Raw genomic sequence first — 57,671 nt, 5'->3', positions numbered from 1 at the left:
AACGAAATCTGGCAGCAGAAAGAAAGAGCACTTAACGCGCCCCACCCTGGCGGCACTGAAGGAAATGCTGGACTCTCCGGGTTCTTCAAACCCGGGAAAACTTTAATACAAGATCCTGTTATATGGAAGTAAAACTGATGAAAGGAAATGAGGCGTTAGCGGAAGCGGCCATCCAGGCAGGATGCGATGCCTATTTTGGTTATCCGATCACTCCGCAGTCTGAAGTCCTGGAATACCTCGCACGTGAAATGCCAAAACATGGGCGCGTGGTACTTCAGGCCGAAAGCGAGATTGCCTCGATCAATATGGTATACGGCGCGGCTGGCGCGGGTTTCAGAGCTATGACCAGCTCTTCGTCTCCCGGAATAAGTCTGATGGCGGAAGGCATCTCATATCTCGCCGGCGCTGAGCTTCCCTGCCTGATCGTAAATGTGAACAGGGCCGGGCCGGGGCTGGCGTCGATACAACCCGGGCAGGGCGATTATTTCCAGGCAACAAAGGGAGGAGGTCATGGTGACTACCGCACTATTGTGCTGGCTCCTGCGAGCGTTCAGGAGATGGCCGATTTTGTATTCCTTGGCTTCGAACTGGCAGACAAATACAGGAATCCCGTGATGATTCTGAGCGACGGTGCCATCGGCCAGATGATGGAAAAAGTGCGTTGGAATAATCGTAAAGTGGAAAGAATCGACAAACCATGGGCAACTATCGGTAAACCGGGTAACCGAGAGCGAAATATCATTACTTCCCTGTTCATCAGGCCGGAGGATATGGAAAAGCACAACCTCAGGCTCGTTTCAAAATTCAACAAAATTCGGGCTAATGAAGTCAGGTTTGAAGAGACTCAAACGGAGGACGCTGATTATCTTTTTGTGGCCTATGGACTGAGCGCGAGGATCTGCATGAAGGCGGTGGAAATAACCAGGGCGAAAGGATTCCGTACTGGTTTGTTCAGGCCCGTTACCCTGTTTCCCTTTCCTTATGACAGGCTGGGGCAACTTGCCAGGACAAAAAAAATCGTCCTGACCGTGGAATTGAATAGTGGGCAAATGGTGGAAGATGTTCAGCTTGCGGTAAAAGGACAAACCAGGGTTGCCTTTTTCGGCAAGATGGGCGGTCTGATGCCATCCCCTGAAGAAGTGGCAGCCTACTTCGAAAAGCTGATTAAAGAACCCGGGGAGACGGGCCAATTCACGTCTAACCTATGGCTTGAAGAGAATTTTTCCTGAAAGCCGACAGGATGAAAGGTTGAAAACTGTGTTTCAAAAGTTTTTTTATGACTACTCCAAATCAAATCCTTCCCGGAAGCCAGGTGCCGCATGAAGAGGCTCCCTGCGTGGAAGACGAATATGAAAGAGTGTACCAGAGACCCTCTGGGATGATTGACGTACCGATGCATTACTGCCCGGGATGCGCCCACAGCACGGTCCACAAATTACTGATGGAAGTAATAGAGGAACTGGGTATCGGAGAAAAGACCATTGGGGTGGCTCCGGTGGGTTGCTCGGTTTTTCTTTATGACTATCTGGACATCGACATGCAGGAAGCGGCTCATGGGCGGGCGGCTGCGGTAGCCACCGGAATCAAAAGACTGTTGCCCGAACGCTATGTATTTACTTATCAGGGTGACGGTGATCTTGCTGCTATTGGGATCGGAGAAACAATACACGCTATTAACAGAGGTGAAAATATTCTGATCATTTTTATGAACAATGCGGTGTACGGGATGACCAGTGGTCAAATGGCGCCAACTACCCTGACGGGCATGCATACAACTACGAGCCCGGAGGGACGGGATGCGCTCCAGTACGGCGAGCCGATAAAAGTTTCGGAACTGATCGCTCAGTTGCCCGGGGCCCTGTATGTTACCCGTCAGACAATCACCAGCGCCAACGCGGTGCGGCGCTGTAAAAAAGCGATCACGAACGGGTTTAAATACCTGGATCTCGGTCGAGGTACCTGTTTCGTTGAAGTGATCGGTAATTGCCCAAGCAACTGGAAAATGACGCCGCAGGAGTCCATGAAGTTTATCGATGAACAAATGACAAAAACTTTTCCTCTTGGGGATATTAAAGTTCCGGCGATTAAATAGCGGCTGGCGTGACGAAGGTATATTGCTCGGAGTCTTAATATGAAAACACACCATTGGGGAGTCTTCTAAAATGAATAAAATGACTGAAGAGATTATAGTAGCAGGTTTTGGTGGTCAGGGTGTACTCTCGTTGGGAATGACCCTTGCCTATGCTGCCATGACAGAAAATAAAGAAGTATCCTGGATGCCTTCCTACGGGCCGGAAATGCGCGGAGGCACGGCTAACTGTATTACCATTATTTCTGATAACCGAATCAGCTCACCTGTTGTTCAGAATTTCGGGACAGCTATAGTATTGAACCAGCCATCGATGGATAAGTTTGCACCACATGTGATCAAAGGCGGATTGTTATTATATGACTCCGGCACAGTGAATAACCCAAGCGTGAGGACGGATATTCACATTTTCGGTATTCCCGCTGCAATGGAGGCCCTGCAATTAAAAAACAGCAGGGTGCAAAATATGATCATGCTGGGAGCATTCCTGAAAAGAAAACCGTTAGTGCTCCCCGATTCGCTGGAGGCGGCTTTGCTGAACGTATTGCCGGAAAAATACCATCGCCTCATACCTCTGAACCTGGAGGCCATCCGGTTGGGCACCAGTCTTGTTCCGGCGGAGATCACCATTAGCGCCTGAGATTTTCGGCAGTCCACAGGAACCTCAAAAAACATTAGCTTCTGCCGGCAACTGGGAAAATGATGTTGCCCCTGATTTTTTGCACTAGATTTTTGTTGCGCGACCCGGCCTGCCGGTGCATCAAACATTTATATTATTTTCGTACCTTCAATCCATTCATAAACATCTTAATCTATTCCAATGAACAAATTTTTACTATCCCTTTCCGGGTGGGCGATTGTTATGTACCTGTTTGCTTCCTGCTCCTCAGCCAGTCACAGCGGCACTGTCCGCAAAAACGATTTAATAGGAAAATGGGAAGTTGTTTCAACAGCCATTGAAGGGATCCCGAGCAGTTACGACCTCAGGATCACCTCTTTTGATGATGCTCCGTTGGGTTGCTTTAAAAATAGTCTGTGGGACCTGCCAAACAATGGATACGGAAATTATCACCTGGTCCAGCAGTCCTGTGATAAGGGTGAGCGGCAAATAATCTGGTCTGTTCAAAACTCGGAAGGCAAGTCTTATCTTAATTTCAAGAAAATGGATGGTGTGCAGAGAAGCGATGCCAAGAATGTTAGCGAGGGGTATTCACTGGAAGTTAAGGCTTCCGGCCACGATCATTTTACAGCCAGCAGCCCGGTGATGTTTGAAGGAAAAACGATCTACATCGTTTATGATTTTGAAAGAAGGAAATAAAATAATCTGTTGTACATACACGAAACAAGTTGCGTTCACACTATGGAAAAAACCGGCTCAACGAAGGAGCCGGTTTTTTAATGATTATTTTATTCGGAAACTATTTTTTCTTGGCCACTTTAGGCGCAATCATTGCTAACATTCTCCGGCCTTCCAGCTTTGGCATGTTCTCTAAAGTACCGAACTCAGAAAGCCTTTCGGCAAACTTGAGCAGCAATAACTGACCCCTGTCCTGAAATTGAATGGCTCTTCCCTTAAACTGCACATAGGCCTTGACCTTGTTGCCGTCTTTCAGGAATCCCTCAGCATGTTTTGCCTTAAAATCAAAATCATGATCATCCGTATTGGGAGTAAACCGGATCTCCTTGATCTCCGTCGTCTTACTTTTTGCTTTGATCTCTTTTTCCTTTTTCTTCTTATCGTAAAGGAATTTGTTATAGTCGACGATCTTACAAACGGGTGGATCGGCAGTTGGGGAGATTTCCACAAGATCCAGACCTTTCTCCTGAGCGATCTTTAACGCTTCCTGCGTAGAATAGATACCCACTTCCACATTATCCCCAACCAGTCGTACCTGGGGTACCCGTATATAGTGGTTAATCCTATGTTCAGCTTCTTTCTTTTGAAATTTATTCCTGAAATTTCCCCTGTTGGGCCTGTTTCCCCCAGGTCTGAACCCGCCGGGTCCCGGGGGTCTGTTAAAAGTTGGTTTTTGTGGTTCTGCCATTTAAATCCTGATTCATTCAGCCTCACTCCCGCAGCGAAGCCCTATTTGGTTTTTAATGCCTGCCGGGAAAGGCATGTAAAAAATATTTAAACAAATATTGGAAATAAAAATCAGTCCCGCAATTTTTTTTCCAAACTGATTTTCTATCCGGTTTTTCTTTGATCAACACAAATTACAACGGTTCTTTAACGTCCGGGTCCCGGTTAGAACGATGCCGTATTTACGGTAATTTGGCAGCCTGGGGGAACAGCTCGGAATCTGCCGAAGCGCCCCGCGCCGAACCCTTAATGTTGTCGCTTTTTATATTCGGCCACAACCTTATCCAGGTGCGCTACAAATTTTTCGACAGACGGATCGAAAGGGTATCCATCCGGAGAAAGCCGTTGTTCGTTTCCGTCCAGGAAGAAATAAAATGGCTGCGAATTCGAGTTAAATCGTGTAACCTGAATATCTGTGTTCCGGTCGCCCAGTGTCTCGATTTGTTTTCTCAACTCGGGCGAATAATACTGCTCAGCAACCGGAAGATCAACTCCGTTGTGTACATCGACAAAAAGTGAGGCAATAACAAAATTATTTTTCAGCCGGCTCATCACCTCGGGATCGCTCCATACCTTGCCTTCCATATGCCGGCAATTGATACAATTGACACCCGTAAAATCCATCATAAGCGGCCGGTTCATCTTACGTGCCACCCTTAGCGCCTCTTCATACTCAAAATACGTGACTAATCCGTTATTGACTACAACCGGCGGTTCCTTAGGTCGCATTACATCCACATATTTCTGCGGTGGAGGGAGTTTTCCCTGGTCATTTCCGGTAGTAAAAGAAGTCGTGTTACCGCTTCCCTCATCCGACTGGTTAACGGCGCCGGTATTCGCAACACTGATAAAATCCTGTGTTCCCATTGGAGGGAGAAAGGCGCTCAGTCCTTTCAGCGGCGCGCCCCAGAGTCCCGGAAGCATATAAAACACCATGAACAGAGATGCCATCCCAAAAAACAAACGGGTTACCGTCAGGAACGGAATACCAAAATCATTTTTAGGAAGTTCGTCATCATGCCGGAATTTCAATTTGCCCAGCAAATAAAGTCCGAGCAATAAAAAAATCACCAGCCAGAGAGAAATAAATATTTCGCGATCTAATATTCTCCAGTTCTTTGCCAGGTCAGCGTTAGATAAGAACTTCAATGCAAGCGCCAATTCCAGGAATCCCAGGGTTACTTTAACAGCATTGAGCCAGCCGCCAGCTTTTCCCAGCAAATTAAGCTTGCCGGGGAAGAAGGCAAACAAGGCAAATGGTAACGCCAGTGCAAGTGAGAACCCGAACATACCCACCAGGGGTCCGAAATAGTTGCCTCTGGCTGCCAATACCAGCAGGTTGCCAATAATAGGGCCTGTACAGGAAAACGACACAATCACCAAGGTCAGCGCCATAAAAAATATACCCCAAAAACTCCCGATGCCCGCCCTCTTATCGGCTTTAGTGCCCCAGGAGGCGGGAAGCTCAATTTCAAATGCACCCAAAAAGGAAATACCAAAAATGAGAAAAATAAGAAAGAAAACCAGGTTGGCGACCCAGTTAGTAGCCAGCCGGTTCAGTGCCGCCGGCCCGAAGAACAAAGTGATCAGGAACCCGAGCAGGGTAAAGATCAGGATAATGGAAATAGAATAGTATAACGCATTTCGGATACCTTCCTGCTGAGTCTTACTTCTTTTGGTAAAAAAACTCACCGTAACCGGAATCATGGAGTAAACACAAGGAGTCAAAAGAGCCAGTAAGCCACCCCCGAAAGCAGCCAGAAATATCCACAACAAAGACCGCCCGGCAGTTTCTGAAGTTCCCTGTGCGGCGGCATCTTTTTTGTCAGGCATGATAACAAACCTGAAGGTTTCGTTTTCCGCAGGAAACGCCTCGCCGTTTTTATACATGTAGGCAATCTCACCTTTGATTAGCGCTGTATCCTTCCTGGGAACCCGAACCGTCTGCACCCATTGCAGCGAATCTGAAATGAATGTTACGGGGGCGTTCAACACAGGATCTTGAACTTGATGAATATTTCCTTTTTGGGCCAGTTTACCTGTCAGGAATTTCTGTGAAGCACTATCAAAATGAACCTGGGAATACACCGGGTCTGATTCCTTTTGCTGAAGGGGAAACAAAGCGATACCCGGTTTAAGTACTTTGGCTGTGATGGTCAGATTTACCGCCGTGTCGTTGATTCTGTGCTGACTGTACGTAAAACTGATCTGAGAGGAGTCCTGGGCACCAAGGACCAGGGAAAAAAACATCAGTATAAAACCAGTCAGAAAAAATTTCAGCATTAAATTTTTTTTATTTCGCAAATTGCCTGCAAAGGTAACCATTTCTCCCGGCAAATAAAAACAAGCGTTAGCTATGGACCATCAGAATCAGAAAATCAGCCAAAAAATGAAGCGACTGGCAAGACAAAGTTCGTTTCAAACCAGATTCAGCCGCTTCGGAGCTGCATCTGTCAGCCATTTTTGCAGAGCCGCCGCAATAAATGCCTGCTCTATCTTTAGCTTAGGATCGCCGCGGGGATGCCAGGCTTGTTTTCAGGACGGATACATGCATCTATCCCCGGCCCGTTCCAGGATTGATGGCAGCTAATTGGTTTTTATTTGAACTAATTTCAGTTGAACGGTTGAATCCACCCTGGTTCTTCCTACCACAGGGGCTTTAATGGAGCGGCACCACCATTACCGGAATGGCACTATGCTTAATTACATATTCGGAAACACTGCCCAGGATGAGGTAGGAAAGTCCCGTCCTTCCATGCGTTCCCATGACGATGAGGTCAGCATTCCAGTCACGCGCGATCATGATGATTTCCTTCTTGGGAATTCCTTTAGGAAGAAAGCGGGTCACGTCCTCCATACCAGGGACTTCATCAATTAAAAGCTCCAGATTATCTTCCGCCAAACGCATCCCTATGTTACGCGTATCGGCCGTAAGTACGCCAACATTTGCCGTGGCCGTTTCCCTGGCCATTTCAATCACCGAGACTATCGCAACCTCGGCATTCAGAGATCGGGCGAGATCAATACCTTTCCGGGCTGCATTTAAAGAGTGGGGGCTGCTGTCAACTGCGATTAAGATCTTTTTGTATTGCATATCAAAACTTTTTGAGGTCAATAAGTCGCCTGCACATCGTTCTCATACACGTACACAAATCTACAAAAAACTCTGTTTCCCCGGCCAAATACAAGCGTCATTTTAACGTCAATTATTGAATCTTCCGGTTTGAGTTTTCTGGCTCAATTTTAAACGGAAAATATAACAGGAAAGCCGGGTCATTAAAACCCGGCTTCTTTCTTTGAGGAGGCTCCCTAATGGAACCTTTTCTTATCTTTAATCGATCAGACTATTTAGCTTTCGTGGTACGGATCACACCCCGGAAATAGCCAATGGATTCCGCGATTCCCATAAATGGATTATCCATATTTCTTTCATGTTCAAGGCTGACGATTCCGGAATAACCTACTTTACGTAACATCTTCACAAAAGCCGGAAAATCAATCACTCCCCTGCCAACTTCAACGGAATAGCCTAGTTTAGTAGGCGCCGTTACATCCTTCAGGTGAATATCAAATACACGCGTATGATATTTCCGGAGATCTTCAACCGGATCTTTTCCATTTCTCGTATCGTGTCCAATATCAAGGCACATACCGATCCGCGGATCCAGGCCTTTTACGTGATTCCACACATCCTCCGCATCAGGATAAATGGCGATATCAGGGCCATGCAAATGGATTGCATATTTGAAATCGTATTCTTTAACTTTTTGGTCAACATATGGAAGTAAGTCATAATTTGGAACTCCTACAATCAGCTTCACGCCTACCCTTTTGGCATACTCAAAAGCCGTGTCAATCGCCCCTTTCGAGCGCATATAAATCGGGCCCACTGCATATCCTGTAACACCCTTTTCTTTCAGTTTCGCGTGAAAAGCAGCAATTTTTGCGGCATCACTGTTGATGGGCAGGTGAAAATCTTTGATGCATAAATAGTGAACATCTTCCCGCTGCATCGTCTCCAGGGCTTTATCGATGTCAAACTTCAGAAAAGTATATCCTGCCATCCCAACCTTGAATTTCTCAAAATTGTCAATGGGAGGCTGAGGTCCTGGCCTGGATGATTGCTGGCCATACAGCGAAACAGAAATCACTGCTCCGAGAATCCATAATGATAAGATTTTTTTCATCAGCTTATTTTTTAAATTACACAATTGGTTTCAACAATCTTATATCGTCAGTTGGCGAAGTTAGTTGCGTCACGCGATTTTCCCGATGACAAGTTTGAAATTTTTTACGATGACAAACCAAGAACATAGAGCCGTCCTGTGATTTCACGGCTGACAAATTTCAGTTTTAAATATATATCAATGCCCTGCTTTCCCAACACCAAAGATATCTCTTGCCCTTGCATGCGATCTCTGCCTACAACGCCAGAGACACAGTCTGGCCCGCAAAATCTCCCTGAGGCAGACTCACAGTAATCAAACTCGTACCGGATCGGCTGTCCCATTTTATTTTTGCCTTATCAGATTTCGTATTTAGCCGGGCGTTTAGAACGAGCTGCACTTCTCCAAGGTTTCGACCCGGATCCGCTACCGACAACGCTTTCACCTTTCCCTTATTCAATTGAATCATGATCGCAATTGAGGACTTTGCCGCGATGCGAATTTCTCCAAATTTAAGTTCACCTGCCTTGTAAAAGAATGCCTGAACAAACGATGGATTCTTTGCTGCGACAGCCTGGATCGTTGGGGAATTCTCTAAAATCTCCAAATCGGCCGTGGCGATCCTGCCAGCCACCTGCTGCGCCCGAATTCCTGGCAAAACAAGATATGCATAGCTGGCTCCCGCAGGCCGCTTTCCATGGTCTATCCACAATTTAAAAACCGGTTTGGCTATTTTTTCACTGGAAATAGATATTTGATGGTTGATGAGAGACCAACTACCCGTTTGCTCCTGGGTGCTCAGCTGAACCTTTGTCTCCTCAGGAAAATAATAGGCAACGTCGTCGTGCCAGACCCATTTTACAAGTTCCTGAAATGACGACCCCCGGGAAACTTCCTCCGGTTTCTGAGCTTTTTCAACCAGAACTGGTCCGTTTAATAAACATTGATTCAGCGTTGTGGCCACCTGATAATTGCTGTCGCTCCTGATGCTATTTCCCAGGCAGACATACTGATCGTCGAAAAAGAACCAGGCCTTTTTTGCCGTGGTTCCGTCATGTGGACTTACAAAATCCATAACCGCCGCTCCATATCGCCCGTCAGTCACTCCCCCCGTCCAGGTTGTGATTCCCTTTTTTTGCACGTTCTTACCGGTATCAAGCCTGGGCAACTGCAACGCAGTAGTTCCGGGGATTTTTTGCCAGTCCCAAACCGGAAAAATGGCACTGTATTCAGTTCCGCGCGTGTACACGTAATTGGCGCCATCACCCAGGTGGTGGTTCAGCAGACCTTCGCCGTTATAAGGATATTCAATATTTGATGTACGATTTGAATGCATCCTCACGGAACTGAAAAATCCGGGGCGCTGATGGCTGTAATATTCCGACAACCAGAAAAATTTTGAAAACGATGAAGGAGTCTGGCTTTGATTTTCTCTCGCCCTGAGGATCTGTTCCAATTCGGATTTGCGATAGCTGGTAACCGCCAGTAGCTTTTCAACCGTTTCAGGCCCCATAACCTGTGCGGATCCCGGCCTTGTTACATCCCTGTTTTTCGCGCCGAGGTCCTGATATTTACCAAAGACCATCATTTTACAGATCCCATCCAGGTAATAATCCACCAGGATTCTAATCCTGCCGGGATCAAAGGCAAAGCGCGTACCTCTTACGTAGTCGGCCCACTCGGCAAAGACATTCGCGAACTGGAGGCCGTAACTCAGGGTATTGTTTACCCTGTCTTCCCGGTGATGAAAACTGTAATCGTATTGCATCCCCCGGCCACTTTCAAACTTAATCTCCCCCTCTATAATTTTAAGGATCTCCACAAACTGCACGGTATCGTTCAAAAACAGAGCTTGTCTGGCAGCAATACCAGCAATTTTAATTCTGTCGCCACTGGGTCGGGCTCCTGTTGCATTTAGGTTGCCGCGTGAGATTATTGGCTGTGTTTTTTTCGTAAGATCTTTGGGTAATTCATGTCCGGCCAGCAACATCAGATCTGCCAGGTCTGAAGGTGTCCCAATTTGATTATGCCACCAGTTATCCGCGATGAAATCATGCTGCAGCCAGAACGACAACCCCTTGATGATCGTTGCTTTGACCGTTTCACTTTTGTAAAATGTGGACTTGGGGTTACGCCAGGCAATACCGAGTGCAACCAGGTTTGCCGTGTGCCGTGCATGCTGAAACCCTGTCAGTGAAACATCCCGGTAGTTAATATCCGGCCAGGATCCGTCCTCCTGGATCGATTGAACCAGTTTTTTAATACGGGCAGCATCAACCGGCCTGTCCCACAGAGCTGTTTCTATTCTGTCCCGGGCAACCTGCAAATCTTTGTTTTGTGCGGATACTAAAGAGGGCATGATACACATCAGCAACCCTGCAAAAAGAGGCAAGACAAACCGGCTCATACAGTCGTTTTTTTATTTCGAAAATTATCACTAGCTTTATAGACTGGTCACGCACCAACCCGTAAACCGTTTTTGGCCCCGACAAACAGCATCGTCAACATCCGTTCATGATCTAAAAACCAGCCGCTCCTCTGATACCTCTTATTATCGCAGGTCCACAACCTCGACTCCCGGATAACTCGCCTTATTGAATACAAACAGGTTTTCCTGCATCGGCGTATTCGTTTTCATATTGCTAATTGTATACACAAACCGGTTTCCGCTTTTCTCTACAATATTTGCGCTTACAATGGAACTGGCCGCTTTGTCAATCCATAAATAAACCCTGGTAAAGGACTTGCTACGGTCTGTTGGCTGCAGCAATACTTCCTGCACTGACTTCTTTCCCAGCTTTTTTATTCCTCCCATCGAATAGGTAAAATCTTTCTCATAAAAGCTGGTAAAAAGTTTTTGAGGCGTTATTGTTTTTTCGGAATTGTTTACGTTATTGACGGTTACTTCTTTATTCACAGGATCATAGTTCCAGACGGTTTTACCATCACTGATTATTTTGTTACCGCCAAAATTAATATTGAACATGCTGCCTTTCATCTGAACGGTTCCCTTCTTGGTTGACAATACCTTCCCGCTATTATTCTGGATAACATAGGTAAAGTTCGCCATCACATTGGAATATGACTTGAATTTACTACTCACAGCATCCAGCAGGGCTTTAGCCTTCGGATCTCTTTGCTGCGCCACAGCAGCGAGTGCCATAAATGCCAGACCGGTGCATAGAATTAATTTCTTCATTTGTTGTTTTCGAATTTATGAATAAAAAACTATATGTAGATAGGACGTCCTGATGATAAAGAAGTTGCGCCCGTTAACATTAATTAACAATTGGAGTGCGAAGGTAAACTAAACGCGGCTATATCGACATACGATTCTTCTACCGTTCATCAAATCATATCCAGGTGCTGCTGAAGTTCCATTTCCGTTTTGATCAATACTTCACGCGCTTTACTCCCCTGGTTGGGCCCTACAATACCTGCGGCTTCCAACTGATCCATCAGCCTTCCCGCCCGGTTGTACCCCAGTTTCATGCGGCGCTGAAGCAGTGAGGTAGAACCGATCTGATTGGCAACGATCAGTCTCGCAGCTTCTTCAAAAAGAGAATCCCTTTCATCGGAGTCAAAGTCACCCGCATCTCTTTCTTTCTCGTCCACGTATTCCGGGAGGAAAAACGGTGTCGGATACCCTTCCTGAAAACCTATAAATTCGACGATCCTGTCGATCTCAGGTGTGTCAACAAAAGCGCATTGCAGCCTCACAATCTCTCCGTTCAGGCTGATCAGCATATCTCCTTTGCCGATCAACTGTTCGGCTCCACCAGAGTCCAGAATGGTCCGGCTGTCAATTTTACTGCTAACCTTGAACGCCACCCTCACGGGGAAGTTTGCCTTGATGATTCCGGTGATAATATTCACTGACGGTCGCTGTGTCGCGATGATCAGGTGGATCCCTACTGCCCGGGCCAATTGAGCCAGACGCGCGATCGGCATTTCAATCTCTTTGCCTGCGGTCATGATCAGATCTGCAAACTCATCAATAACCAACACGATGAAAGGCAGGAACTGATGGCCTTTTTCAGGGTTCAGCCTGCGCGAAATAAATTTGGTATTATATTCTTTAATATTACGACATCCGGCTTCTTTCAGTAAATTATAGCGGTTGTCCATTTCAATACAAAGTGCATTGAGGGTATTGATCACTTTCTTCGTGTCGGTGATAATCGCGTCCTCTTCATTCGGGAGCCGCGCCAGGAAATGATCCGCAATGTGGCTGTAAATACTTAATTCCACTTTCTTGGGATCGACCAGCACAAATTTCAACTGTGAGGGATGTTTCTTATACAGCAGCGAAACGAGGATGGCATTAATTCCAACCGACTTACCCTGTCCGGTAGCACCCGCCATCAACAAATGCGGCATGGTGGCCAGGTCAACGATAAAATTTTCATTGTCGATTTTCTTACCGAGCGCAATGGGCAGAGAGAAATTGCTATTGGTAAATTTTTCCGATGTCAGCAGGGTCTTCATGCTGACGATCGTCTTCCTGGCATTCGGGACTTCAATCCCAATGGTGCCGCGCCCTGGTATCGGGGCGATGATCCGGATACCAAGGGCAGCCAGACTGAGTGCTATATCATCTTCCAGGTTCTTGATCCGTGAGATGCGGACGCCGGCAGCCGGGATAATTTCATAAAGCGTGACGGTTGGGCCGATGGTTGCCCGTATCTTTTGAATCTCAATATCGTAATTCCGGAGGGTGTTTATGATCTGGTTTTTATTATTTTCCAGATCCTGAGGATCCTGTACAATCTTACCATCTCCATAATCTGCCAGCAAATCCAGGGTAGGATATTTATAATTTTTCAGATCCAGGGTTGGTTCGTAGGGTTTGTACTTATCTGAAGCCGCTGCCAAAATAGGATTTTCCTGCTCCGGCCCTTCGATGGGTGCGGCGTTGATTTCCAGCTTCAGGTTGTTTTCCGCTGGCTTCTGCTGCGCAGGGGTTGCTGCCGAAGGCGCAACAGGCTGCATTTCCGGGGTCTTGATGACTCCGAGATCCGGAACTTGCTTCGATGGCTCTTTTTGCGGAATGTCCGGCTCTTTCTCTGTGAGTATAAATTCGTACTGCGGCTTTTCCACCTGGCTGTCTATCACCAATTTTGCTTCCGGTAGTTTAGTATCAGGCATAGGCGCCGATACTTCTACCGGTGTTATTTTCTCCGCATCAGGCAAAGCACCGGATGGTTCTCCGGATACGTCTTCCTTGGATTTCTTCTTTTGTTTGCGAAGCTTTTTAAAGACGGAATTAAACTGCCAGGTGATGTATGCAACCACGAGCAGACCGAGCGCAAGTGCTGCCCCTAAGCGGCCAAGCGAGGCCGTCAGCCAGTCGGCAATCAAATTTCCTGCCCCTCCGCCCCAGCTAAACTCGCTATGTCTGAATACAAAGGCTAGAATTGCGGAGATCGACACCATTCCCAGGGTGACATACTTCAGGTTGCGGCGAATGGAAAAAACCCTCCTTCGCCAAAGCAAGTTAATGCCAAGTACAAAGAAGAAAGTACATATCAGCAAAGAAGCGGCCCCGAAAAGCCTGTAAATGAAATTATATGAAAGGAGGGCACCAAGCTTTCCGGAAACGTTTTCTACCCGTGAGTCAAGATCCCAAAGAATTTCCGAACCCCTCGATACCTGCGAAAAGTCCTGGCGCCAGGTAAAAAAATAAGATATAAACGCAACGAGGAGGAAAAATGAAAGCAGCAGAAAAAAGGTGCCGGTGATTCTCCAGGTGCGCTCATCTCTCACCAGCTGCCCGACCTTTAATTTTGTCTCGGGGTCAGGTTTGAGGTCAGCAACAGGACTGCTTTTCCGCGCTGTGGATCTTTTGCTCGTCTTTTTACCCTTATTCGCCATGGGTACAAAGATAATATTTCGGAATTTGGTTTTTACACTGGTCGCTGAATAAAAACATCTACAATATTCGAATGATTTTTTTGATTTGTCGTCAAATTGACTCTCCCTACCTGATGCTTAATATTTTCCGCCCAGTTTACCCTCTTATTGCAGCTAAAAAAAAGGCAATCCATCCCAGGATAAAAAATAATCCGCCGACAGGTGTAATAATACCCAGCCCGCCGAGTCCAACTTTCCCGGTAGCTTTCAAAATCGACAGCGCGTACAGGGATCCACTAAACAAAAGGATACCCAGCAGAAACGCCCAACCGGCAAGCGAGAGGTATTTGGCCGGGAGTTTTTCCCAAACGATGGCCACGAGTATCAGCGCCAGCCCATGATACATCTGATATTGTACCCCGGTTTGAAAGGTAGGAACACTTTCAGGAGCTATTTCTTTCAGTTTGTGTGCGCCGAAAGCACCCAGGACCACACCCAGACCCGTTATCAGGGTACCCAATATAAAAAACATTTTATTCATTCAGGATTAGTTTTACTAATTCGTTTGTGCTGATATTCTCATCCTTTACCCTCAGTTTCGCCCGCTCATAATAAATTTTCCGGTCGGCATTCTTTCGGATGATATAGGCTTTCAGTTCTTCGTCATTGAAATCCTTCAACAGGGGGCGTTTATCTTTATCCAGCCGGAGTCTGCCAAGCAGAATCTGCGAGGGAAGGTCCAGCCACACCGTAATCCCATGCCGGTTCATATAATCGATATTATTGAAATAACACGGGGCTCCGCCGCCACAGGATAAGATCATGGATTCGTTTGCTTCCGTTGTACTACGCAACGCGTCCCGCTCTGTTATCCGAAAAAATTCTTCACCTTCGTCTTCAAATATCTGGTTGATGCTTCTTCCCTGTTGGTTTACGACCAGCTCGTCCAGATCAAGAAAGGGAATGCCAAGTTTTTTACTCAGAAGTTTACCCAGATGAGTTTTTCCGGCCCCCATAAATCCTATCAAATATATTCGCATACCTACAGACGGGTTTAAGCTTGCCAGCACAGAATTTTGCCGCTTCCCCGCCTCGCAAGATATCTATTTTTTTCATTGCACCATGATTCGGTCTGAAAGGCTGTCAAAAGAGTCGCAGGTGCGGTTATCAAATAGAAGAAGTTAAATATTGCCGGCCCCCTGCACCATCCGGCGCGACTCACTTGAAAGCGCTGATACCAGTGATGTCCTGCCCAGTGATCAACAAATGGATATCGTGCGTACCTTCATAAGTTATGACACTTTCCAGATTCATCATATGACGCATCACAGGAAACTCGCCTGTAATGCCCATTCCGCCCAATATCTGCCTCGCATCGCGGCATATTTTTGTCGCCATATCGCACGCATTTCTTTTAGCCATACTTACTTGTTGGGGTGAAGCCCTACCCTCGGTCATGAGTACACCCAGGCGCCAGTTCAGCAACTGAGCCTTGGTTATTTCGGTGATCATTTCCGCAAGTTTCTTCTGCTGCAACTGGAAAGAGGCAATCGGCCTGCCAAACTGGATCCTTTCTTTCGCGTAGCGTAACGCTGTATCATAACAATCCATCGCCGCACCGGTTACGCCCCAGGCGATCCCGTACCGCGCCTGGTTTAGGCAATTGAGAGGCCCTTTCAGCCCCTTTACGCCGGGAAGAAGGTTTTTTTTCGGTACCCGCACATGATCAAAAACCAGTTCGCCGGTTGAAGAGGCCCGGAGACTCCATTTATGATGGGTTACTGGTGTTGAAAATCCTTCCATGCCTCTTTCTACAATAAGCCCCCTCACTTCACCGCCCTCATCTTTAGCCCAAACCACGGCAACATCAGCGTGAGGGGCATTGCTGATCCACATTTTTGCGCCATTCAGGATCAGGGCTTCGCCATCGCTTTTGAAGTTGGTGATCATCCCCGAGGGATCACTTCCATAATCTGGTTCGGTCAAGCCAAAACAACCCAGTAATTCGCCGCTAGCCAGCTTGGGCAGGTATTTCTCTTTCTGCTCTTCGCTGCCAAAATTGAAAATAGGGAACATGACCAGCGAACCCTGCACGGAAGCCGTCGAACGTACCCCGCTATCGCCCCGCTCCAGTTCCTGCATCATCAATCCGTAGCTAATGTAGTCCAAGCCTCCCCCTCCAACTTTCACCGGAAGTGTCGGACCAAAACATCCTAGCTCACCCAATTGGCTCACAATCTGAACAGGAAATTCGCCTCTTTCCGCATAATCTTCTATGATCGGTGATATTTCACGTTTGACCCAGGTCCGAACGGCGTCTCTCACCATCAACTGTTCACCTGAAAGCAATTCATCCAGTTGGTAATAATCCGGGCTCTGAAAAAGATCAGCTTTATTGGCCATAATTGAAGGTTTTAACTGCATTGTAAACAGCTGTTACAATCAATCCATCCCAGTGTTCTCAGTCGCCGAAATGGATCGGCTTTAATTGCGACGCGCAGATATTTATTCAAAGAAGCGGATTTCTTATCTCAAAATAAACTGAAACAAATCTCCAGGCTCACTTTGCCACTAAACCCCTGCTTTGCAACAAATACTTGATATCCGGCTCTTTACCCCTGAAATTCCTGTACATCGCTGCGAGATCTTCCGTGTTGCCTTTTGACAGGATCATGTCGCGAAAACGCTGACCGTTCTCACGGGTGAGGCCGCCGTTCTCGCGGAACCAGGCGTAGGCGTCATTGTCCAGCATTTCCGCCCATGTATAAGCATAATAGCCCGCTGAGTATCCGTTCGACCAGATGTGTAAAAAGTAAGATGACCGGTACCTGGGCGGGACATAGGACAAGTTTGTTCCCGTTCTCTCCAGCGCTGTTTTTTCAAATGTATCTACATCGTAAATGGCTGTGTCGTGTGCGGTGAGCATGTGCCATTGCATGTCCAGTTCAGAAGCTGCTAGAATCTCCGTGAATGCGTAACCCTGGTTAAAACTGGCTGCATTTTTTATCTTATCGATCAGGGTCTGTGGCATTACTTTTCCAGTCTGGTAATGTTTCGCGTAATTAATCAATACCACTGAATCAAGCGCCCAGTGTTCATTGAACTGCGACGGCATTTCCACAAAATCCCTCGCGACGGCTGTGCCCGAAAGTGTGGGGTACTCCTGGTTGGCAAACAAGCCATGCAGCGTATGTCCAAACTCGTGAAACATGGTCGATACATCGTCATGGCTGATCAGTGTAGGTTGACCTTTCGCTGGTTGCGAATAATTGAAAACGTTCACGATCACAGGTTTTGTACCTAACAACTTAGACTGGTCGACAAAATTATTCATCCAGGCACCGCCATTTTTATTATCGCGTTTGTAAAAATCAACATAAAGCAGCGCCATCCCAGATCCATCCTGATCGAATACCTCAAAAACTTTTACATCGGGATGATAAACCGGGATATCTTTCCTGGGCTTGAAACTGATGCCATACAACTTGTTCGCGGCATAAAATACACCGTTTTCCAGGACACTATCTGCGACAAAATAGGGCTTAATCTCGTTCTCATCCAGATCAAATTTTGATTTCCGAAGTTTTTCGGCGTAATAATTCCAGTCCCAGGGTTCCAGATCAAAACTGTCCTTCTGTGTTTTCATAAAGGCCCGTATTTCATCTGCCTCTACCCTGGCTTTAGCCGTTGCTGCAGGTACCAGTTTAGACAACAGCGATTCTACATTAGCCGGTGTCTTAGCCATTTGATCCTGGAGCTTCCACGCGGCGTAATTCGGGAAACCAAGTAGATTAGCCTTTTCCACCCTGATCGTTGCAAGCCGCAAAATGTTCTGACGGGTATCGTTTGAGTCGCCCCTTTCCGCACGGGTCCAAGATGCTTCGAATAATTTTCTTCGCGTTTCGCGGTTATTCAGATCTTTCAGGGCTGGTTGTTGCGTGGTGTTCTGGATAGCAATCTGAAACTTGCCCTCACGTTTGTTTTCCCTGGCTTTCTGGGCTGCCGATTCAATATCAGCTTCTGATAATCCATTGAGGACTTCCTTACTGTCCACGACGAGCGCTGCCGTTTTGGCCGCGGCAAGCAACTGGTTGCCAAACTTAGTACTCAGCAGGGCCTCCTCTTCATTAATTTTCTTGAGCCTTTGCTTCGCGGAATCGGGCAGGTTAGCACCACGCATTACGAATTTATCGTGAAAATACTCCAGTAGTCTTTTTCCTTCAGGTTCCAGCTTTAACTGTTCCCGCTTTTTATAAAGGGTATCGATTTTTCGGAATAGGGTATCATTCAGATAAATGGCATCACTGTGTGCAGCCAGGCGCGGAGCCAGTTCCTCCTGCAGATGCTGGAGGTTCTCGTTTGTATTAGCACTGGTTAGCGCGTCGAAAGCCTTGTTCGCCCGGTCGAACAACCTGCCGCTTTTTTCAAGAGCGACCAGGGTGTTGTCAAAGGTTGCGGCAGCAGGATTTGAGGCGATCTGATGGATCTCTTCCATTTGGATCTTCATACCCTCCTCAAACGCAGGTTTGAAATCGGATTCTTTTATTTTGTCAAATGGAATGGCCTGATAGGGAAGGCTACTTTCGCTGAAAAGCGGATTCGCAGCATTGTCTTTACTCTTGCCAGTTGTGTTACAGGACGCAGTAATCATGATAGTTAAAGTAAAAATGAATATATTTTTCATCAGTATATTTTTTATTTCACCGCCTCTGGCGGTTGATGATTTTTTCGGATGCCTGCCTGTCTGTTTATCCTCCTCCGGCGGGCAGGCAGACAGGCCAGCCCGGCCGAAATGGTACGTTCGGACGGAGCTGCACGGATACATTTCCCTGTGGGAGAATCATTTGTCATGCTTCGTTTCATATGTGAGCTTTTGCAAGTGCGAAAGTAGCTCAAAACAATCTTCCCGCCTAAACCGCCTATCAAAAGTCGGAAAAATCAATCGAACGTTGGAAAAATCTGTTCTCCCTGATTTCCAGGCCGTTTGGGTTCTTATCTTTATTTTTTTCGTTGTAGTTAGCGGACAGGTCGCCGGGTTTTCCTAATTTAAATCCACGAACTGACCAGGTTTTTGTTGAACACGGGTGACTTTGGAAATAATCGTACCTTTAAGTATTATCCAATGATCAGGTCCCTTTTAAAAATCGGGCCCAGCATTGCTGCTGCCCTGGTCACGCGTTGAACACAGAAAATACCCATGTTATGAAAATGATTTTCGGATTAGTTTTTATTTTGCTTACTTCTTTTTTCGTCTCCTGCACCCCCAAACTGAATGTGGCCGGCACTTGGCGGATCACGAATTATGAGGCCACCCCTCCCGGTCAGAAAGCCCGGAGTTTCCATGACATAGGCACGATCAGCTTTAAAAAGAATGGAGAGGGGGAAAAAAATATCAGCTATGCACCGGAAGGAAAAGCCATGACCGATCAGTCTCCGTTTGGTTGGTACAGGACCGGCAACTGGGTAGGAATCGAAAGTCATGGTTCGGATTTTTCCAGAACCTGGATCATTACTGATCGAAAAAAGCATTGGCAAAAATGGCGGTCAACGGACGCCAAAACTGGCGTTCAGGTAATGGAACTTCGCCGCTGAATGCCATAAGCCACCTCAATTCCCGTCAATATTTGAGGGCTGAAATAATTCGGATTCCAAATGATCCTGAAAGTTGGTATATTATTTATCCACCCAAGATCGTTTACACGCGAACGAGCATATTCATGAGCCGACGAAAGGCCTCAGAAGCGGTTGAACGACTGATTTTGCCTTTCCGGCGATTCCGTGCTCCCCGGGGCTGGATTTCGATAGTACATTTATTCCGGTAATCACAAATTACGTTTTTACAAAATCAAATAAAAAATCGAAAACATGAAAAAGATTTTCATTTTGGCTGCAACGCTTATCGGACTAAATCTTGCAAGTTTTGCTCAAGCGGCTCCGGCACAAAAAAAGGAAGCAAAGAAAGAGGCCAAGGTCGTTCAAATGCACAAAGCTACCCCGGCAGCTAAAGCCACCCCGGCGGCCAGGCCCGCCCAGGCAACAAAGCCCGCACCTCCGCCCTTAACCGCCAAAAAGGAAGTGAAGCCAGCTCCTGCTGCTGCAAGCGCCCCTGGACAGGTAAAGAAAGAAGCAAACACAGGTCATGCAGCTGCTGCAGTCGCTCCGGGACATTTAAAAAAGGATGGAACACCTGACAAAAGGTTCAAAGAAAACAAACATCTGAAAAAAGATGGCACACCCGACATGCGTTACAAAGAAAATAAAGCAAAGAAATAAAAGAAATTCGACAATTTTTCCTACGGTTTGATTAAAGTGGTCCGGTTTTTACCGGGCCTTTTTTTGACTCGTATGGATTCACGAACGCCCCAAACTTTATGCTGAGTCTCATGAGCCGGGGCAGGAGTAGTCCAATTTCAAACCATGGAAGCTGAACTTACCTTTTGGTGTGAATGGAACAGACAATTCACTAACCGCGTCTTCCCCAAGCTGGGCTTTTACCTCCGTGCTTCAGATTTTGCGATCGTAAAACCCCGGTTGAACGATTATTTTTGCCGATTCACCTATATTATAATTTCTATCCTACCTGCCCGTATTAAGTTTATATCTGAAATCAGCATTAAAGAAATTAGTAAACCCAAATTTTAATTCATTAAAAAAAACTAAAAGATGAAAAAAGTACTAATCGCCGTAATTTTTATGCTGGGTATATATACCGCGTCCACGGCACAAACCACTCCGGCAAAAAAGACAGCTGCTAAGACTGAAGTTTCCAAAGCCACTAAAGCAGAAAAGGTTGAAAAGGCTGAAAAAAATGAAAAGTCCGAAAAAGCAGAAAAAGCTGAAAAGAAATCAACAAAACACAAGGCTCACAAGAAACACATGGCAAAAGCCGAAAAAGCCGAAAAGGCAACAGAAACAAAAACTAAGTAGTGTTTCAGGTCAATAAAGAGGTCGTAAGTCCCGCAGCTAACCAGCGGGACTTTTTTTGGTCCAGATAGACTGTTAATAACCAAAATCAATGAATTCATTTCATCACAACATCTGTACATTTGCGGCAAAATCAAACAGGTATGTTGAGGCGCCGGATTCTGACAGTCTTGTTATTATTGGTATCCAGCGGAGTTTTGTCTCAAAGAGTCGAAAACTGCACCGCGCAAGTGATGCTGGAAAACATGCACAGTACGCACGGTACTCAATTCCGTGGTATCAGCGGGACCTTCAGTAAACGACTAAGCAGCCACTTCAGTCTCGGAGCAGGGGTAGAGTACTCCCATTCACCCCTCCACGATGATAATGGTTGGGAACTGACCAAACTGAACTTTTTCCCGGTTTTTGTAAGTGAACAATTCCGTTTCCTGCCCAATAAGAAGTTAGCGCCCTACCTCCATCTCAGACAGGGCATTTCCTTTATCAGTTACTACCGTGAACGGCAGGCGAACCGGGGTGTGGTCTCACATGTCCGAGAAAAAGGATTCTACGGTTATGCGGGCAGTGGCGCTTTATATAAATTTAGCCGGAAATGGACCGCAAATGTGGAAGGCGGATTAAAAGCTTTTCATATATCCAATAACAACCTGGATATAAATCCGCATGGAATTACGATTGGTGTCGGGCTCATTTATCACCTTAGCAATACCTTTTAATTTACCGCCGGGAGATAACAGTTTATCATGAAGATCAATTTTCCAAAAAGTTTAACGAAAATATCACCTAAAACCTACTGGAAGGAAATTTTAGCCTTTTTCGTAATCCTTCTGGCTATCGTATTTTTCAGGAGTGAGAGACATGAACTCAGGTTAATCATGCCCCAACTTAAAGCAGCAAACGGGAAATGGGTACTTGCAGGAGTCCTGGTAACTGGCTCCTATATTTTGCTGCAAGGCGTGATGTATATCAAAAGCTTCAGGGCCATCGGCTTGCATTTGAGGCTGACAGATGCGGTAGAGCTATTTTTGAAAAGAAATTTTCTAAGTGTTTTTCTGCCTGCAGGTGGCATCAGTTCACTTGCCTATACTACTTCGCAATTAAGGAAGAAGAATCTAAACGCCACGCAAATTCACCAGGCAGGTGCCATTTACGCTTACGTGGGTCTCTTGACCGTTTTCATCATCGGTATCCCGGTAATTGCTTACACCTTATGGAACAACCACAATTTCGGGAATGCATGGGTTAGCCTCGTTGTACTGGGCATATTGCTTGGAGCAGTCTATTTCGTGGTTTGGTCGTTTCGGGGAAAAAAACCCCTGTACAACTATTTCAACAGAAAATTTCCAGCTTTGATTTCTTCTGTTGATGAAATGTTTTCCGGCGAGGTTAATCGCAAGTATTTGCGGGAAACTATTTATTATTCCATTCTAATTGAATTCTGTGGCGTTGCGCATGTTTATATTGCGATGTACGCGCTAAATCTTCCAACGTCTTTTGAGCCGGCAGCTGTTGGGTATACTATTTCTGTGGTGCTGATGATTATTTCACCTTTCCTCCGCGGACTGGGAGCTGTTGAATTTACCATGATCTTCATCTTTGAAGGCTATGGTTACCCACACAGCAACGGCCTATCAATAACTCTTCTGTACCGGATATTCGAATTCTGGCTCCCGCTTGCCGCAGGACTTTTAGCATTTGCCTGGCGGGGCAGGCAACTAGTTGCGCGCATTGTTCCAGCGATCGCTATTTTTTTTCTGGGTATTGTGAACATCGTGTCTGTAACCACCCCGCCGCTGGCAGAAAGGATCAAGCTGGAAAAACTGTATATCCCCGTTGAAATGTTGCATGCGTCCAAGCTAATGGTATTAATCCTGGGAATTTCCCTGATTGTTACAGCTGCCTACCTGATAAAGGGAATGCGGGTCGCCTGGATCCTGGCATTACTGTTTACCTTCCTCTCGCTGGTGGGTAACTTGGCCAAGGCCCTCGACTATGAAGAAGCACTTTTGTCATTGTTCATCCTGGTCCTGCTATCGTTGAGCAGCAAGCAATACCCCATCAAGACCAGTGCAAAGTGGCTACGCTTTGGGTTCACGACATTCTTTGTAGCATTATCGGCAGTCTGTATATTCGAGTTTCTGAGTTTTTATCTTATAGACAAACACCATTTTGGAATTGATTTCACCTGGGAGCAATCAGTATATCATACAGCCAGAAGTTTTCTGCTTTTTACAGATGATGGACTGAATCCACAGACCAGGTTTGGAAAGGATTTCCTGAATATCACCAAACTCCTTGGATTTTCCTCGTGGCTCTTGCTGATCTATGCGGTTATCAAACCCCGCATCATGAAGATTCAGACCACCTCCGCTTCTGAATTTGAACGGGCTAAAGAATTGTTGGGTGAATATGGCACCTCATCAGTGGACTATTTCAAAACCACATCAGATAAGCAATTGTTTTTCTCGGAGGGCACCGATGCATTTGTTTCTTACAGAGTTGCCAACAACTTCGCGGTTGTCCTCGAAGAACCCGTTTGTGCTATAGAAGATAAAGTGGATGCTCTGGAGGAGTTCGAACAACACTGTAAGTCGCATGGGCTAAAAGCGGTATATTACAGAGTAAACGAAAACAGTCTTTACTATTTTAGCAGTCTGAAAAAACAAAAAATGTTTATCGGACAGGAAGCGATCATGGATGTTGAAAATTTCAACCTGGAAGGTCGCCAAAGAAAATCGTTGCGAAACGGACTTAATAGTCTTCAAAAAAAAGGCTATAATACCGAGTGGCGGAACCCTCCGCACGCCGACGCGTTTTTGAATGAGCTACAGGAAGTATCCGACGAATGGCTGGACAAGTTCGAAAAAAAAGAGATGGTTTTTTCCCAGGGATGGTTTGACAAAACCGCTTTGAAAACCACACCCGTTATTGCGGTAAGGGATGAAGATAAAAAGATGCAGGCCTTTCTGAATATTATTCCTGATTATGTACCGGAAGAATGCACCTATGACCTCATCCGGCGAAGGGAGGAGGCTCCGGGCGGCTGCATGGACGCGATGATCATCAGACTTTGGGAATATGCCAAAGAAAATAAACTTAAGTATCTAAATCTTGGCATGATCCCGTTGAGCGGGAATTTGGCTCCCGATAGTCCCGCCGAAAGGTTACTCCAGTTTGCTTCTGTAAGAGTAGGCAGTTTAAAACATTACCATACACAAAGGGATTTTAAGGAAAAATACGCGACCATCTGGGAAAACAAATATTTGGTTTTCGGAAACGATTTTGATTTGTTGCAGCTTCCTGGCGTGCTCAATAAAGCAATGGCGCCTGATTCCTGAGAAAATAAAATCCAAATCCAATATTCCTAATAAACATCCAGCTAAATAAAAAAAATGACAAAGATCCTTTTGTTTTTATTATTTTTTATTCCCGCCCTTTCAACCCTGGCACAGTCGCCTTTAGAATCTCAGGTAAGCGAATGGAAAGGATCGACCGAGACTCCGCTGATCTTCTACATCAGCGGCGATGGCGGGATCAATAACTTCAGTTCGAAGCTTAGCGCGGGTATCAACCAGGCTGGCTATCAGGTTTTCACCCTCAATGCCAGAAATTATTTCTGGGGGAAGAAATCGCCGCAACAGGTAGCAGATGAAGTAGCAACCTTCGTCCAAAGCCGGCTGGCGAGCAGAAAAAACCAACATTGGATGCTGATCGGTTATTCATTTGGGGGAGATGTAATGCCTTTCATTATTAACCGGTTGCCAGGAGCGCTGAAAAGCAAAATTTCAAACGCAATTTTCCTGGCCCCCTCCCCCACTACCGATTTTCAGATCCGCCTGCTGGATATGGCCGGGATGAACCGAAGAAGGAGTCTGGATGTAGTAACTGAAATAAACAAAATGTCCGTAACAAGGACGGTGATCATTACTGAAAAGGACGGACCGGGCTTTCCCGTTGATAAGATCAGGGTCAGGAACCTGGAGCATGCAACACTCAAAGGAGGGCACCACTTCGAAGGAAATATCCAGTCTGTCACCGCTACAATTCTCAATTATCTGAAGTGATGCGGTTTGCTAAGATATTATTTTACTGCGCGTTTCAGACAGCCATTTGCCTCCCGCGTTTACAGGCTCAGTCAGAAACCGACAGCAGTTTTACCAAACCATTTGCCGATAAAAACGTGTTGGAAGTCTTCCCGGGCGTAAATTATACCAAATTCAAATTCACCAGTTCCTTCAACAGCCGGAGCCATTTCAACCTGGAAGCTGATAACGGCGCCTACATGGGATTGTACCTGAACTATAAGTGGCTTTCACTAAAATATGCTTTGGCCGTTCCCCGAACCCGCCTCGACAACCAGTACAATTTCAAATACAACAATCTTCAATTCAGGTTCAATACTAAAAGGATAAGCTATCATCCGTTTTATGAATCCTATAACGGCCTGTTGTACCGGAGCAGGAGACGAAAAAGGATTTTTGATGCTTACCGGAATATTCAGTACCGGAACCTGGGCGCAGACATTACCTATTTTCTGAACGGGAAAACATTTTCTTACAAAGCGGCTAATTTTTTTTCAGAGCAGCAGCTCCGGAGTGCAGGATCCTTTTTTTTAAGGGCCCAGCCTCAATGGCAGAGAATGTTATGGAAATCATCGTCTGCTGTGCTTGTGAGGGATTCAGCAACTTATTACTTGCTTACGCTTAATCCTCAATGGTTCTCATTCATTGGAAACCTTGGCTATAATTACAATATTGCCATTCAGAAAGGTAAGTTCAACATTGCACCTGCTTTTGAATCCGGGCTCGGGATCGTGAAAGAACTGAATGTAGGCAAGAATTCGTACAGGCGGGTTTATAACTTTCAGGGATGGATCAATGCGGGTTACAACGGCCCGGTCATTTATGCCTATTTTAACAGCGAATGGAGCCTGCTTAAAACGGATCTGCCTCTACGTTATATGAACAAGCTCACGTCACAGATGTCCGTCACGCTGGGTTATCGTTTTGGAGATTTTAAAAAGAAGATCCTAGGTATCCTGTGAGCGCCCCCTCTTAAACTTTCTGAAAAAGCACCGTTTCTGACTCTCTTCCGGGTTATTTTTGTCGATAAATTCTGCCCGATTGGCGATTTGAAGTCATTATTAATAAAACTTGGCCGAATTTTGCGGTATAAACCGGAACAAACCGAAAAGAATGGAAAGACAGGTATTTCAGACAACAGATGTCACGAGATGGACGCGCTTCAGGTGGACGATGAGGTTATTTTTGTTTCTGGCGGTTATATTGATCGCTGCGCTCGTCCTCATGCTATTCATCGACAGGTCTCCTTCCATCCCCTTCAAGGAAGACTACCGGAGTGTTGTAACAGCGTCTAAACCCTACTGGCAGGAAAACAAGCTCTCAAAACAGTACCGCGGCTACAGGGATGCTATCAAGGATTTGAAATTTCACACCAACTATGAAAAAGAAAAACGGGATCAGCTTCTACTGAAACGCAGTAGAAAGAAATCGGCTCCTATGATCAGCGATTCGGTTAAGTCTGTCATACAGACCTGGAAAAAGTTTCCCGCCGGGCTTCGATCAGCATTTTACGTGGCCTGGGATCCGCAGTCACTATTCTCATTGAAAAGAAATATCAAAAATCTGAACCTGGTCATACCGGAATGGTTCTTTATCGATCCCGTGGCAGACACAGTGACGACCAATGTGGACAAAGAAGGTTACAGGGTTATGAAAAACAGCGGTATAGCCATTATGCCCATCCTAAGCAATAATTACAACCGGGAATTCAGGTCAGAAGCTATTGGCCGGATATTACATGATGGAGCAAAAAGAAAACGGTTGATCCAGAACGTACTAAATCAGTGTATCAAAAATAGTTTTATAGGAATCAATGTCGACCTTGAAGATCTGAAAGAAAAAAGTGACACTTACCTGATTCGCTTTATGAAGGAGTTATCTGAGGCTTTTCACGCAAAAGGTCTTTTGGTCACCCAGAATGTGATGCCCTTCAACAATGATTACAACATTGAAGAGCTGGCAAAATATAATGATTATATTTTCTTAATGGCCTATGATGAATATTCCGCCGATGGTGATCCGGGGCCTATCAGCTCACAGCGTTGGGTGGAAGCTGCAGTCGATCAACTGGCCAAAAAAATACCTTCGGAAAAAATAATCCTGGGATTAGGCGCATTCGGCTATGACTGGCCGGTAAGAGAAGGCGTTGACCCCTCCGTAACCTATCAACAGGCTTTATCCAGAGCAAGCGCAAGTTCGGCTAAGATTAAATTTGATGATAATACGTTTAATTTGTCTTATTCTTATACTGACGGCAAAAAAGTCGTGCATCAGGTTTTTTTCACCGATGCAGCAACGATGTTTAATACCATCCGGTTTGGGTCAGAATATGGTCTCGGTGGTTTTGCCGTCTGGCGTTTAGGCAGTGAAGACAGCCGGCTTTGGAAGTTTTACAACCGGGACTTGTCCGGCGAGGGCGTAAAGACATTTAATTACAATAATCTGAGAGACGTTGGTACCACCAACGACGTGGACTATGTGGGTGACGGCGAAATCCTGGATGTGCTGAATACACCTCACACCGGGCAAATTAGACTCGATATCGACTCGTCCGAAAATATTATCACCGGCCAGGAATATTTGAGGCTCCCCAGCGCCTACCAGGTGCGGAAGATCGGACAAGGTACATCCAAACAACTTGTACTGACTTTTGACGACGGACCCGACGAAACTTATACACCTGAAATTCTTAATATATTATCAAAGCGTCACGTGCCGGGGGTCTTTTTTGTAGTAGGCCTGCAGGCAGAAAAAAATCTTCCAATATTAAAAAGGATATATAAGGAAGGTCATGAAATTGGCAACCACACGTTCACACACCGCAATATTGCGAAAGTCTCAACAGACCGGGCGGTAATAGAGCTTAAATTAACAAGGTTGTTGATTGAATCAGTAACCGGCCACAGCACTATACTTTTCCGGGCACCTTATAATGCCGACAGCGAACCCTCCACCATGGAAGAAATCATTCCGGTGGTCCTGGCCAGAAAGCAGAATTATCTGGACATTGGTGAAAATATTGACCCGGAGGACTGGCAGGTTGGCGTGAAAGCCGACACAATCGTTTCCAGGGTGCTAAAGGGAGTTGCCGAGGGCAGGGGAAATATCATTCTTCTGCACGACGCTGGTGGTGATACCCGCGAAGAGACTGTCAAAGCGCTACCAATCATTATCGATTCTCTAAAAAAACAAGGATACAGTTTTGTCAATCTAGCTACCTTGCTTGGAAAGACAAGAAACGAACTCATGCCTCCGTTGCCGAGAGGAAGCGGATACTATATCATGCAGTTTAACCTGGCCCTGGCAACAATCGTTTATTGGTTAAGTAACTTTTTCTATGCTCTTTTTCTTGTGTTTATTATCCTCGGTCTTGTCAGGCTTACTGTTATGATCATTCTCATGATCAAAGAAAAAAGAAAGGAAAAGAAAAGGGTATTCAGACCGGAGTCTATAAAAGAATTTCCCCTTGTTTCCATTATAGTACCAGCTTATAACGAGGAAGTGAATGCCGTTTCATCGCTCCACAACCTGCTCAACCAGGATTACCCCAATTACAATATTATTTTCGTTGACGATGGCAGCAAGGACAGTACCTGGCAGAAGGTTAATGAAGCTTTTTCGAAGCATCCGCAAGTCAAAATATTCACTAAACCCAATGGGGGAAAGGCTTCGGCATTGAATTATGGTATTTTACAAACAGAGGCGCCATACGTGGTTTGTATTGATGCCGATACGAAGCTTTATCCGGATGCAGTTTCAAAAATGATGATCCATTTTCTGGATGAAAAGGCCACGGCTAATGTGGGTGCGGTTGCCGGGAATGTGAAAGTGGGCAACGAAGTAAACCTGTTGACCAAATGGCAGGCCATTGAATATACGACCAGTCAGAACTTTGACCGGCGTGCGTTTTCAAATGTCAATGCTATCACTGTGGTGCCGGGTGCGATAGGCGCGTTCAGAAAAGAAGCCATTCGGGAGGCAGGCGGTTTCACGACAGACACACTGGCGGAAGACTGCGATCTGACCATTCGAATCCTGCGGGCAGGATACATTATCGAAAATGAAAACGGTGCCGTAGCAATTACAGAAGCTCCCGAAAAAACCAGGCAATTTATTAAACAACGCACCCGCTGGTCTTTCGGCGTAATGCAAACTTTCTGGAAGCACCGGGATACGCTGTTTAACAAGGATTACAAAGGACTGGGATTATGGGCCATGCCGAATATCCTCATTTTTCAGTTCATTATCCCCTTCTTTTCCCCGCTGGCTGACCTGTTCATGCTATTTGGACTATTTTCAGGGAATGCCGCAAAAATCTTGTTGTATTATGGGATCTTTATGTTGGTAGATATCAGTATCTCGGTGGTAGCCTTCATATTTGAAAAAGAAAAACCTGGCAAGCTCATCTGGATTATTCCGCAACGCTTTGTGTATCGCTGGATCATGTATGTTGTGTTGTTTAAGAGTCTATTAAAAGCTATTAAGGGCGAGCTTCAGCAATGGGGCGTTTTAAAAAGGACCGGAAATGTGAGAGAGATCCAGATGGCGAAAAATTAACAGAAAATAAAAAAATACTTTAACTATCTGGAAGGCTCCTATAACGGAGGATTATCAGACTGACACCAGTTCTTTTTTGTTGCTAGGAAAGATCCTACGCTTGCCCGCGATTAGACTGTTATTCGACAGAACCCGCTCCGGGACTGAATCCCGATTCTATAAAATCGGGTATTTGTCTGCCGGGAAAAAAATAAAAAACATTAGCCGGTCAAAAAAAATTCCGCTGAATACCAAATTGGTATTATCTTTGTTGAATGAGTGAATACTCATTCAATTATTATTTATGGCAAGACCAATAGACCTAAATAAAATAGAAAGCATAAAGAAGGTGACCATTCAGCAGGTGGTGGAAAAAGGATACGGCGGCGCCTCGGTCTCAGATATAGCTAAAAAAGCAGGCGTCTCAGAGGGCTACCTGTATAATTTTTACAAAGGCAAGGAAGACCTCGTCAACCGGCTCCTTTTTGAAGCAGTTGGTCAATTAATGGATAACCTGGATAAACTGTTAAAAGAAGATAAGCTAACGGTCCGGGATATTGTTGAAAGCCTTATCCAGTACCTGTTTGACCTGGCACTGAAAGAGCCGGAAAAATTAAAATTCATGTTCGTATTGATGCATGAATACAAGTTTAACCTACAAGCAGCGCAACGAAAACGAATCAGCAAGCTATGTCAAATGTTGAAAGCAAAGGGTACGCAGACCGGAGAGATCGCTCCCGATACGGAAGAGGAAACGATCTATCTCTCTGCTGTAATACTTCCCATTCACTACATCAACCTGAAATTTAAAAAATTTTTCAACGCATCCGGACTGACTCAATCGCAGGTAAAAAAACTGCTTACTGTTTGTCTACATTCTCTTAAATAATGCATTTTTCGAAAATATTATTCCCCGCCCTTTTCATTTTCCCCCTTTCCTCTTATACTCAGGACGCCGCGGTCCCTGCTTCGAAGTCTATGACATTTGGGGATGCAATGGCATTAATGAGGCAAAACAACCACCTCATTAAACAGACCGACTATCTGATCCGGGAGAAACAGGCAGAAGCCGCTTCAAGGAAGAGCTTATATTATCCAAAGGTTGGCCTGAGTGGCGGTTACGCCGTCATGCAAAAAGATATCACTTTAAATCTAGAACCCGTACGGGATGCCATCACGCCATTATACAGTGCACTCGGCCATTACGGAAATTTTTCCGGTGTTGCCAATCCGGATCCTGTTACCAATAAACAAGTGCCGGTACTCCCTGACGACCTGTCAACCCGGTTAGTACGCGAAAAAATGCTTGGTGGCTTGCAAACGGTACAGCAAGCAAACTGGACACCCATTATTCAGGATAAATATTTTGGATCTCTGGTGGCAACCACACAAGTCCCGGTGTTCACGGGTGGAAAAATAAAAGCAGCTAATCGCGCTGCAACGATTGAAGAGAAAGAAGCCAGCGTAGAAATGAATATAAAAAAAGGCGAGTTGATCTGCGAACTGGCAGACAGATACTTTGGCCTGAAACTGGCAGAACAAGCCGAGACTGTGAGACAGGAAGTCCTGAATGGCATGAATAGAAATCTGGAGGATGCAAAAAAAATGGAACAACAAGGTATGCTGGCGCATGCTGAAGTGTTGAATGCACAGGTTTCCCAGGCCCAGGCTGATCGCGAATACAAGAAAGCAATCCGGACCACCGAACTCTTAAATCAGGCATTGACCAATTCGCTGGCATTCGTTCAGGATGAAAATATTAAGCCAACCACTAACTTGTTTTATATCACCAACCTGGAACCGGTTGAATATTTTAAAAAGTTAGCGTTGTCCGACAATCCTCAGTTACAGCAAGTCCGGTCAAAAATGGAACTTACGCAGCAGGGTGTGAATGTAGAAAAGGCAGCCTGGTTTCCTGATATTGCAGTCGCCGGAGCCTACAATCTAGTCAGACCTACCCCACTCTTGCCAAACTGGTTTGCAGGTGTCGGCGCAAAGTGGACCTTGTTTGACGGATTTGCAAGAAACAACCGGATCAAGGCCGCAAAATTCAAAACAGAACAAGTCAGGGAAGCGGAGCTTAAAGCTTCCAGTGATGTCAGCACAATGATCGAAAAGCTGCACAAGACCTTACAAATGTACATCGACCAGATTTCCGCCATCAATCAGTCACAAATTTTTGCCGAGGAATACCTGAATGCACGTAAGAAAGGTTTTGCCGCAGACATGAATTCGACAACCGAAGTCATCAATGCAAGGCTGGGCCTTTCAAAAGTAAAAATAGAAAAGCTGGAAGCCATGTATGGGTTCGATAAGACCCTGGCTGAATTGCTAAAATTCTCTGGGTTTGCAGATCAATTTGAAAATTACAAGAACTCACATAATTCTATTGAAGAAAACTATCAAACACCCTCCAATGAAAAATAAAGGATTCATATTAGTTATTATCGGAATAGTCCTGTTTACTGGTTTTATCATTTTCTCATTTACAGTTATTAACAAACCTCAACCCCTCGAAGTGCAAGGAGAAGTGGATGCCCGGACTGTTAAAGTGGCGTCCAAGCTGGTCGGCAGAATTTCAAACCTGACCGTTCACAAAGGCGATCAGGTTAAGCAGGGCCAGTTGCTTTACACCTTCAGCAGTCCGGAACTGGATGCAAAAATGACCCAGGCGAGTGCGGCGCTGAGCGGCGCCGAAGCACAAAATAATAAAGCCATCAACGGTGCCCAGCCGGAAGATGTTCAGGCAGCTTATGACATGTATCAGAAAGCGCTAACTGGTGCTGATATTGCCCGCAAAACTTACGAAAGAGTGAACAGCCTTTTCAAAGACGGTGTTGTCCCCGCGCAGAAAAAGGATGAAGCGGAAGCCCAGTATTCCGCAGCCTTACAAACTGCCAATGCAGCGAAATCGACCTGGGAGAAAGCCAGGAAAGGAACAAGGATCGAAGACAAAGCGGCATCAACAGCCATTGTTCAAAGAGCGAAAGGGATGGTTCAGGAAGTCAACTCCTATAAACATGAAACGTCTATCTCCGCACCAATTACCGGTGAGGTCGCTGATATCATTGCAGAGGAAGGGGAATTAGTATCTGCAGGTTACCCGGTGGTTACGCTTACAGACCTGAACGAGACCTGGGTCGTGTTCAACCTGCGAGAGGACTTGTTGGCCGATATTCAGAAAGGGTCAATTATCCCTGCGGTCTTCCCTGCCCTCAAAAACAAAACGATACCGCTGAAAGTAACCTACATCAAAGTTCTTGGCCAGTTTGCGACCTGGAATGCCACCAAAACCTCGGGTGATTTTGATATGAAAACCTTTGAAGTACACGCAGTACCGACTGTAGCTACAGCGGGTCTGCGCCCCGGAATGTCAGCTATTGTTAACTGGGATAAGGTCAGGCAAAAAAGCAGATCATGAAGGGTATTCTTAAAGTGATGGCGAGGGAGTTCAGGAGAATTGTTGCATCACCAGTTGTATTTACGATGGTTCTGATAGGACCCGTTGTTGCCTTTTTCCTGATAACGCTTATTTTCAAATCCGGCGTGCCGAGGGAACTGCCGGTAGCCATCGTGGACCTTGATCATTCATCACTCACTAGAAAAGCTGCACTGATGATTGACGCCACACCCATTGCCAGGATCAACAGAAACTTTGCCGACCTGAGAGAAGCCAAAGAAGCGATGGAGCAGGGTATGGTTGATGCCATCATCTTTTTTGACAGGGGGACAGAGGAAAATATTATGACGGGTTCCAACAGCGATGTAGCTGTTTACATCAATAACGCCAACATTATCAAAGGCAGCCTGCTATACAGTGGTATTCAGAAATCCTTACAGACCCTTTCCTCCGGAATTAAGCTGCGAAACCGGTTGGCAACCGGCGAAACAGGAAAGGAAGCATTGTCGGGAGTAATGCCGGTGAGGATCCACGCTGAGATTCTATCCAACCCATACATGAACTATTCCTTTTTTATCACGTTCATCCTGATGCCCGTCATGCTGGTTTTGTTTACTCTTTTCGGAACCCTCTACGCAATAGGTAACGATTTGTATGAAGGTACCGCACCTTCCTGGATCAGGATGGCAGGGAACAACATGTATGTAGCCCTGACTGGTAAGATTCTACCTTACACAATACTTTACCTGATCGTGGCAGCGGTAATGAATATCAATTTATTTTATATCATCGGCGCCCCATTAAAGGGAAATTTCCTGTTCATTTTATTCTCTGAGTTACTGCTGATCATCAGCTATCAGTCTGTCGCTATTATACTAATCAGTTTAACTTCTAACCTGCGTTTATCCTTGTCGCTGGCGAGTGCCTACTCTATGCTGGCAATTACGTATGCAGGTCTATCTTATCCCATATTCAGCATGCCAGCCATCGCAAAGGTTTTGAGTCGGATTTTCCCTTTGACTTATTGGCTGGATGCGTTTATGGGACAGTCGCTGAGGTCGGGACCATTAGCCTACAGTTTTAGCTATCTGTGGTATCTCGTATTCTTCATTTTGTTGGGGTTCTTCTTTATTCCGCATCTGAAATACGTCTGTAACAACAGTAAATATTGGGGTAAATTATAAAACATTATGCAGGCATTCAGATCAATAGTGAGCGGGTTTAAACAAATTGGAATTTATTTCTCGGGAGAAGTCAGAGAAATTTTCAGGGATAGCGGGGCAATCGTACTTTTTCTCCTGGCTATGATCGTTTATCCGGTAGCATATGCATTCGGCTATCTCAATGAAACCGCACGCGAAATACCCGTGGCTTTCGTTGACCTGAACCATACATCTTTAAGCCGAAAATTCGGCCGGATGCTGGACGCGACAGAACAGGTCAAAATAAAGGCCAGGGAAAACAGTCTGGTAGAAGCTGAGGATCTCTATTATAAAAATGAAATTGCCGGAATCATTTTGGTAGATAAGGATTTTGAGAAAAAGATTCTCTCAGGATCCAGTGGATCGATCAGTGTGTATAGTGATGCGGGGCATTTCTTGCTATATAAACAAGTCTACTCGGCTACAGTTTTCGCGGGTCAGACTCTTGGTGCTGCGATTGAGGCAAACAGTCTCTTAAATAAAGGAAAAACAAAAGAACAGGCGCTCAAGCTGAGAGACCCATTGAGCATCAAAGTGTCAACGCTTTACAATCCTTCTGGGGGATATGCATCTTTTATTGTCCCCGCAATCATTATCATTCTGACGCAGCAGACTTTGCTGATCGGAATAGGTTTGCTCTATGGCAAACATAACGAGCGAAGAAATTATCATTTCTTACGTAACGGCCCACGCCGCCCATTCGAGGAAGTCAAAATTGTAACCGGCCAGGCGATGGCATTTACATTGATTTACCTGGTTACCACTTTCTTAATTCTTGGAATTTTCTACACCATGACTTCTTTACCGGCTAAAAATTCTTTTGCGAGAATTTATTATTTGCTGATTCCGTATCTGGCCACGGTAAGCTTCATGGGAATCGGCTTAGGACTTCTTTTCTCCAAAAGAGTTTACGCGCTCGTATTCCTGGTGTTCCTTTCGCCTATATTATTTTCCGTATCAGGAGCGGCCTGGCCCGCCACCTCTCTCCCCTATTCGCTCAGGCTGGCATCTTACATCCTTCCCAGCACACCCATGGTTCAGGCATTTATAAAAATCCGGGTGATGGGAAGTAGCTTGAATGCGATATCAGAAGAATATAGCCTGATGTTGATCCAAATGGCCGCCTATTTCCTGGCTGCCTGTCTTATTTATAAAGTAAAACTTTACAAGCTCAGGAAAGATCTAAGCCAAGACTGAGTCGATCCAGGGCAATGCTTCCTTCAAACCTCATCATCGCGGACAATTGATCTAAAGGTTTCTGTAAATATCACTTATTAGTTATATTTATGATATCCGGTTTCACCTATTTGCGTAATTTCAGTAAACTAGCGTTAATAGCAACAACGATAGTACTGACACTCATGAGCACAGCCCCCATAGCGGGGCTCAAAACAAACTTCGGATACAGCACACCTGCAGCGAGGGGTATGGCAATAGCGTTGTAACCTACTGCCCAGACCAAATTTTGAACCATTTTTGAATACGTTCTCTTGCCAAAATCGATCAGTTTTACAACATCCTCCGGATCACTGTTCACCAGGATGATATCGGCAGTTTCCGCCGCCACATCGGTACCCGAGCCAACCGCAATACCAACATCTGCCTGAGCTAATGCCGGAGCATCATTTACCCCGTCTCCCGTCATAGCTACAACGCTACCATGTTGCTGAAACTCCTTTACTTTTTCCTGTTTTTGGTGCGGGAGGACATTAGCCATAAACCCATCCATATTCAATTTACGCGCTACCGCTCCTGCTACTTTTTCATTATCGCCCGTAAGCAGGAACGAACTGACCCCCATTTTCTTTAAATCTTCGACCGCTTTGGCCGATCCTTCCCTGATCTGGTCGGACAACGTGATAATCCCCACCGGTACCTGATCTATCATCACAAAAGTCACGGTTTCCATATCCTGATCAATTGATGCGGGAATTTCAGGAATCGTCAGATTATTTTTTACAAAATAATTTGGGCCGGCCGCAATTACCTCCTTATCATTTACCCTGGCTGAAACACCAATTCCCTGTAAGTATTTAAAGTCGGCAGAGTGCCACAATTCAAGATTTTTTTCCCTCAACATATTCATAATTCCCTTCGCAATATGGTGTTCAGAATTTTGTTGAACAGCTGCAGCGTATTGCAATATATCACTCTCAGAAAATGTGCTATCGATCGATACGATATGCTGTACCGCGTGTGCCCCCTTTGTGAGTGTGCCGGTTTTATCAAATATAATCGTCGATAAATTTCTGGTAGCTTCAAAGGCTGTCCGGTTGCGAATAAGCAGACCATTGGTGGCTGATAGGGTGGTTGAAATGGCTACCACCAGTGGAATTGCAACACCTAAAGCGTGAGGGCAGGCTGTAACCATAACGGTAACCATTCTTTCCAGAGCAAAAGAAATACTGCCATTGCCCGACGCAAACCAATAAATGAAAGTCACTACTCCCACTACAATAGCGATGATCGTAAGCCATTTGGCCACTCGATCGGCAAGATTCTGGGTCTTGGACTTCGTTTCCTGAGCCGACTGCACCAGATCAATCACTTTGTTCAAATAACTGTCTTTACCAACGCCTGTAGCCCTTACTTTAAGTAGGCCATCCCCGTTAATAGACCCGGCAATCACTTTGCCTTTTACCTCTTTTCTCACGGGAACACTCTCGCCGGTCAGCATACTTTCGTTCACAGACGAACTACCCTCCTCAACAGTACCATCAGCCGCTATTTTCTCACCAGGCTTAATAATGATAAGATCACCATTTCTAAGTTCACTCAGGTTTATTTTTGCAGCTTGTCCTTCTCTTTCAATGGTAACGTCAGCAGGCAGAAGCTCCACCAAAGATTTTAACGCCCTGGAGGCGCTCATTTCTGAGCGCATTTCGAGCCAGTGCCCTAATAACATGATATCAATCAGCGTTGCCAGCTCCCAGAAAAAATCCATCCCCGGCAGACCAAAAACTACTGCGACACTATAGATATAAGACACCGAAATGGCAAGCGCGACCAGCGTCATCATGCCAATAGCGTTTGCCCTGATCTCACTGATCATTCCTTTAAAGAACGGCATACCTCCGTAGAAAAAAATCACAGTGCTGAACAGCAGCAATACATACGTATCGCCGTAAAATGAAATCTTAATTCCCGACCATTCTTGTATCATCGGTGACAGTAACAGAACCGGTACTGTAAGAATCACGGATATCCAAAATCTTTTCAAAAAATCACCTGTATGGTGCCCCGCATGTTTGTTGTAACCATGGTGATCGTGCGCGTGTTCGTGATTGAGCATCTCACTGCCGTGGTGAGAATCGTGCGCATGTTCATGATTGTGCATCTCACTGCTGTGTTGGTGATCGTGGGTATGTTCGTGTGGGGTGGGACTGTGTTCCGTTTCCACCGGGACTAAGTCCATGCCGCATATCGGGCATTTTCCGGGCTCATCTCTGAGGATCTGAGGGTGCATGGGGCAGGTGTATTTTCTGATCATATTTGATTTTTTTAATTTGTACTCAGACTGTCAACCATTTTGCTTAACCAATTAATCAAGGAGGTTTCCTGCGATTTTGAAAGATTTGCTTCCCTGTGCAACAACTTGTAAGAGGCTAGTGGCATCTCCCCATCGCGTACCTGGTTCAACATGGCCTTTAGCTTACTCCGCTGCTTCCGTTGAGTGTACCGGCCAAACTCATCCATATTGAGCTCTTCTTTCCCAGCACGAATATGATAGTTCAGAAGCCACCCAACAGGCTGCACCTGGGCATACCAGGGATACCGGGTTTTGTTCGAGTGGCAATCATAACAGGACGTAGCAATAATAATTCTCACATCCCCGGGTACACTGTACAGTAAAGGTAAAGAATTAGGTCCTTCATGCTCCCCACCTTTATTCAGGGTGGGTCTGATCAACTGCGCCAGCACCAGGAGTGCCACCAAAACTATCGCAACTCTCTTAGGCCACTTCATAGCAACTATTTCGTAAGTGTCTCACTGATTTCACCACAGGATGCCATGTCACTTTTGCCGCCATAATAGGGGTTTTTAATCTCATTGCTCTCACTTAACCAGGAGGCTTTCATCATCGAGCAGTATTCTTTATACATCGTTTGGGGTACACCAGTTGCCATTACCAAATCATAGATGTCATTACTCAAGTCCTGGAAATGCTCCCGTTGGTGCTTAATATCACGAGCATTGGTTGCAATATGTTGGGCGTGCTCATTGGCTGTAGAATAGACATCGTTGAACACCGCAAGTTTATCCTTTGTTAATGAAGCCTTATCGAATCCTTCCAATGCACCAGAAAGGGCTTTTCCGCCGGTTGCGGCAGCGGCGGCGTTATCGTTAACCAGTGCATCCTTTATACGTAAATAGGCTTCAACAACCGCGCCAAGTCCCGCTGGAGCTTCACCTACTGACTTTTTTACATTCATTCCATCAGCGTTCATGCTATCGTTCATGTTCATACCTTCATGCATATTCATGCTATCGTGCATGCCTGTATGATCCATACCCCCATCGGTTTCAGATTTTTTGCCGGAACTGCTATTGCACGCTGTGAGCACTAAAACCGCCGAAGCAGCCAGACCAATCATTAAATTTTTCATCTTTGTCATTTTGTTTTTTTAAATTAATATAAATCGTATTTTACATTTTACTCATGTCGTGACCAGCCATCGGGTCGGCGCCATTTTTTAAAATAAATTCACTATTCAACAAATATGCGCCGGATACCACTACCTGGTCTCCTTCCTTCAGTCCCGAAAGAATTTCTATACTGTTCCCTTCCTCATGTCCCACCTGAACCATTTGACTTTTAAAGCTGCCATCGGCTGTGCGAATCCAGATCATTGCGCCTTTTCCGTCACGCAAGACCGCATCTATCGGCATAACCATTGATTTATGGGCAGGATTCTGAAAAGTCACATACACAGGCATCCCCGGCTTCAACAGGTTCTTTTGATTGGGTACTGCGACACGGAGGACGTTGATCCTTACAGCAGGATCCACCTCGGGATCCGCAAACGTGATTCTACCCCTTATTTCTGTGTTACCCAGATCAGGGATCTTTACGATAGCGATGCTGTTGTCGTTAATGGAAGTCAATTGCGATGTGAACGCCTGTGTTTCCGCCCAAAGCGTAGAAAGGTTCGCCACACTTAAAACCGTGCCACCATCCATGGCATAACCACCTTCCAACACATCAATCGAAGTAACGTATCCCGAAACCGGACTGTAAAATGTCGTGAGCGGCGTAGCTTTATTGGAGGTTGCCAGTTTCTTAACCTGACTTTCACTCATCCCATACAGTAAAAGTTTATATTTCGCACTTTGCAGCAACTGATCGAATGGTACGGTCGTATTACCTTCAAAAGCATTCTTCCTTTCCAACGCCAATAAGTACTCTTGCTTGACATTATTCAGCTCTTCGCTATAAATTTCAAATACCGGAGCGCCTTTTGTAATATAATCACCCACATTCTTAAAATACAATTTCTCAATTCGCCCCATAACTCGCGCGCTGATAGCTTCCCTTTTATTCTGATCGAAGTTCAGAACGCCTGCAAGCGTTATACTGGAACCCATCACACCGGTTCTTATCGTATCCACCTTAATATTACCCAACTGGATCTGTTCGTCATTTAACAACAAAGCATTGGGATCTTTGGTCACCTTCTTTTTTGCGGGTACAAGATCCATATGGCAAATAGGACATTTCCCCGGCTTATCGGATACAACCTGCGGATGCATTGAACAGGTGTAATAGGTATCATGATCCTTATGTACATCTTTTTTAGTCTTGCATGAAAAAAGCAATATCAGGCTAAAAATTATTAAATAGGCAATTGGTTTCATCTATATTTTTTTTATGTTTTAATATTCCCGCGAAAAACATTTGTCCTACTTCGTTTTAGTGTCTAATTTTTTGAAGTGGTCTTAATAAAACTTTCACTATCCATGAGGTATTGTGCATTTGACGCAATGGTATCTTCAGCACTTAACCCATCGGTGATCTCGATAGACCTATCTACTGAAATCCCCGTTTCTATTTTCTGCGCCACAAAGCCGCTCCCCGACTTTCTGAATACCACATTATCCATCCCCAGTGAGACTATTGCATCTTTGGGAAGCCAGTTCGCAAATTTTCTGCCAGTGTGAATGCTTGCCCGAACCTGGCTGCCAATGGGCAACCTCAAAGCCGCATTATTGAAAGGAACCCTGACGGTAAATGTCTTACTTTCCGGCCTGAAGAATGGCTCAACAAATGTGACTTTAGCACTTATCCTGCTTGCTGGGCTGACTTCCGGTATAAGCGTGACTGCCTGTCCGCGCTTAACCAGACTTTGATCTGAGGAATAGACATTCAACAGTGCCCAAACCCTGGAGGGGTTGTAAACAGTAAATACAGTCTGACCTTTCTGCAGATACATACCCTCCCTCACTGAAAGTTCCCTTGATAGTTGGATCGGCTGGTTGTTCATTTGGTTTTCGGAACTACCCATGGTTTGTCCGGCGTCACGAATGTATCCGCCGTAGTTACTGTACACCGAAATTGTAAATTCGGGCTTACGCTTCCTGATCACCTGTTCCAGTTGTGATGACGACATACCCAGCAACAACAGCTTCTGTTTGGCTACATTGATCATTATCTGATTAGACGGATCGTTTTTCAGCAGCAACAATAGATTTTCTTCGGCGGTCAGGATTTCGGGACTGTAAATATCCATGATACGTTGCCCTTTCTTAACGGATTGAAAACGGCTTCGTACATACAACTTCTCAATCCTCCCGCTTATTCTGGCGGAAATATTACCTGCCTGCGTATTATCGTAAACGATGGAGCCAAGCACGTCCAGCGTCACTTCCTTAGATGCTTGCTGGATCGTCGTCACGGGAATGGAAGAGATCACAAATTCGTTTGTTGGTTGGAGCAAAGTAGTCAGCCCTGGCAGAGATGTTTCAGGGGCAGCTTTGCCCATTTCCATCTTTACGAGTTTCATGCCACATATTGGACAATTGCCAGGTTTATTACTTCTGATCTGGGGATGCATTGAGCAGGTGTACATCTCTTCGGTTGCACTATGACCCTGGTGACCAGCTGCAACATTCTCTCCATGAGTCGCCATATCATGACCCTGATGTTCGCCCGAACTACTCTTGCTGCTTTTCCCGGTGCAGGAAATAAAAACACCCAGGATCAGTAAAATAAAAACAGAACTCAAACTTTTCATATCACTATTCATTTAGATTCCAGCAACCTGTCCAGTTCGACTTGTGCAGACAGCGCTTTAATTAGTATTTCAAAATATTCCAGTTGCGTCATATTTAATTTTTCCCATGCATCAAAGAGCATGAACAACTCTTCCGTGTTCTGTTCGTAACCCAATTGCATGGACCGATAATTGTTTTGCAAGGCAGGAATGATTGTTTCCTCATATAATTTCAGTTGTTTTTTGTTGAGCTCAAATTCATTTCTCATGCCATAAGCCATTCCGCTGTATTCGTTTACCATCATTTCTTTCTGCGCTTGCAGGGCATAATTTTTCCATTTAAGGCTCTGAATATTTGCTTTGTTCATTCGCGAAGCCCAACTAACAAAAGGAATTTTCATCATGATCATGGCCGTATATTGCACGGGTTGCCCCCCGTAGCCCACCATATTCTCATAGCGTGCACCAAACTCGGGTTTCAGACTCTGCCGTTCTGCGGTGACTTTGAGACGGTTGATATCCATTTGCCTGTCTATGGACCGGAGGTCACTCCGGTTTTGGTAAAACATTAAACTATCGAAAACAATGGAACTATAATCCTTCAACACGTAATTAGTGTCTATTTCCAGCGGTGTCGAGGGTAAGCGGTACATGAGCGCGTTCAGGCGGATCCGCTTTTCCTTAATATCGTTTTCATACATCAACTGCATATTATTTGTATTCCCCAGGGCCGCTTTGGCCTTGTAATAAGCACTGATTTTTTCCATGCCGTTTTTATATCGTATTTCGGCATTTTTAATCATAAAATTCAGCAGCTTTTCATTATCCTTCACTACCACCAATTTCTTCTCGAGAATGATCCAGTCATAGTAGAGTTGCTTTGCATCCTGTACTAATTCATTCACACTGGCTTTCTTATTTTCCTTCTCCGGGGAGGACATGGCTTTCATGTAAGCCTCGTCTGCATCCAGTTTCTTTTTATTCGGAAACATTTGTTCAACTGAAATTGCCGTAGAACCCATGCCTTTCATGTCTCCGTTTCTTCTCCAGAGATTGACATTATATGGTGTCATAAACTGGCCGGCACCAATTTGTGGCGGCATCCAGCTCCTGGCTCCCTTTGCAGACTCGTCCATCGCCCGGATTTCATTATCATACATTTTTATCACCGGGTGATTTATGGATATGCTGTCGATGATCTGCTTCAGCGTAAATGGCTGAGCCGGTATGACGTTCGATATCTGAGTAAGTATTAAAATGAACAATAATCTCTTCATAACTTAGTGTTTTGCATCTAATAAATCTATTTTGCCAAGTTTGCGGAGCTCATATTCCTTTTGCATCAGGAAAATGATAGGTGTTACCAGCAATATGTGAACCGCCGATGTGAACACGCCACCAACCATAGGTAACACAATCGGTTTCATCATATCACTTCCCACACCATGACTCCAAAGAATAGGGACCAGACCAAACAGCGTAACGCAGACTGTCATAATTTTTGGGCGCAACCTTTTTGCTGCTCCAAAAATGACATATTCTTTGAGGTCATCCCGTGTAATGGTCTCCCTGGAATTGCCCTTTTTGTCGACTAGCTGCTGCATGGCATCATTCAGGTAGATGACCATGACTATACCTGTCTCCACTGCAAGCCCAAAGAGGGCGATAAAGCCCACAGCCACGGCCACAGACAGGTTGACTCCCCAAATGGTGATCATGAACACGCCCCCAATCAGAGCAAAGGGTATGCTGACCAAATTGAAGAACGCTTCCCGGAAAGAGTGGAAAGCAAAATACATGCTCAGGAAAATAACCACCAATACAATTGGCATGATCATTTTAAGTGTCCTCTCCCCCCGTACCAGGTTTTCATATTGCCCACTCCATTCCACATAATAACCTTTCGGCATCTTACTGATCAGGCCATTCAGTTTCTCTTTGGCTTCTGAAACGGTGCTACCCAGATCCCGTTCCCTAACATTAAATAACACAGCGCCTCTCAACATGGCATTTTCTGAATTTATCATGGGCGGACCGTCCTTCACATTAATATCAGCGACCGCACTTAATGGAATAGTACCGGCCTGCATCGTCTGTATGGGCAGCCTTTTCAGTGCTTCCAGGTTATTCCTGAAATCCTGACCATATCTTGCATTTACTGAAAACCTTTGGCGCCCTTCGATGGTCGTGGTGAGTTTCATGCCGCCAAGAGCACTTTCAACGACGGCATTCACATCATCTACGCTTAAATTATACCTGCCTATTTCATCGCGCTTCACTGATATGTCAAGATACTTACCTCCTGTTATGGGCTCTACATACATATCTTTAATTCCCGGAATGTCCTGTAACCCTCTTCGGATTTGCTGAGACAGTGCATATATACTATCCAGGTCCTGCCCGTAAACTTTCACACCCACATCCGTCCTGATACCGGTACTGAGCATGTTGATCCGGTTGATGATAGGCATTGTCCAGGCGTTTGTCACACCCGGAATCTGCAACTTTGAATTGAGTTCGTTAATAATATCATCTTTTGTGTGTCCTTTCCGCCACTCCTTCTGAGGCTTCAGCAAAATAATGGTTTCTATCATGCTTATGGGCGAATTATCCGTAGCTGTATTGGCACGTCCGGCTTTGCCTAAAACATGATCAACCTCGGGTACAGATGCAATAATTTTATCCTGAGCCTGCAAAAGCCGCTTGACCTCTGAGTTAGAAATATCCGGTAAGGTCACCGGCATGAATAACAAAGAGCCCTCATCGAGGGGAGGCATAAACTCCCGACCAAGGCTAAGGATCATTGGAATGCTGATGATAAGGGCTGCAATATTTATCCCCAACGTCGTTTTCCTCCATTTAATACAGCTTCTGATCAGCGGTTCATAAACCCTTTCTAACCCCCTGTTAACGGGATTCTTGTGATCGTCCTTAAACTTTCCCTTCATAAAAAAGGAAATAAGAACCGGGGCCAGGGTAAGCACCAGGATAGCATCCACGGCCACTATAAACGTTTTGGTATACGCCAGTGGATGAAACAGTTTTCCTTCCTGCCCTGTTAGCAAAAAGACCGGAAGAAAAGATACAACGATAATGACGGTAGAAAAAAACACGCCCCTGGAGACTTGTTTGCACGACCGCTCAATAATATTCATTCGGGTCTCTTCCGGGATCTTTTCATATCCTTCTGAGCCCGCTTTCTTTCTTCTAAGAATATTACCAAACCAATTCTTTTTCATTCGTATAATTTTTGTTTTTTGTCTGCTGATTGCACTCAAGTATTGCAGACGATCAACTTATTTCTTTTTACTATGTTCATTCTGCCAAAGAGAAAGATTTCTATATGCATTTTCCGACATGATAATTCCGTTATCTACGATAACCCCTATTGCCAGCGCAATACCCGTTAACGACATTAGATTTGAAGAAAGGCCGAAGGCATTGAGCAAGATAAAACTGATGGCAATGGTGATTGGAATTTGGATGATGATACTAAAGGCACTCTTCCAGTGAAAAAGAAAAATAATGACAATAATCGCTACCACAGTGATTTCTTCGATTAGTTTACTTTTGATATTAGCAATGGAAGCTTCAATGAATGTGCTTCGATCGTAGGATGTTTTGAAAGTCACTCCTTCAGGAAGTCCCTTTTGCACATCTTTTATTTTCTCCTTTACCGCTTTAATAACCTTATCGGCGTCTTCGCCATAGCGCATCACCACAATTCCGCCCACGACCTCGCCCTTACCTGCCTCATCAAAGATTCCCAATCTTAAATCACCCCCCATCTGAACCTGACCCACATCTTTTACCCTGACAGGAATGCCGTTATAATTACCAAGTGCAATATTCTCCAGATCTTCTTTATTTTTGATATAGCCTAAACCGCGAATGATATACGCCATATCGGCCATCTCAAATTTTCTTCCGCCAACATCATTGTTATTGGCCTTCACTTTATTCATCACATCCATCAGGGAGACATTGTAATACTGAAGTTTCACAGGGTCGATGACCAACTGGTATTGTTTCTCGAACCCGCCGAATGAAGCTACCTCCGAAACGCCGGAAACGGTCTGCAACGCAAACTTTATGTACCAATCCTGCAGCGCCCTCTGCTCACCCAAATCCATCCCGGGTGCATCCAAATGATACCAAAATACGTGACCAACACCGGTGCCATCTGGGCCCAGGGTCGGCGTAATTCCCTGCGGCAATAATCTTTGTGCATAGTTGAGCCGCTCCAAAACACGGGTGCGCGCCCAGTACACATCCACGTTATCGTCAAAAATGACGTAAACGAAACTCATTCCAAACATGGATGTCGCTCGTATATTCTTTACTTTAGGAATGCCCTGCAGGTTACTTACTAAAGGATAGGTTATCTGGTCTTCAATCACCTGGGGGCTCCTGCCCATCCATTCGGTGAAGACAATAACCTGATTTTCACTTAAATCAGGTATAGCATCGATAGGGTTTTTCTGAATCGCGGTAATGCCCCAGATAAGCAGGCCAGCGACCACTATTAAAACGATATAGCGGTTTTTCAGCGATAGTTCTATGATTTTTGGTACCATTTGAGTTCTTTTTGAGATCAAATAATTAAGTACATTTTAGGAAGAAGGTCGAATTGACTCAGGTTTGATTCAACCACTGCGCTCCCGAAAAGTGAGCGATTTAATTACCGGGTAATCTCAAACCGTATTGTCGGGGTCCGTATCCATGTCGACAATCGCGTTATTGATTGGGAAGTCACCGGCTGTACTCCTGGCGGCATTTCTACGATGTAGTGCTGTTAACCCGTTTATGGATATTGCTAAAAGAGCGGCCAACGCCAGGCGAGCAGTTTTCATCATTTTTTTTTGAAGGTTTTATAAATACAAGACGCATATGTAAACATAGTCCTATACCCAGGCTCTGGAGCCCGGTATTAAACACTTCATCAATCAACTAAATTCGGAAAACGGCGTTAGAAATAAAAAGAGGGATAGATTCAGTACGACCTGGTGGCATATCGGCACCAGCGCAATTATTTTTAATAGCGGGCAAGTCGGAAATTGTACGATCGAAAAGATGGTCGATCGCGGGCAATGGGAACAGTTTAATCTGTTCCGTCACAGTGGTCTTTTGGTGCGCTGACTTCAGTTTAACCTGGGTAGGTTTTTCTTTGCAACAATTGTTGTCAACCAGATGCGTATTCATTCCGCAATGAATACAGGCATCTTTCTTTGCAAAAACTGAATGCACCGCAGTCTCTATCAGTCTCCCCATACAAAAGTGCTGATAAACCGTTGCACCTGCTGAAGAAAAACTGTAAATGACGAGAAGAAATATGGTAAAAACTTTCTTCATCTGTAGTGCAAAGGTATGGAAACTTTTAACATTCAAAATTTCCTGCTTTCAAAAAATTATATTAACTTTAAGAAATGCCCCGCATCTCTCGACCATTTCCATCCATCAGAAGCCCGAAAAGTACTGTTGAAGACGATGTTTCACATCTCCCGGTGAAACATAGCCTCTAAGGTAAAATGATATTTAACCTGAAATTTTTACTTCTGATCTCTTTATCCGTAAGCATAGAAACGGCTGATGATGCATATTGCGCAGGAATCATACCTTTTCTCAACAAATCCTCAGCAGCTTTGGCATCACCTGCATCTCTTATTTTTCTGATTTTTTCGATTTGATTTTTCTGGTTTGGCACTTCTACCCTTTTCACCTTGTCCCAGTTAAAACTTAATCCCCCCAGATTTTCCAGGAGGTCAATGTTCACCTGGAAAACTTTTCTGTATTTGAAGTCCGAGAATGGAAGTGCAGGCGCACGTGTGTAGAATTGTGTGACCCTCGCGCTATCCGCAAACATGCCCTGCTCGATCATTTTCTGTTCATGGCTCATGACAAAGGCAGTTGAATAGGTTCCCGACTTCGTAGGGAAAACGACCACCTTAAAAAAGAGCAAGGGTATTTTGAATGACAGGTCCCATTTATACTGCGGATCATCGTCACGCAACACCGGGCCGGTAAACACAGCTATCCGCTTATTTCCTGTCAGATCGATGGCCTCATTAATAATATAGCTCTCCAGGCTTTTCCAAATGCCTGTATTCAGGTTTTCTGCCTGCGGCGATGAATTTGGAAAGAAGAAGGTCTGGTAGGATTTGATCTGGGCATCCTTGCCCCAGGCCATCTCGTGAGAGGCAGCCATATGGCCAATTTCAAATTCAACAATATCTGTTCTAAGATCATAAAACGCCTTGTTAAGCTGTACACCCTGACTGATCCTGGGATCCGCGCTGAAATCTGTTCTTCTCACTTTCGGTCTCGCTGCAGCGCCGTCTACATTGTACACGGCAAAGAATGGCAACTTTCTTTCCGTGTTGTAGGCAACACTCAAATTGGTATAACGCAGCATGCCTGATGATCGTGCCAGGTCGGGCAATTTCCCTGACCGGGACTTATCCAGCACGTTTATCAGGCCAATTTGGGTGCCGATAAATTCAGGATCATAGCCCTTGCATTGATCAAGGGTTTTCGGAGAGATTGCTGATTCAAGTATCGAAGCCATACGTATTTTATGATGTTTTAACCGGCAGTCTAAAAATCTGTTTCCCCGGGTATACTACAATAGACTTCAAGACGGGTCATAATGAATCCCCTCAATTTTAAGACCAGAATTCGGGTCTTTGGCAGTCGAGGCAATGCCTGATCACACTACTTTAACCAACGAGTTTCGGATACTAATTGGAAACTTGATTTTTTTGAAGTAGATTTGACAGGAAGCAGACTTTAGACACAACTTGTCGGAAGCCCGTTAATATCTTTGGTGCAGAAAGATTGGAATTCCTTTTTATAGAGGTTATTTATTGCTAAATACTTTACTTCATATATTAAACATTAATGAGCGCTATGGAAACAACTAAAGCAAAATCATCCCGAAAGATTGTCATCAATGGCAAGACCTATAACTATTGTTCACTCAGCGACCTCCCCGGAGGCGGGGTTGACCGCCTTCCCTTCAGCATTCGAATACTGCTGGAGAATGCATTACGCAATTTTGACGGGTTCAGCATCACGGATGAGCACGTTGCTACTTTAATAGACTGGACACCCAAACCGGCAGACAAAGACATTCCTTTCAAACCAGCCCGCATTTTGATGCAGGATTTTACAGGAGTACCGGCTGTTGTTGATATAGCTTCTCTCCGTGCTGAATTTGTCCGCCATGGAAAAGATGGCCAGAAAATAAACCCTGCAATTCCGGTGGATCTGGTCATCGACCACTCTGTACAGGTTGACTATTACGGTACGGATTATTCATATGGCAGAAATATTGAAGTTGAATACAAACGCAATTCCGAACGGTACGAATTATTGAAATGGGCTCAGCAGGGTCTAAGCAATTTTACTGTAGTTCCTCCAGGTATGGGGATTTGCCATCAGGTAAACCTTGAATACCTCGCTAAAGGAATCATGAGCCGGGACGGCTGGCTGTTCCCCGATTCCCTGGTGGGTACCGACTCCCATACACCTATGGTAAATGGTATCGGCGTTATGGGATGGGGTGTGGGAGGCATCGAAGCGGAAGCTGCCATGCTAGGACAACCCATTTTCTTTTCCTGTCCGGAAGTCGTTGGACTAAAATTGACGGGCAAGATACCCGATCAATGTACCGCAACAGATATGGTACTCTCAATCACAAAAGTACTCAGGGATACCGGTATCGTGGGCAAATTTGTTGAAGTATTCGGAGACGGACTGGATCAACTTACTGTTACAGACAGGGCAACTATTTCTAATATGTCCCCTGAATTTGGATGTACCGCCACGTATTTTCCAATAGATGACCGCACGTTGGCGTACATGCGGGAAACCAACCGAACCGAAGAGGAAGTGCAGATCGTGGAGACCTATTGTAAAGAGAACCTGTTATGGCGTACAAGCAAAGAAAATATTCAATACTCGTCCGTAGTAGAATTCGATCTGTCGGCGCTTGAGCCAACGGTTTCCGGCCCTAAACGCCCGCAGGATAAGATCCTGGTGAAAGCGCTTGGTAATCAATTTGCGCATTTATTAGAAAAAGAATATGACCGATCCTACCATCCCATGCACGACCGGCGTGAGTCTGCCTGGTTATCAGACGGCGGTTCAGGTACCGAGTTCACCTTCGGCAAGGTCCCCATCAATGCACCAAATACTTTTGATGTAAAGAGGGATAAGATCCATTCGGTCAGGATTAAATACAACAACAAAGAATTTATATTGAGCGATGGCAGTATTGCAATTGCCGCCATCACCAGTTGTACCAATACTTCTAATCCCGCCGTCATGGTGGGCGCCGGGTTATTAGCCAGAAATGCAGTATTGAAAGGGCTTCGAACCAAGTCCTGGGTCAAGACATCTTTAGCACCGGGCTCGAAGGTGGTTACCCAATACCTCGAAAGATCCGGACTAAATGTGGATCTCGAAGCATTGAGATTTCACACGGTGGGTTATGGTTGTACGTCCTGCATCGGGAACTCAGGTCCGCTTCCCCCGCATATTGCAGAAGCTGTTGAAAAAGGAGATCTGGTAGTGGCATCGGTGCTTTCGGGAAACCGGAATTTTGAGGCACGTGTCCACCCTCAGGTAAAAATGAATTTCCTGATGTCGCCCATGCTGGTCGTGGCCTATGCGCTGGTTGGTAGAGTTGATGTGAACCTGATTGATGACCCATTGGATAATGATCCTAATGGCAACCCGGTTTACCTGAGGGACATCTGGCCGAGCCGCGATGAAATAAGCAAGACCATTCAGGAATGCATGAAAGTCGAAGACTTTCAGGATACATATGACGTTATTTTTGATGGTTCAACCGACTGGCAGCAGCTGAAAGTCAGCCTGGATCAGAATTACGAATGGGACCTCCATTCAACCTATATTAAGGAGTCGCCATTTTTTGAAGATCTGAAAGTGGAACTACATCCGTTGCAGGATATTAATAGTGCCAGGGTACTGTTATACCTGGGTGATTCCGTCACGACCGACCACATTTCACCTGCCGGTTCATTCAGGGAAGACTCCGCGGCAGGAGAATATTTAATAGGTCATGGCGTGGCGAGACCCGATTTCAACTCTTATGGATCGAGGCGGGGTAATCATGAGGTGATGATGCGCGGGACGTTTGCCAACGTCCGGATTAAAAATAAGATCACCAACAAAGAAGGCGGATTCAGCACTTATTTGCCCAGCGGCGAGGTAAAGACTGTTTTTGATACCGCCATGGCTTACAAAGCTGATCAAACACCGCTGATCATATTGGCGGGTAAGGAATATGGTTCCGGTTCATCCAGGGACTGGGCGGCAAAAGGCACTTTCCTGTTGGGTGTTAAGGCGGTGATCGCCGAAAGTTTTGAGCGCATTCATCGCAGCAACCTGGTGGGTATGGGCGTAGCTCCCCTAGTATTTATGGATGGGCAAAATGCTGAATTACTTGGCCTGGATGGTACGGAGACATTTAGCATTAGCGGGTTAGCCGACAACCTGGTTCCTCATAAGATCCTGACTGCAAAGGCTGTGCATCCCTCTGGAAAATCCACTGATTTCCAGGTAAAGGCCCGGCTGGATTCTGCTATTGAAATAGAATATTATAAGAACGAGGGGATCCTGCAATATGTGCTGCGCGAGTATTTGAAGAGAGAGGGGTAATAAAGACTATTTGCCTTTAAATCTTAATTCCTGCTGACGCACTTCTTGAGATCAGCCAGGTGAAGAGTATTTATGCGCCGGTTCTTCACCTCCTCAGGCTGCAAATAGCTTTACACTACGACACTTTTATCTCTTCTCCTGCAATTTTGCTTTGGCTGGCCACCAGGTTCCATGAACTTGAGTCATCTTGTAAAAATCGGGATTGAAACCTCCGTTTAATGGAAATAAATTCGTTTATGGCACAAAATGTTGAGGTCATAAGATTTCCTTGAACGCTGCCCCAATCGGGATCATTTCGTGTGCCACAATTAAATAGTTGTCCTTCTTGCGAGCCGTGAGGTAGCGGGTGTTGATAATAAAAGACTGATGGACTTGTTTAAAAAATGGCGGCAGGATGTCCAGGAACTTTTCAATAGTTAAGCTAACTATAAAAAAGGTGCCAGGCTGCTTAAACTTCAGCAGGATGGTGTTGCGCTTCACATGATTGAATGATTGAACAATGGTGAGGTCTTCAAACTTGATTTCGACGTTAATAAAGTCGAATTCTGAAAATGAGGTCCTGGTTAGTTTTTCATAGGAGGTATTCTCAAAAAAACGCCCTTTCAGGAAAACCGACCTAGTTTTAATTTGGTTTTCGTCTGGCAAGGCCATCTCTATAGCTGCAACCAACTGCTTCTCAATAACGGGCTTGGTGATAAAAGTTGCGGGTTTGTATAGCTTTGCATTTTGCAACGTAGTTTCATCGGAATATCCACTTAGAAAGACAAACGGAATGCTGTAGTGGTCTTGCAAGAAGTGCGCGATCCGAATGCCGGCGTCCTCGTCTTCAAACAAACGAATATCCAGCATCACCAGATCCGGGAGCTCGTTTTTGATCCAATCCACGCTCTCTTCATAGGTATCAGTAATTTTCGCATAACCGATGGCTTTCTTTTCAAGCAGTTGCTTAATATGATCTGCTATGATAAACTCATCTTCAACTATTAGAATTTTTTTCATATTTGTTTGAATTGATAGCTATTGAATGAATGCCTTGCAGTTACAATCAGCGTTTAATAACCTTGTGACCTAGCTCCTGGTATTTCCCACCTTCGCCAACATGCAGTTAAGAGCCAACTTTGATCATACAACAGGCACCATTTTCGTTATAAAAATCGATTTTAGCTCGTAGCTGATGCGCAAGCCCATTCAGCAGTACCCGGCCAAAACCGGGTGTTTTTTGTCTAAGAAAATCCATCTCGTAACCTGTTCCATTGTCTTTGTAAATCACCAGGAAATTTTCGCCGTCGTGGTTGGCTGACAGTGAGATTCTCTTATCATCCGAATGGTCGAACGCATATTTTAGTGAATTTGTACAGAGCTCATTAAACATCAGGGCAAGCGTCGTGGATTTTTTTTGAGGGATATGGATCTTTGCATCAATTTCAATCCGAACTTCATGATCCTGGCCACGCTGTAGCAACAAAGACTTGGCAATGTTCTCCGCGATAGGCTGAAAATCCACCTTCTCAAGGTTGTTGCCCTTGTACAGTTGACGATGTACCGTTGAAATAGCGATGATGCTGTTATCAACGTTCGCCATTTTCTCCGGATCGATATTATCTTTATATTTATTTAACAGGCTACTCACCAACCCCAGGCTGTTATGTACCCGGTGATGCTGTTCTTTCTGGAGATTCTCCAGGTATTTCTTTTGCCTTCGAATTTTGTTGTTTTGAAAAAACAAGATTCCCATAAATACCACGGCTAGTGACAAGACGGGCAGAATGTATTTAAATAAGCGTGCTATGAACAGTGTTTCCCGTTGAAAGTTCTCAATTTTCGTGAATCGTTTATTCAGGCTGTCAATAACATTATTTCTGAGAATATCGCTCCTGTCAGCAACATTGACCATCCCTCTGACCGAGTCAAGCGCCAGTCCAAGCTTGGACTCCATCATGAGTTGGTCGTGCTCTCTCTGTAACAGCGCGCCTGGCTTTTTGAGAATAGTATAATCCGGGAGGTATTTTACAGTAGTTTCGAAATGCTTGCTGGTATTTGTTGATCTGATCTGAATTAAAGCTGGCGACACATAACCATATTTGTCCGTAAAAATAACTTTATAATATCCAAATGGCAGCCCCGTTATCTCATCTCCGCCCGACAACCAGGTCGAACCGTTATCAAAGCTCCAATCTCCCACGCCACCCGGCTCGATATTTACTTTTAACGAAGTCTCGGGTGAATGATAATTATATCGGTCAAAATTTATAAAGGGACTGGCTGGGTCAACAAAATATTCCGGCCAAACGGGATCGCCATTACAAGTGCAACTGTTAACTTTATCCTCAACTGAAGGTAGAAATCCTCTTTTTTGAAACGGATTCACCGGTCTCGATCTGCGAATGGCAAATCCGAAAAGCGCGCCATAACTCTCTTTATACACGCGACCAATCAGTTGACCGGCATAAGCATACTGACCGGTCTGCACAACCGGTTTCAATCCGATGTAGTTTGTGGTCAGGCTGTCACCATCGATCCAAAGAGCATCGTTTGACTGATTATCTTCCAAAGTACTGACGGACGTGTATAGGAAAACGGTACCGGCATGAGCGGCAAAAATCGGCTCACCATCCTGCACAACAAAAACGGTTGTAACCGCCCTTCGTTTCTTATTATTGCAGACCCTTACGCTGCTGGAATCGCCGAATGCTCCCCCGGGGACCTTTTCCTTGTATCTGGGAGAAGTCTTAAGGAAGGGTGAAAATAATGAAAGTCCTTTGCCATCAATAGTCTCAAAGCATCTTTGAGCGATTACAGTTGATGTCACAAACAGCAGTATGATAAGATATATTCCTCGCAGCATGGGTCCCGTAAGATAAACGAGTAGATGAAGAAATGAGTACTCGCAGGATAAATCGGGCGCTTTTCAGGATGAATGGCGTCCCATCTACCCAAAACGAATCCTGGTTGTCCTATCCATCACTTAACTTAACTCGTCTTTTATTACTTAACCTAATTATTATGTTACCTCATTTTATTCTTCTCAATGTAGCAACGGCACTGGTCTTTGTGAATACCTTTTTAGCATTCTGTATATCAGTCCATGGATTCAGGTGTGTGAGAGAAATGAACATTGTCACGTCAGTTTCTCCAGGATTCGGTTCATCAATTCAAGTTTGGAACAACCAATCTCCAACCTGATTAAAAGCAAATCATGCATAAATATAAACTATTCCTGATATTTTTAACTCAGGGTATTTTTCCCCATGGACACCGGGAAAATTCCCGAGTCAGTTCCAACCAAGTTCTCAGGCTGTCGCCTGGCTCAGACATTATGAATCCGACGTATCCGGGACAAATTTGTAGAATATTTTCGGAACGGCGGTAAAATCGAGCGACGAATACCGTCAGAGCTGCCTGGTAGCTGATATCAGTAGGATAGGAAACTAAACTATGGTCGTCTACCAGAGCATCAGGAAAACCCTCAGTCGAAGTGATTTGGAGGCGAGCAATTTATCTTGATTGTATTTTAATTTCCCTGTTTACCACGTTTACGTTGTAAAGCCAGCAATGGCAAATTGGCAGACTTTGCTGGTCGCAACGCCAGCGAGTCTGCTATTATTTTATTCTCCAGCAAATCAGGAACTCCCCGAGTAATTACCACGACAACAGGTAATACCATTTTTTTTACGATATTCTCAAGATCCCCATTCTTCAATCTGATACACCCTTCAGACGCCCGCCTACCAATTGACATGTTATCATGCGTACCATGAATACCGATTCCCTTCGTACCAGGCACGTCTAACCGAACGAAATAGGGTCCGTAGGCTCCTTTAATATTACCGTGTCCATCGTTAAAATCATGTGTCCAATTAGTCGCATCTTCCACTCTTACAGCCTGAAATACGCCCTCAGGTGTTTTCATGTCGCCCTTAGCCCTCTTGTTACCAAAATGTTTTCCGGCTGCGACAGGCGATTTTTGAAGAAGCTCACCTTTGTAGTTATAGTGATATAGGACCATTTCGTCCTTGTTAATGACAAGCATCATTGCCCGACTAAAATCGGGCTAAAAACCGCTGCAACCCTTGTCAGTGAAGGGATAGGAGCGTAAAATTCATTGTTGCAAATTCAAGAGGGATACCTCATCTCCCTTTATGCTGCAAAAGCAAAGAACGCATTTTGGGTTTTTCTCCATACTTAATTCGTGTCTTTGATAAAGTCAAGCAGTGATACATAGCTCGTCAAATGGAGCCGGATCACGGTAATCATGTTGGCGAATCATTTTTTAGTGGTGGCTTTTTCCCTTGCGCCCCCCGTAGGCACTGCTTTTGAAGAAACAGTTTAGCAAAAGCTTCTTATCCTGAAAAGTGTATTGTTTATCCTGATTATTTGCCTGCTATAATCTCTTGTAGGAAGTTTGGCATGTACCAATTTGAAACAATGCAATTTGGCTCATGTACTACTTAACTGCGCATATTTACAAAAAACGGGAAAGCCGAAAACCGGGTTAGTAAAGAGAATAGGCGGAAAACTAAAAAACAGACTATGAGAATTGCTTACAAAAAATCGCTCCTTATTTGTGTCGGACTATTAATGCTGCGTATTTCGTACTCGCAGTTTGCATTTGATCGTTATAAGTCTTATATAGACCCAAATAATGAATTTGAAATGGGGTATTTTGTGAATACAAAACAGGTTTATATCAATACTTACACAAAACTTAAGGAAGACTATCCTGCTGGAATCATTTTTAATCAGAAGAAGCTAAGCGACTTTTATGAGGGATTTAAAAAGGCTAGAGATAAATATGTGGAATGGAAAAAAATTGCAGAAGCTCGGGATGTAACTGATATGACGAAAGATATGCCTTTCTCTTACAAGACAGACATTTTCTTTACCCGAAATGGCGAAAAAACAACCAGCACCACTTTGTGTAAATTCAAGTTTATTACCTCAACTGTTGAAGGCGTCAACGTGTACATGCTTTTATTTGCCTCAGGCCCTATTCAGCTTTATGAATTTACAAGTAAGGAAGGTAAAGTTACCTATGATTGGATACCGGATAAAGCAACCGGATTCTCCACAGCAATGGGCCTATTGAGTGTGGCAGCAAATAAAACTCGTGTTATTGACAAGTTTGACGGAGTTGTAATTATGTTTAATAAGGAGTCGGAGATTGAGGAGTTTATTGCTAAAATTACTCCTGAAAGAATAAAAGACGTTGAAAAGTTAAAAGGAAATTTAGATGAGCAACAGCGAATTAAAAAACAAAAAGAAAAGTTCTTCAATTAATAAAACGTTTTGAGATGAAAAAGCTATTTTCCTTGGTATTCGTGTTCTGCTTTTGTATTCAAATCGTAAATGCACAAAAGCCAGTAACCAATAATGATATCGTATCGATGAGAAATTCAAAAATTCCGGAAAAAACGATTATCTCAACAATGGCATCAACCCCGTGCAATTTTGATCTAACAACAAGCGGATTAATTGCCCTTAAAAATGAAAAGATTAGCGGAAGGATAATAAAAACGATGTTCATCGTTAGTCCCCCTAAGAGAGATTTCATAGGAAATAATGAGATCGTCAAACTATCCGACGCAAAAATTGACAACGAGATTATTAATATAAAAATAAGATCTACTCCTCACGAATTCGACCTTTCTCCCGACGGATTAATTAAACTTAAAACAGCAAAGGTTTCTAAAAAGATTGTGGATTCTATGATGATGAGCCCCGAAAGCCGATAGTTGAAAATGAAGAAGCTTTATCTTCTGCTTTTGTTCGCAACATTTGGCATTTATGGTTCTTGCCAAAACAAGTGTGGTGTTACTTCAGACCAAATAGGTGAGGTAGTTAATTTCATTTATAAAAATAATATTCTTGACTTTATTTATTGGACGTCTTGTTATGGGGAGCAAGTGCCAAAAATAAATTTACATGCAGCGTTATATGCTCATACAAAATGTGATAACAACCTCTACACACTTTCCATAGTAGCAACAAATCCTAACGGTACGGTGCTTAATGGAGATATCAATTTGAATGATATATATGTACGGCAAGGTAACAAAGCTGTCAGCTTAACAATACTAGTGGGGCTAAATCTTAGACCCTGTATAGGAGAATTCCTGTTGGCGGGTGAAAACCTATATCCCACGAACAGTAGTATTCAAAAACAAATAGAAGAGCAAAAGCGCCAAGAAATACAGCAAGCAATAAACAGACTGGCTGAGGAACGAATAAAACAGCAACAGCTTGAACAACAACGGCAGGAACAACTAAAGCAGCACCAACTGAATCAGCAAAGACTGCAACAGCTTGAACAACAACGGCAAGAACAACTAAGGCAACACCAACTGGATCAGCAAAGACAGCAGCAGCTTGAACAACAACGGCAGGAACAACTAAAGCAGCACCAACTGAATCAGCAAAGACTGCAACAGCTTGAACAACACG

47 protein-coding genes (1 of these 47 only partly in view) are annotated in these 57,671 nt (G+C 44.8%); 22 read left to right on the top strand and 25 right to left on the bottom strand.

The features are described 5' to 3' along the window. The 5 genes from AC3WS5_RS13810 to AC3WS5_RS13790 all read left to right on the top strand — a co-directional run. Positions 1-106, top strand: partial view of a 4Fe-4S dicluster domain-containing protein gene (locus AC3WS5_RS13810; RefSeq protein ID WP_492467985.1) — the end only. 236 nt of this gene lie to the left of the window's left edge; the window shows 106 of its 342 coding nt (coding positions 237-342); its start codon lies beyond the left edge, outside the window; its stop codon occupies positions 104-106. Between the two features lie 16 nt (positions 107-122). Further along, the gene (locus AC3WS5_RS13805; protein ID WP_492467984.1) at positions 123-1,229 is read left to right on the top strand and encodes a 3-methyl-2-oxobutanoate dehydrogenase subunit VorB; all 1,107 of its coding nucleotides are present in this window, start codon (positions 123-125) and stop codon (positions 1,227-1,229) included. Between the two features lie 47 nt (positions 1,230-1,276). Further along, positions 1,277-2,092: a thiamine pyrophosphate-dependent enzyme gene (locus AC3WS5_RS13800; protein WP_492467983.1), complete on the top strand. Its 816-nt coding sequence runs from the start codon at positions 1,277-1,279 to the stop codon at positions 2,090-2,092. 79 nt (positions 2,093-2,171) lie between these two features. Further along, a complete protein-coding gene (locus AC3WS5_RS13795; protein ID WP_492467982.1) occupies positions 2,172-2,729 on the top strand; it encodes a 2-oxoacid:ferredoxin oxidoreductase subunit gamma family protein in 558 nt (185 codons plus the stop codon). 180 nt (positions 2,730-2,909) lie between these two features. Continuing rightward, positions 2,910-3,407: a hypothetical protein gene (locus AC3WS5_RS13790; protein WP_492467981.1), complete on the top strand. Its 498-nt coding sequence runs from the start codon at positions 2,910-2,912 to the stop codon at positions 3,405-3,407. 100 nt (positions 3,408-3,507) lie between these two features. Here AC3WS5_RS13790 and infC read toward each other — a convergent pair whose 3' ends face one another. From infC to AC3WS5_RS13735, 11 genes are all read right to left on the bottom strand, one after another. Further along, positions 3,508-4,134 carry a translation initiation factor IF-3 gene (gene infC, locus AC3WS5_RS13785; RefSeq protein ID WP_492467980.1) on the bottom strand — a complete coding sequence of 209 codons (627 nt, stop codon included), beginning with the start codon at positions 4,132-4,134 and terminating at the stop codon, positions 3,508-3,510. 284 nt (positions 4,135-4,418) lie between these two features. Next, positions 4,419-6,455 carry a protein-disulfide reductase DsbD family protein gene (locus AC3WS5_RS13780; protein WP_492467979.1) on the bottom strand — a complete coding sequence of 679 codons (2,037 nt, stop codon included), beginning with the start codon at positions 6,453-6,455 and terminating at the stop codon, positions 4,419-4,421. A 376-nt stretch (positions 6,456-6,831) separates the two neighbouring features. Beyond that, positions 6,832-7,266, bottom strand: coding sequence for a universal stress protein (locus AC3WS5_RS13775; RefSeq protein WP_492467978.1), 435 nt, complete (start codon positions 7,264-7,266; stop codon positions 6,832-6,834). 250 nt (positions 7,267-7,516) lie between these two features. Further along, complete coding sequence (locus tag AC3WS5_RS13770; protein WP_492467977.1) at positions 7,517-8,359, bottom strand: sugar phosphate isomerase/epimerase family protein; 843 nt, start codon at positions 8,357-8,359, stop codon at positions 7,517-7,519. A 235-nt stretch (positions 8,360-8,594) separates the two neighbouring features. After that, positions 8,595-10,745 (bottom strand): polysaccharide lyase family 8 super-sandwich domain-containing protein, encoded by a 2,151-nt coding sequence (locus AC3WS5_RS13765; protein WP_492467976.1) that lies wholly within the window; start codon positions 10,743-10,745, stop codon positions 8,595-8,597. 144 nt (positions 10,746-10,889) lie between these two features. Beyond that, positions 10,890-11,537 carry an outer membrane lipoprotein periplasmic chaperone LolA1 gene (gene lolA1, locus AC3WS5_RS13760; RefSeq protein ID WP_492467975.1) on the bottom strand — a complete coding sequence of 216 codons (648 nt, stop codon included), beginning with the start codon at positions 11,535-11,537 and terminating at the stop codon, positions 10,890-10,892. Positions 11,538-11,686: 149 nt separating this feature from the next. Beyond that, a complete protein-coding gene (locus tag AC3WS5_RS13755; RefSeq protein WP_492467974.1) occupies positions 11,687-14,212 on the bottom strand; it encodes an FtsK/SpoIIIE family DNA translocase in 2,526 nt (841 codons plus the stop codon). Between the two features lie 136 nt (positions 14,213-14,348). Further along, positions 14,349-14,732, bottom strand: coding sequence for a DUF423 domain-containing protein (locus AC3WS5_RS13750; protein ID WP_492467973.1), 384 nt, complete (start codon positions 14,730-14,732; stop codon positions 14,349-14,351). After that, on the bottom strand, positions 14,725-15,231 hold the full coding sequence (locus tag AC3WS5_RS13745) for a shikimate kinase (protein ID WP_492467972.1): 507 nt from the start codon (positions 15,229-15,231) through the stop codon (positions 14,725-14,727). Before AC3WS5_RS13745 ends, AC3WS5_RS13750 begins: the two co-directional genes overlap by 8 nt. 178 nt (positions 15,232-15,409) lie before the next feature. After that, positions 15,410-16,594, bottom strand: coding sequence for an acyl-CoA dehydrogenase family protein (locus AC3WS5_RS13740; RefSeq protein ID WP_492467971.1), 1,185 nt, complete (start codon positions 16,592-16,594; stop codon positions 15,410-15,412). 157 nt (positions 16,595-16,751) lie between these two features. Then, the gene (locus AC3WS5_RS13735) at positions 16,752-18,875 is read right to left on the bottom strand and encodes a M3 family metallopeptidase (protein WP_492467970.1); all 2,124 of its coding nucleotides are present in this window, start codon (positions 18,873-18,875) and stop codon (positions 16,752-16,754) included. A 518-nt stretch (positions 18,876-19,393) separates the two neighbouring features. Between AC3WS5_RS13735 and AC3WS5_RS13730 the strand changes: the two genes are divergently transcribed. From AC3WS5_RS13730 to AC3WS5_RS13670, 13 genes are all read left to right on the top strand, one after another. Next, a complete protein-coding gene (locus tag AC3WS5_RS13730; RefSeq protein WP_492467969.1) occupies positions 19,394-19,783 on the top strand; it encodes a hypothetical protein in 390 nt (129 codons plus the stop codon). A 273-nt stretch (positions 19,784-20,056) separates the two neighbouring features. Further along, positions 20,057-20,464, top strand: a complete 408-nt coding sequence (locus AC3WS5_RS13725; protein ID WP_492467968.1) for a hypothetical protein — start codon at positions 20,057-20,059, stop codon at positions 20,462-20,464. A 390-nt stretch (positions 20,465-20,854) separates the two neighbouring features. Continuing rightward, positions 20,855-21,118, top strand: a complete 264-nt coding sequence (locus AC3WS5_RS13720; protein WP_492467967.1) for a hypothetical protein — start codon at positions 20,855-20,857, stop codon at positions 21,116-21,118. A 140-nt stretch (positions 21,119-21,258) separates the two neighbouring features. After that, positions 21,259-21,831: a hypothetical protein gene (locus AC3WS5_RS13715; protein WP_492467966.1), complete on the top strand. Its 573-nt coding sequence runs from the start codon at positions 21,259-21,261 to the stop codon at positions 21,829-21,831. Between the two features lie 27 nt (positions 21,832-21,858). Beyond that, positions 21,859-24,453, top strand: a complete 2,595-nt coding sequence (locus AC3WS5_RS13710; protein WP_492467965.1) for a phosphatidylglycerol lysyltransferase domain-containing protein — start codon at positions 21,859-21,861, stop codon at positions 24,451-24,453. Positions 24,454-24,507: 54 nt separating this feature from the next. Continuing rightward, positions 24,508-25,179: an AcvB/VirJ family lysyl-phosphatidylglycerol hydrolase gene (locus AC3WS5_RS13705; protein WP_492467964.1), complete on the top strand. Its 672-nt coding sequence runs from the start codon at positions 24,508-24,510 to the stop codon at positions 25,177-25,179. Next, the gene (locus AC3WS5_RS13700) at positions 25,179-26,159 is read left to right on the top strand and encodes a DUF4421 family protein (RefSeq protein ID WP_492467963.1); all 981 of its coding nucleotides are present in this window, start codon (positions 25,179-25,181) and stop codon (positions 26,157-26,159) included. The genes AC3WS5_RS13705 and AC3WS5_RS13700 overlap by 1 nt, the downstream gene beginning before the upstream one ends. A 151-nt stretch (positions 26,160-26,310) precedes the next feature. Next, complete coding sequence (locus AC3WS5_RS13695) at positions 26,311-29,754, top strand: trifunctional glycoside hydrolase family 18/polysaccharide deacetylase/glycosyltransferase family 2 protein (RefSeq protein ID WP_492467962.1); 3,444 nt, start codon at positions 26,311-26,313, stop codon at positions 29,752-29,754. Positions 29,755-30,037: 283 nt separating this feature from the next. Continuing rightward, positions 30,038-30,622, top strand: a complete 585-nt coding sequence (locus AC3WS5_RS13690) for a TetR/AcrR family transcriptional regulator (protein ID WP_492467961.1) — start codon at positions 30,038-30,040, stop codon at positions 30,620-30,622. Beyond that, positions 30,622-32,160 carry a TolC family protein gene (locus AC3WS5_RS13685; protein ID WP_492467960.1) on the top strand — a complete coding sequence of 513 codons (1,539 nt, stop codon included), beginning with the start codon at positions 30,622-30,624 and terminating at the stop codon, positions 32,158-32,160. The genes AC3WS5_RS13690 and AC3WS5_RS13685 overlap by 1 nt, the downstream gene beginning before the upstream one ends. Continuing rightward, a complete protein-coding gene (locus tag AC3WS5_RS13680) occupies positions 32,150-33,154 on the top strand; it encodes an HlyD family secretion protein (protein WP_492467959.1) in 1,005 nt (334 codons plus the stop codon). Before AC3WS5_RS13685 ends, AC3WS5_RS13680 begins: the two co-directional genes overlap by 11 nt. Continuing rightward, positions 33,151-34,317 carry an ABC transporter permease gene (locus AC3WS5_RS13675; protein WP_492467958.1) on the top strand — a complete coding sequence of 389 codons (1,167 nt, stop codon included), beginning with the start codon at positions 33,151-33,153 and terminating at the stop codon, positions 34,315-34,317. Before AC3WS5_RS13680 ends, AC3WS5_RS13675 begins: the two co-directional genes overlap by 4 nt. A gap of 6 nt (positions 34,318-34,323) precedes the next feature. Continuing rightward, positions 34,324-35,532 carry an ABC transporter permease gene (locus tag AC3WS5_RS13670; protein WP_492467957.1) on the top strand — a complete coding sequence of 403 codons (1,209 nt, stop codon included), beginning with the start codon at positions 34,324-34,326 and terminating at the stop codon, positions 35,530-35,532. 106 nt (positions 35,533-35,638) lie between these two features. On the opposite strand, the gene AC3WS5_RS13665 is transcribed toward AC3WS5_RS13670, so the two are convergent. The 11 genes from AC3WS5_RS13665 to AC3WS5_RS13615 all read right to left on the bottom strand — a co-directional run bounded on the left by AC3WS5_RS13665 (position 35,639) and on the right by AC3WS5_RS13615 (position 48,111). After that, entirely contained in the window at positions 35,639-37,825 is a 2,187-nt protein-coding gene (locus AC3WS5_RS13665; protein WP_492467956.1) for a heavy metal translocating P-type ATPase, read from the bottom strand. A gap of 11 nt (positions 37,826-37,836) precedes the next feature. Further along, positions 37,837-38,301, bottom strand: a complete 465-nt coding sequence (locus AC3WS5_RS13660) for a heme-binding domain-containing protein (protein ID WP_492467955.1) — start codon at positions 38,299-38,301, stop codon at positions 37,837-37,839. A 5-nt stretch (positions 38,302-38,306) separates the two neighbouring features. Further along, a complete protein-coding gene (locus tag AC3WS5_RS13655; protein WP_492467954.1) occupies positions 38,307-38,951 on the bottom strand; it encodes a DUF3347 domain-containing protein in 645 nt (214 codons plus the stop codon). A gap of 31 nt (positions 38,952-38,982) precedes the next feature. Then, positions 38,983-40,191 (bottom strand): efflux RND transporter periplasmic adaptor subunit, encoded by a 1,209-nt coding sequence (locus AC3WS5_RS13650; protein WP_492467953.1) that lies wholly within the window; start codon positions 40,189-40,191, stop codon positions 38,983-38,985. 62 nt (positions 40,192-40,253) lie between these two features. Next, positions 40,254-41,567: a heavy metal-binding domain-containing protein gene (locus AC3WS5_RS13645; protein ID WP_492467952.1), complete on the bottom strand. Its 1,314-nt coding sequence runs from the start codon at positions 41,565-41,567 to the stop codon at positions 40,254-40,256. Positions 41,568-41,575: 8 nt separating this feature from the next. Then, positions 41,576-42,823, bottom strand: coding sequence for a TolC family protein (locus AC3WS5_RS13640; RefSeq protein ID WP_492467951.1), 1,248 nt, complete (start codon positions 42,821-42,823; stop codon positions 41,576-41,578). 3 nt (positions 42,824-42,826) lie between these two features. Then, positions 42,827-44,785 carry an efflux RND transporter permease subunit gene (locus AC3WS5_RS13635; RefSeq protein WP_492467950.1) on the bottom strand — a complete coding sequence of 653 codons (1,959 nt, stop codon included), beginning with the start codon at positions 44,783-44,785 and terminating at the stop codon, positions 42,827-42,829. Positions 44,786-44,842: 57 nt separating this feature from the next. Continuing rightward, positions 44,843-46,123, bottom strand: coding sequence for an efflux RND transporter permease subunit (locus AC3WS5_RS13630; RefSeq protein WP_492467949.1), 1,281 nt, complete (start codon positions 46,121-46,123; stop codon positions 44,843-44,845). A gap of 117 nt (positions 46,124-46,240) precedes the next feature. Then, on the bottom strand, positions 46,241-46,402 hold the full coding sequence (locus AC3WS5_RS13625) for a hypothetical protein (protein WP_492467948.1): 162 nt from the start codon (positions 46,400-46,402) through the stop codon (positions 46,241-46,243). 94 nt (positions 46,403-46,496) lie between these two features. Beyond that, entirely contained in the window at positions 46,497-46,898 is a 402-nt protein-coding gene (locus AC3WS5_RS13620) for an HYC_CC_PP family protein (protein ID WP_492467947.1), read from the bottom strand. Positions 46,899-47,064: 166 nt separating this feature from the next. Next, on the bottom strand, positions 47,065-48,111 hold the full coding sequence (locus AC3WS5_RS13615) for a DNA/RNA non-specific endonuclease (protein ID WP_492467946.1): 1,047 nt from the start codon (positions 48,109-48,111) through the stop codon (positions 47,065-47,067). 341 nt (positions 48,112-48,452) lie between these two features. On the opposite strand from AC3WS5_RS13615, the gene acnA reads away from it, so the two are divergent. After that, on the top strand, positions 48,453-51,230 hold the full coding sequence (gene acnA, locus AC3WS5_RS13610; RefSeq protein ID WP_492467945.1) for an aconitate hydratase AcnA: 2,778 nt from the start codon (positions 48,453-48,455) through the stop codon (positions 51,228-51,230). A 255-nt stretch (positions 51,231-51,485) separates the two neighbouring features. Here acnA and AC3WS5_RS13605 read toward each other — a convergent pair whose 3' ends face one another. The 3 genes from AC3WS5_RS13605 to AC3WS5_RS13595 all read right to left on the bottom strand — a co-directional run bounded on the left by AC3WS5_RS13605 (position 51,486) and on the right by AC3WS5_RS13595 (position 55,263). Continuing rightward, positions 51,486-52,229, bottom strand: a complete 744-nt coding sequence (locus AC3WS5_RS13605) for a response regulator transcription factor (RefSeq protein WP_492467944.1) — start codon at positions 52,227-52,229, stop codon at positions 51,486-51,488. A 106-nt stretch (positions 52,230-52,335) separates the two neighbouring features. Further along, entirely contained in the window at positions 52,336-54,039 is a 1,704-nt protein-coding gene (locus AC3WS5_RS13600) for a histidine kinase dimerization/phosphoacceptor domain -containing protein (RefSeq protein WP_492467943.1), read from the bottom strand. Positions 54,040-54,741: 702 nt separating this feature from the next. Beyond that, positions 54,742-55,263 (bottom strand): L,D-transpeptidase, encoded by a 522-nt coding sequence (locus tag AC3WS5_RS13595; RefSeq protein ID WP_492467942.1) that lies wholly within the window; start codon positions 55,261-55,263, stop codon positions 54,742-54,744. Between the two features lie 497 nt (positions 55,264-55,760). On the opposite strand from AC3WS5_RS13595, the gene AC3WS5_RS13590 reads away from it, so the two are divergent. From AC3WS5_RS13590 to AC3WS5_RS13580, 3 genes are all read left to right on the top strand, one after another. Further along, positions 55,761-56,507, top strand: coding sequence for a hypothetical protein (locus tag AC3WS5_RS13590; protein WP_492467941.1), 747 nt, complete (start codon positions 55,761-55,763; stop codon positions 56,505-56,507). 14 nt (positions 56,508-56,521) lie between these two features. Then, on the top strand, positions 56,522-56,962 hold the full coding sequence (locus AC3WS5_RS13585) for a hypothetical protein (protein WP_492467940.1): 441 nt from the start codon (positions 56,522-56,524) through the stop codon (positions 56,960-56,962). A 6-nt stretch (positions 56,963-56,968) separates the two neighbouring features. Next, positions 56,969-57,671: hypothetical protein (locus AC3WS5_RS13580; RefSeq protein WP_492467939.1), on the top strand; the 703-nt coding region annotated here is incomplete at its 3' end.

The organism is Niabella sp. CPT15-335-S11 (assembly GCF_058792415.1).
This window is presented reverse-complemented; position numbering and strand designations above follow the sequence as displayed.

Coding starts and splice junctions, on each gene's coding strand:
- AC3WS5_RS13795 (WP_492467982.1), top strand. CDS start 2,172: ATGACTGAAGAGATTATAGTAGCAGGTTTTGGTGGTCAGGGTGTACTC.
- AC3WS5_RS13710 (WP_492467965.1), top strand. CDS start 21,859: ATGAAGATCAATTTTCCAAAAAGTTTAACGAAAATATCACCTAAAACC.
- AC3WS5_RS13800 (WP_492467983.1), top strand. CDS start 1,277: ATGACTACTCCAAATCAAATCCTTCCCGGAAGCCAGGTGCCGCATGAA.
- AC3WS5_RS13595 (WP_492467942.1), bottom strand. CDS start 55,263: ATGATGCTTGTCATTAACAAGGACGAAATGGTCCTATATCACTATAAC.
- AC3WS5_RS13770 (WP_492467977.1), bottom strand. CDS start 8,359: ATGAAAAAAATCTTATCATTATGGATTCTCGGAGCAGTGATTTCTGTT.
- AC3WS5_RS13775 (WP_492467978.1), bottom strand. CDS start 7,266: ATGCAATACAAAAAGATCTTAATCGCAGTTGACAGCAGCCCCCACTCT.
- AC3WS5_RS13590 (WP_492467941.1), top strand. CDS start 55,761: ATGAGAATTGCTTACAAAAAATCGCTCCTTATTTGTGTCGGACTATTA.
- lolA1 (WP_492467975.1), bottom strand. CDS start 11,537: ATGAAGAAATTAATTCTATGCACCGGTCTGGCATTTATGGCACTCGCT.
- AC3WS5_RS13635 (WP_492467950.1), bottom strand. CDS start 44,785: ATGAAAAAGAATTGGTTTGGTAATATTCTTAGAAGAAAGAAAGCGGGC.
- AC3WS5_RS13720 (WP_492467967.1), top strand. CDS start 20,855: ATGAAAAAAGTACTAATCGCCGTAATTTTTATGCTGGGTATATATACC.
- AC3WS5_RS13695 (WP_492467962.1), top strand. CDS start 26,311: ATGGAAAGACAGGTATTTCAGACAACAGATGTCACGAGATGGACGCGC.
- AC3WS5_RS13745 (WP_492467972.1), bottom strand. CDS start 15,231: ATGCGAATATATTTGATAGGATTTATGGGGGCCGGAAAAACTCATCTG.
- AC3WS5_RS13780 (WP_492467979.1), bottom strand. CDS start 6,455: ATGCTGAAATTTTTTCTGACTGGTTTTATACTGATGTTTTTTTCCCTG.
- AC3WS5_RS13680 (WP_492467959.1), top strand. CDS start 32,150: ATGAAAAATAAAGGATTCATATTAGTTATTATCGGAATAGTCCTGTTT.
- AC3WS5_RS13700 (WP_492467963.1), top strand. CDS start 25,179: ATGCGGTTTGCTAAGATATTATTTTACTGCGCGTTTCAGACAGCCATT.
- AC3WS5_RS13685 (WP_492467960.1), top strand. CDS start 30,622: ATGCATTTTTCGAAAATATTATTCCCCGCCCTTTTCATTTTCCCCCTT.
- AC3WS5_RS13665 (WP_492467956.1), bottom strand. CDS start 37,825: ATGATCAGAAAATACACCTGCCCCATGCACCCTCAGATCCTCAGAGAT.
- AC3WS5_RS13625 (WP_492467948.1), bottom strand. CDS start 46,402: ATGATGAAAACTGCTCGCCTGGCGTTGGCCGCTCTTTTAGCAATATCC.
- AC3WS5_RS13605 (WP_492467944.1), bottom strand. CDS start 52,229: ATGAAAAAAATTCTAATAGTTGAAGATGAGTTTATCATAGCAGATCAT.
- acnA (WP_492467945.1), top strand. CDS start 48,453: ATGGAAACAACTAAAGCAAAATCATCCCGAAAGATTGTCATCAATGGC.
- AC3WS5_RS13650 (WP_492467953.1), bottom strand. CDS start 40,191: ATGAAACCAATTGCCTATTTAATAATTTTTAGCCTGATATTGCTTTTT.
- AC3WS5_RS13735 (WP_492467970.1), bottom strand. CDS start 18,875: ATGAAAAATATATTCATTTTTACTTTAACTATCATGATTACTGCGTCC.
- infC (WP_492467980.1), bottom strand. CDS start 4,134: ATGGCAGAACCACAAAAACCAACTTTTAACAGACCCCCGGGACCCGGC.
- AC3WS5_RS13740 (WP_492467971.1), bottom strand. CDS start 16,594: ATGGCCAATAAAGCTGATCTTTTTCAGAGCCCGGATTATTACCAACTG.
- AC3WS5_RS13620 (WP_492467947.1), bottom strand. CDS start 46,898: ATGAAGAAAGTTTTTACCATATTTCTTCTCGTCATTTACAGTTTTTCT.
- AC3WS5_RS13675 (WP_492467958.1), top strand. CDS start 33,151: ATGAAGGGTATTCTTAAAGTGATGGCGAGGGAGTTCAGGAGAATTGTT.
- AC3WS5_RS13690 (WP_492467961.1), top strand. CDS start 30,038: ATGGCAAGACCAATAGACCTAAATAAAATAGAAAGCATAAAGAAGGTG.
- AC3WS5_RS13805 (WP_492467984.1), top strand. CDS start 123: ATGGAAGTAAAACTGATGAAAGGAAATGAGGCGTTAGCGGAAGCGGCC.
- AC3WS5_RS13660 (WP_492467955.1), bottom strand. CDS start 38,301: ATGAAGTGGCCTAAGAGAGTTGCGATAGTTTTGGTGGCACTCCTGGTG.
- AC3WS5_RS13725 (WP_492467968.1), top strand. CDS start 20,057: ATGAAAAAGATTTTCATTTTGGCTGCAACGCTTATCGGACTAAATCTT.
- AC3WS5_RS13755 (WP_492467974.1), bottom strand. CDS start 14,212: ATGGCGAATAAGGGTAAAAAGACGAGCAAAAGATCCACAGCGCGGAAA.
- AC3WS5_RS13765 (WP_492467976.1), bottom strand. CDS start 10,745: ATGAGCCGGTTTGTCTTGCCTCTTTTTGCAGGGTTGCTGATGTGTATC.
- AC3WS5_RS13670 (WP_492467957.1), top strand. CDS start 34,324: ATGCAGGCATTCAGATCAATAGTGAGCGGGTTTAAACAAATTGGAATT.
- AC3WS5_RS13750 (WP_492467973.1), bottom strand. CDS start 14,732: ATGAATAAAATGTTTTTTATATTGGGTACCCTGATAACGGGTCTGGGT.
- AC3WS5_RS13715 (WP_492467966.1), top strand. CDS start 21,259: ATGTTGAGGCGCCGGATTCTGACAGTCTTGTTATTATTGGTATCCAGC.
- AC3WS5_RS13585 (WP_492467940.1), top strand. CDS start 56,522: ATGAAAAAGCTATTTTCCTTGGTATTCGTGTTCTGCTTTTGTATTCAA.
- AC3WS5_RS13645 (WP_492467952.1), bottom strand. CDS start 41,567: ATGAAAAGTTTGAGTTCTGTTTTTATTTTACTGATCCTGGGTGTTTTT.
- AC3WS5_RS13790 (WP_492467981.1), top strand. CDS start 2,910: ATGAACAAATTTTTACTATCCCTTTCCGGGTGGGCGATTGTTATGTAC.
- AC3WS5_RS13615 (WP_492467946.1), bottom strand. CDS start 48,111: ATGGCTTCGATACTTGAATCAGCAATCTCTCCGAAAACCCTTGATCAA.
- AC3WS5_RS13640 (WP_492467951.1), bottom strand. CDS start 42,823: ATGAAGAGATTATTGTTCATTTTAATACTTACTCAGATATCGAACGTC.
- AC3WS5_RS13655 (WP_492467954.1), bottom strand. CDS start 38,951: ATGACAAAGATGAAAAATTTAATGATTGGTCTGGCTGCTTCGGCGGTT.
- AC3WS5_RS13705 (WP_492467964.1), top strand. CDS start 24,508: ATGACAAAGATCCTTTTGTTTTTATTATTTTTTATTCCCGCCCTTTCA.
- AC3WS5_RS13730 (WP_492467969.1), top strand. CDS start 19,394: ATGAAAATGATTTTCGGATTAGTTTTTATTTTGCTTACTTCTTTTTTC.
- AC3WS5_RS13630 (WP_492467949.1), bottom strand. CDS start 46,123: ATGGTACCAAAAATCATAGAACTATCGCTGAAAAACCGCTATATCGTT.